Here is a 56465-nt window from a genome sequence, read left to right on the forward strand (position 1 = left end):
CTAGCACGCCGCCCTCTCAAGGCGGTAGCGCCGGTTCGAATCCGGTCGGGGGTACGCACAGGAGAGGCCCTCCGCGAGACATCGCGGAGGGCCTCTTCGCTGTGTCCGGACGCTCGCCCGCCGGGCGGCCCGTACAAGTACGGGCCCGGGGGCGCGAGTCAGGACGTGTGCGGCGTCGTTCGCGCCCCCGGGCCCGGGGGGATGGCGGGAGGTCGGCGGGGGAGGGCTCAGCCGGAGCGGCGCAGCGCCTCCGTCAGCCGGGCGGCCGCGTCGATGACGGCCTGGGCGTGCATGCGCCCCGGGTGCCGGGTCAGCCGCTCGATCGGCCCGGAGACCGATACGGAGGCCACCACGCGGTTCGACGGCCCGCGCACCGGCGCCGAGACGGAGGCCACGCCGGGCTCCCGCTCGCCGATCGACTGGGCCCAGCCGCGGCGCCGTACGCCGGACAGGGCCGTGGCCGTGAAGCGCGCGCCCTGCAGGCCGCGGTGGAGCCGCTCGGGCTCCTCCCAGGCCATCAGGATCTGCGCGGCCGAGCCGGCCTTCATCGGGAGCGTGGAGCCCACCGGGACGGTGTCCCGCAGGCCCGACAGCCGCTCGGCGGCCGCCACGCAGATGCGCATGTCGCCCTGGCGACGGTAGAGCTGCGCGCTCTCGCCCGTCACGTCTCGGAGGTGGGTGAGCACCGGTCCGGCCGTCGCGAGCAGGCGGTCCTCGCCGGCCGCGGCGGCAAGCTCTGCCAGCCGCGGGCCGAGGATGAACCGGCCCTGCATGTCCCTCGCCACCATCCGGTGGTGTTCCAGTGCCACGGCGAGGCGATGTGCCGTGGGTCGTGCGAGCCCTGTCGCCGCGACCAGCCCGGCGAGGGTGGCCGGACCGGACTCCAGTGCGCTCAATACCAGAGCTGCCTTGTCGAGAACGCCGACGCCGCTAGAGTTGTCCATGAAACGATATTCACGTCTCACACTGTGAAACGCAAGTTCAATTTTTCCAAGAAGCAGCGAGTCTGTATGTACGGGTCCACGAACCACTGGGTCCGGGACGGTGAGCCGGAGGGAAAGCGATGGGTAGGACACTCGCGGAGAAGGTCTGGGACGACCATGTCGTCCGGCGCGCCGAGGGCGAGCCCGATCTCCTCTTCATTGATCTCCACCTGCTGCACGAGGTGACCAGCCCGCAGGCCTTCGAGGGGCTGCGCCAGGCCGGTCGCAAGGTCCGACGCCTCGACCTCACCATCGCGACCGAGGACCACAACACCCCCACCATCGACATCGACAAGCCGATCGCGGACCCGGTCTCCCGGGCCCAGCTGGAGACGCTGCGGGGGAACTGCGCGGAGTTCGGGGTGCGCCTGCACTCGCTGGGCGACGTCGAGCAGGGCGTCGTCCACGTCGTGGGCCCCCAGCTGGGCCTGACCCAGCCGGGCACCACCGTGGTCTGCGGCGACTCCCACACCTCCACGCACGGTGCCTTCGGCGCGCTGGCCTTCGGCATCGGCACCAGCCAGGTCGAGCACGTGCTGGCCACCCAGACCCTCCCGCTGGCCCGCCCCAGGACGATGGCGATCACCGTCACCGGGGAGCTGGCCGAGGGCGTCACCGCCAAGGACCTGATCCTGGCGATCATCGCCCGGATCGGCACCGGCGGCGGCCAGGGCTACATCCTGGAATACCGCGGCGAGGCCATCGAGAAGCTCTCGATGGAAGCCCGCATGACCATCTGCAACATGTCGATCGAGGCCGGCGCCCGAGCGGGCATGATCGCCCCCGACCAGACCACCTTCGACTACCTCCAGGGCCGCGACCACGCCCCGGCCGGTGACGACTGGGACGCGGCCGTCGCGTACTGGCGGACGCTGCGCACCGACGACGACGCGGTCTTCGACGCCGAGGTCGTCATCGACGCCACCACGCTGGCCCCGTTCGTCACCTGGGGCACCAACCCGGGCCAGGGCGCGCCGCTGTCCTCGCACGTCCCCGACCCGGCTTCGTACGAGGACGCTTCGGAGCGCCTGGCCGCCGAAAAGGCCCTGGAGTACATGGGGTTGACCGCCGGGCAGCCGCTGCGGGACATCCGCGTCGACACCGTCTTCGTAGGTTCCTGCACCAATGGCCGCATCGAGGACCTGCGGGCCGTCGCCGGGATCATCGAGGGCCGCAAAGTCGCCGAGGGCGTACGGATGCTGGTCGTCCCGGGCTCCGTCCGGGTCGCCCTCCAGGCCGTGGAAGAGGGCCTGGACAAGGTGTTCAAGGAGGCCGGCGCCGAATGGCGGCACGCGGGCTGCTCGATGTGCCTGGGCATGAACCCCGACCAACTGGCGCCCGGTGAGCGTTCCGCGTCCACCTCCAACCGCAACTTCGAGGGCCGGCAGGGCAAGGGCGGACGGACCCACCTGGTCTCCCCGCAGGTGGCCGCCGCCACGGCGGTACTGGGCCATCTGGCCTCGCCCGCCGACCTGTCCGAAGCCCCCGTGAACGCCGGAGTCTGAGAACCATGGAAGCCTTCACCACCCACACCGGCCGTGCCGTCCCGCTGCGCCGCGGCAACGTCGACACCGACCAGATCATCCCGGCCCACTGGCTGAAGAAGATCACCCGTGACGGGTTCGAGGACGGGCTCTTCGAGGCCTGGCGCAAGGACCCGGAGTTCGTGACGAACCGCCCCGAGCGGGCGGGCGCCACCGTGCTGGTCGCGGGCCCCGACTTCGGTACGGGCTCCTCGCGCGAGCACGCCGTCTGGGCCCTGCAGAACTTCGGCTTCAAGACGGTCATCTCCGCCCGCTTCGCCGACATCTTCCGCGGCAACTCGCTGAAGAACGGTCTGCTGACCGTCGTCCTGCCGCAGGAGACCGTCGACCGGCTCTGGGAGCTGACCGAGGCCGACCCCACCGCCGAGATCACCGTCGACCTCGTGGACCGAAAGGTCCGAGCCGAAGGCGTCGAGGCGGAGTTCGAACTCGACGACAACGCGCGCTGGCGTCTGCTGGAGGGGCTGGACGACATCTCGCTCACCCTTCAGAACGAAGCGGACATCGACGCTTACGAAAGCACCCGCCCGGCCTTCAAGCCGCGCACGATTCGGGCCTGATTCCTGCCTGATCAGCGCTTATTCGCCTTCGGGTGATCACGTCGGCAACACTGTGCCCCCCGCCTTCCGGCGGGGGGCACAGCCGTATGTTGAGGCCCCGTGAGGCGACAACTCGCCCCAGATGGCACAATCTGTGCATGGAAGGCGACAGTCAACTCAAGCTCTACGAACTCGTCGCGGACCGGTTGAAAGAAGCACACACAAGGGTGCGCTCACTGCAAGTCCCGGAGGGCGTAAGGATGGCGCTGTCCCGGAAGCTGTTGGTCGTCACCGCCGCGGCGAAGCATGATCTCGCCGATGCGGCAAGGCGCCTGGACAGGTTGATGAAGGACCTCGACGAGGGTCGATTCCCTGAAGGCGACTGATGCGAAGGAACTCCGTAACGGCCTACAACGTTGCGGCACTAGGGTGATTAGCCCGTTTCGTGTTTGATTTGCGGTATATATCCGCCTAACGTGCGAAATAAGCTTGAACACATTCGTTCTGGCGAAGTCTCCGAAGGGGAAGACGTGAACAAGGCGCAGCTCGTAGAAGCGATTGCCGACAAGGTTGGCGGCCGCCAGCAGGCCGCGGACGCCGTCGACGCGGTACTCGACGCGATCGTCCGCGCGGTCGTCGCGGGCGACCGGGTCTCGGTCACGGGCTTCGGCTCGTTCGAGAAGGTCGAGCGTCCGGCCCGGTACGCCCGTAACCCGCAGACGGGTGAGCGCGTCCGGGTCAAGAAGACCTCGGTTCCCCGCTTCCGCGCGGGCCAGGGCTTCAAGGACCTGGTCAGCGGCACCAAGAAGCTCCCCAAGGGTGGCGAGGTGTCCGTGAAGAAGGCGCCGAAGGGCAGCCTGTCGGGCGGTGCCACCATGTCCGCGACGGTCAAGAAGGCCGCGGCCAAGAAGGCCACCACCGCCAAGAAGGCGGCGGCGAAGACGGCTGTCGCGAAGAAGGCCACGCCGGCCGCGAAGAAGACCACGGCCAAGAAGACCACCGCGACCGCCAAGAAGACGACCGCGACGGCGAAGAAGGCCTCCCCGGCCGCCAAGAAGACCACCGCGGTCAAGGCGACCCCGGCGAAGAAGGCCACCGCCACCGCCAAGAAGACCGCCCCGGCGGCCAAGAAGGCGACCCCGGCGACGAAGGCGCCCGCCACGAAGAAGGCGACGGCGCGCAAGACCACCGCGAAGAAGACCACCGCCCGCAAGAAGTAAGGGGCACGAGTCACACACGCCGGGCCGGCTTCCCCCGTGGGGGAAGCCGGCCCGCGGTGCGTCGCCCAGGAGCCCGATTCCCGGGGTCCGCGCAGGTCAGAACGTCTGCAGGGTGACCAGGGTGATGCGCAGGGCCGGGCCCTCGCCGGCCGTCTCCACGCGCACCCGCTGGCCGGGGCGCAGCAGCAGCAGGCCGCCCGCGTCGAAGGCGGCCGCCTCGAAGGGCACCGGGGTGCCGTCGTCCAGCAGCACGCTGCCGCTGCGGGTCCGGGAGTCGTACGTGTACGCGGTCGCCTGCATACGGGCACTGTATCGGGCCGTGTGCCGCCCCACGCCGAGGGCCAGGGCCGTCCGCAGGTCAGCCGCGGTGTCCACGTCCCGGCGTACGGAGTCGACGTCCGCCAGTGCGATCTCCACCGCCCCCGAGGCCGAATGGCGGGCCCGCGACGGGCCGCCGAACGCGGGTGCCAATTCCGCGCCGGGGCCGGCGGAAAGCAGGGTCGTTCCGATTCCCGCCGCGTCCGCCAGGAATGCCCGGGGAAATGCGGCGGCGCCATCGAGCACGCGTAGCAATTCCGGCGGACGCAGCGCGGGCAGATCCGCGTTCACCGCCGCGACGGGGGACCGCGGCCGGCCGGCGCGGACCGTCCGGGCGCCGTGGTCCAGCGCGGCGTTGAGTCCGGCGCCCGGGAGGTCGGGAAGGATCCGTGCGCCCAGCCTGGCGAGTTCCGGACCGGCCACGGCGTCGTCCGTGACGACCACCACATCCGCGACCGAGGCGCAGGCCAGCGCCCCCGCCACGGTGTCCTGGGCGAAGGCCAGCGCCAGCCCCGCGCGGGAGGCGCCGACGGCCGCCGCGAGACGGCTCTTGGCCAGCGCCAAGGGCTTCAGCGGCACCACGAGACTCCAGACGGCGTTCGTGACGGACCCCTTCCCTCCGGTGCGCTCGCGCACCCGCCCCGGCCTCCGGCGGGCCGCGGCCCGGCCCCCGGTCGGCCCATTGTCGCCGGAGAGCGGCCGCGGGGAGGCCCACCGGTCCGGGCGGGGCGTACGGTGTCCTCGACAGAGACCGGGCCCGGGGCGAGACTTGTCCGGCCGACAAGGTGCCCAAGCCACGTACCGGTCCTAGAGGAAGGTGTCCGAGTGTCCCGCCGCAGAATCGGCTTCTGGTACCGCCTGGCGGCGGTCATCGCAAAACCGCCGCTGGTAGTGCTCTTCAAGCGGGACTGGCGGGGAATGGAGCACATTCCGGCCGACGGCGGATTCATCACCGCCGTCAATCACAACTCGTATCTGGACCCGCTCTCCTACGCGCACTTCCAGTACAACACCGGCCGGGTGCCCCGATTGCTCGCCAAGGCCGGCCTCTTCAAGGTCCCTTTCGTGGGCATGATCCTGCGCGGCTCCGGCCAGATCCCCGTCTACCGGGAGACCACCAACGCCCTGGACGCATTCCGGGCGGCCGTCGACGCCATCGAGCGCGGCGAATGCGTGGCCTTTTACCCGGAGGGCACGCTCACCCGCGATCCCGAGATGTGGCCGATGGCCGGCAAGAGCGGCGCCGCCCGGGTGGCCCTGATCACCAAGGCCCCCGTCATTCCGGTGGCCCAGTGGGGCGCGAATCTCGCGATGCCGCCCTACGCCAAGGAGAACAAGGTCCGGCTGTTCCCGCGCAAGACCCTCCAGGTGCTCGCGGGACCGCCCGTGGACCTTTCGGCGTACTACGACCGGGAACCCACCCCGGAGGTCCTCAGGGGGGCCACCGAGGCCATCATGGCCGACATCACCAAGCTCCTGGAAGAGCTGCGCGGGCAGAGCGCGCCCGCGCAGCCGTACGACCACCGCAAGGCCAGGGCGCAGCAGCGGCGTGACGCCGCGGGGAAGGGCGACAAGTGACACGTCCCGTGAAGGCGGCCGTCTTCGGAACCGGCTCCTGGGGCACGGCCTTCGGCATGGTGCTCGCCGACGCCGGCTGCGAGGTGACCCTGTGGGGCCGCCGCCAGGAGATCGCCGACGCCGTCAACACCGGCCGGACGAACCCGGACTACTTCCCCGGCGTCGAACTGCCCCCGAACCTGCGGGCCACCACGGACGCGGCCGAGGCCGCCCGGGACGCCGACTTCGCCGTCCTGGCCATCCCCTCGCAGACCCTGCGCGCCAACCTCGCCGCCTGGGCCCCGCTGCTGCCCGAGAGCGCCGTGCTCGTCTCCCTGATGAAGGGCATCGAACTCGGCACCGCCAAGCGGATGAGCGAGGTCATCGAGGAGGTGGCCAAGGTCCCCGCCGAGCGCGTCGCCGTCGTCACCGGCCCCAACCTGGCCCGCGAGATCGTCGACCGGCAGCCCGCCGCCTCCGTCGTCGCCTGTGTGGACGAGGCCGTGGCCCGGCGCCTCCAGGCCGCCTGCCACACCCCGTACTTCCGCCCGTACACGAGCACCGACGTCATCGGCTGCGAGCTCGGCGGCGCCGTCAAGAACGTCATCGGCCTCGCCGTCGGCATCGCGGACGGCATGGGCCTGGGCGACAACACCAAGGGCTCGCTCATCACCCGCGGCCTGGCCGAGGCCACCCGTCTGGGCCTGGCCATGGGCGCCGACCCGCTGACCTTCGCGGGCCTCGCGGGCCTCGGCGACCTCGTCGCCACCTGCTCCTCGCCGCTCTCCCGGAACCACACCTTCGGCACCAACCTGGGCCGCGGGATGACCCTGGAGGAGACGATCGCGGTCACCCGGCAGACCGCCGAGGGCGTCAAGTCCTGCCAGTCGGTGGCGGATCTGGCCGGCCGCTACGGGGTGGACATGCCGATCACCGACACGGTGGTCGACATCGTGCACCACGGCAAGCCGCCGCTGGTCGCTCTGAAGGAACTGATGGGACGCAGCGCCAAACCGGAACGCCACTGAGTCCTTTCCGGACGTGCGAGCGGGTACCCTCGTGGCGATATGAGCAGCGAGAACCTCCCCCAGACCCCTGAGCAGCAGGGCCGCAAGCCCCGCGTGGCCGTCGTGTTCGGCGGCCGCAGCTCGGAGCACGCCATCTCGGTCGTCACGGCCGGCGCCGTACTGCGCTCCATCGACCGCGCCACGTACGAGGTGCTGCCCATCGGCATCACCACGGACGGCCGGTGGGCGCTGACCGCCGACGAGCCCGAGCGCATGGCCATCGCGGACCGCGCCCTCCCGAACGTGGAAGCGCTCGCGGAGTCCGCCGACGGCACCGTCGTGCTCTCCGTGGACCCCGCCAGCCGCGAGGTCGTCTACACCGAGCCGGGCGCCGTCCCCAAGGCGCTGGGAGAGGTCGACGTCGTCTTCCCCGTGCTGCACGGCCCCTACGGCGAGGACGGCACCCTCCAGGGCCTCCTGGAGCTGTCCGGGATCCCGTACGTCGGCTCGGGCGTCCTCGCCTCGGCCGTCGGCCAGGACAAGGACTACATGAAGCGGGTGTTCACCTCCTTCGGGCTGAAGGTCGGCCCGTACGTGACCATCCGCCCCCGCGAGTGGGAGGCCGACCCGGCCGCCGCGACGGCCAAGGTCCTGGACTTCGCCGGTGAGCACGGCTGGCCGCTGTTCATCAAGCCCGCCCGGGCCGGCTCCTCCATCGGCATCACCAAGGTCGAGGACCCCTCCGGGCTGGAGGCGGCCGTCCTGGAGGCCCGCCGCCACGACCCGAAGGTCATCGTGGAGGCGCTGCTGCGCGGCCGCGAGATCGAGTGCGGCGTGCTGGAGTTCGAGGACGGGCCGCGGGCCAGCGTCCCGGCCGAGATCCCGCCGGTCTCCAGCCACGACTTCTACGACTTCGAGGCGAAGTACATCGACTCGGCGTCCGGCCTCGTGCCCGCCCCGCTGACCCCGGAGCAGACCGCCGAGGTGCAGCGGCTCGCGGTCGAGGCCTTCGAGGCCGCGTCCTGCGAGGGCCTGGTGCGCGCCGACTTCTTCCTCACCGAGGACGGCGACTTCGTCATCAACGAGATCAACACGATGCCGGGCTTCACGCCGATCTCCATGTACCCGCGCATGTGGCAGGAGTCGGGCATCGAGTACCCGGAGCTGGTGGACCGCCTGATCCAGGCGGCCCTGCGCCGCTCCACCGGGCTGCGCTAGCCGCGCCCGGCCCCGTACAGCCGACCGCCCGCCGTCCGCCCCGTGAGGGGTGGCCGACGGGCGGCGGTGTGAGCGGGGCCGGACCGGAGGGAGCGGTACCGGTTCAGCGGGTCCGGGTTCAGCGGGGTCAGCGGATTCAGCGGGTTCAGTACGAGGAGATGCCCTCGGGCACCGTCTTGGCCACCGCCGCCGACAGCGCGACCAGCATCCCCGCGTCCGTGGCGTGCTCCTTGTCGACCCGGACCTGCGTGTATGCCAGCCGCGCCCCGGTGGTGAACCGGAAACCGCCGTCGGACGTCTTCTCCAGCAGCCAGCCGACGCCGTTCACCTCGACGCCCTCCTGCTTCGGATCGGCCATCTCGCGGGGTTTGGGGATACCGCACCGCAGTACGATCGCCGAGCCGCCCCACGCGGCGGTCAGGTCCGACACCGGCTCGGTGGCGGTCCGCGCCAGTCCGGCCACCGTCTCCGGGAGCTCGGCGTGCAGCTTCGCACAGAGCCCGGCGACATCGGCCGGCGGAGCGGCCGGCGGCTCCACCCGGGTCCCGGAATCCCCCGGGGCGCAGCCCGCGAGGGCCAGGAAGGCCAGCGGGGCGGCTAGACGCAGCGGCCGGCGGTGCAATGACATCACCGGCCAAGAGTAGACGGGGGCTACAGATGGACCACGGGGCAGGTCAAGGTGCGGGTGATCCCCTCCACCTGCTGGACCTTGGCGACCACCATGCGGCCGAGATCGTCGACCGTGTCGGCCTGGGCGCGCACGATCACGTCGTACGGACCCGTCACGTCCTCGGCCTGGATCACCCCCGCGATCTTCCCGATGGACTCGGCGACCAAGGACGCCTTGCCCACCTCGGTCTGGATGAGGATGTACGCCTGTACCACGGAACCTCCAGGGCGGCCACGAGGATCATTTCCCCTAACCTTCGGGTGGGCCCAGGAAGATCGGGCGGGCCCGGGGAAGAAGGGACGCCACGGTACCGCGTCGCCGTGCGCCGCGGGGAGACCCGCGGGCCCGGCGCCACGTACAGCGGGGCGTACGGAGAGCAGAAGTTGACGTATCTGTTGACGGTACCCAGAGCTGTGACGGCTCGCGACCGCAAGCGGACTTGCCAAGAAGGGGCACAGCGATGAAGGGCACTGTGGGCGAGCTGGGGGAGTTCGGGCTCATTCGGGAGCTCACCTCACGGCTCACCACCACCCCGGCGGTCCGGCTCGGACCGGGCGACGACGCCGCGGTCGTGTCGGCCCCCGACCGGCGGGTCGTGGCGAGCACGGACATCCTGCTGGAGGGCCGGCACTTCCGGCGGGACTGGTCCACCGCCTACGACGTCGGGCGCAAGGCCGCCGCGCAGAACCTGGCCGACATCGCCGCCATGGGCGCGGTGCCCACCGCGCTGCTGCTCGGCCTGGTCGTCCCGGCGGAACTGCCCGTGACCTGGCCCACCGAGCTGATGGACGGCATCCGCGACGAATGCCAGGTCGCCGGCGCGGCCGTGGTCGGCGGGGACGTCGTGCGCGGCGACACCATCACCGTCGCCATCACCGCCCTCGGCGACCTGCGCAACCACGAACCGGTCCTGCGCTCCGGCGCCCGCCCCGGCGACGTCGTGGCGGTCACCGGCTGGCTCGGCTGGTCCGCGGCCGGCTTCGCGGTGCTCTCGCGCGGCTTCCGCTCCCCGCGGGCCTTCGTCGAGGCGCACCGGCGCCCCGAACCGCCGTACCACGCGGGCCCGGCGGCCGCCGGGCTCGGCGCCACCGCGATGACCGACGTCAGCGACGGCCTGATCGCCGACCTCGGGCACATCGCCGAGGCCAGCAAGGTCCGTATCGACGTGCGCTCGGGGGCCGTGGACATCCCCACGCAGATGCACGACATCGGCCAGGCCGTCGGCGTGGACCCGCTCCAGTGGGTGCTCACCGGCGGCGAGGACCACGCCATCGTGGCCACCTTCCCGCCCGACGTGAAGCTCCCGGCCCGCTGGAAGGTGATCGGGGAGGTCCAGAACCGCTCCGCGCTGCCCCAGGTGACCGTGGACGGGGCCCCCTGGACCAGCACCGGCGGCTGGGACCACTTCGGCGACGGCCCGGCGGACGAGGAGAACCCGCGGTGAACGCCGCGGCCGCCCCCGTGCCGTGCCTGACCGTCGCCGGATCCGACTCCGGCGGCGGCGCGGGCATCCAGGCCGACCTCAAGACGATGATGGCGTTCGGGGTGCACGGCATGAGCGTGCTCACCGCCGTCACCGCGCAGAACTCCCTCGGCGTGCGCGGGGTCTGGGAGCTGCCGCCCGAGGCCGTCACCGCCCAGTACCGGGCCGTCGTCGACGACATCGGGGTACGGGCCGTCAAGACCGGGATGCTGTCCTCCGCCGTCCTGGTGGAGACGGTCGCCGCACTGCTGGCCGCCACCGACGCCCCGGCCGTGGTGGACCCCGTGGGGGTCTCCAAGCACGGGGACGCGCTGCTGGCCGCCTCGGCGCTGGAAGCCGTACGCCGGGAGCTGCTGCCCCGGGCCACGGTGGCCACGCCGAATCTGGACGAGGTGGCGCAGCTCACCGGGGTGAGCGTCCGGACGGAGGACGACATGCGGCGGGCCGCCGACGCGGTCCTCGGCTTCGGGCCCCGGTGGGCGCTCATCAAGGGCGGCCACCTCGCGGAGCACGGCGACGAGGCGGTGGACCTGCTGAGCGACGGCACCGGGGAACTGTGGCTGCGGGCCCCCCGCCACGACAACCGGCACACGCACGGCACCGGCTGCACCCTCGCCAGCGCCATCGCCGCCGGCCTGGCCCGGGGCCTGGCCGTACCGGAGGCGGTCACGGCGGCCAAGGAGTACGTCACCGGCGCCATCGCGGCCGGCTTCTCGCTCGGCGCCGGCATCGGCCCGGTCGACCACGCCTGGCGCCTGCGCTGAGAGATCAGCGCGGAGGATCACCGTAAAAGATCACCGCAGAAGATCGCGGCAAGGCAAAAGGCCGGTTCACCAGAGGTGAACCGGCCTTCTTGGCAACCGGAAAGGGCTGCGCTACGACGACGGGAGGCGTCAGCGCGAGACCTTGCCGGCCTTGATGCACGAGGTGCAGGCGTTGAGGCGCTTCGGCGTCCCATTGACCACGGCACGGACGCGCTGGATGTTCGGGTTCCAGCGACGCGAGGTGCGGCGGTGCGAGTGGGAGATGTTGTTGCCGAAGCTCGGCCCCTTGGCGCAAACGTCGCAGTTGGCAGCCACAGGTCACTCCAAAGACTTCAGATGCACTTACAGTGAAATCCGGCGCACCGGAATCAGAGATCTGAAGTGGCTTGCCGGATGAATGACCCGACTCTCGACGGGCAACCTGAGCAGCATACAACGACTGCTTCGGTCCAAGAAAACTACCATGACCGGGCCCCCCTCCGCCCCGGGGTCCCGAGCCGGGGACCCGCCTTCGTTACCCTGCGGTGAACCCTGGCCCGCACAAGGAGGAACGCCCGGTGGCGCACGAGCCCGGCCCGCACACCCTCGACGCCGAAGCGGTGCGCACCTGGAGCTCGCTGGCCCTGGCCGCACTGGGCCGGGCCCGCGAGGACATCGACGCGATCAACGTCTACCCGGTCGCGGACGCCGACACCGGCACCAACCTCTACCTGACCGCCGAGTCCGCCGACCGCGCCCTCGCCGCGGCCTTCGGTGACACCCCCGAAGAGCCCGCCGAGGTGACCGACGGCACACCCGCCGCCCCGGCCCCCACCCTCTCCGAAGCCGTACGCGCCTACGCGCACGGCGCCCTCATAGGCGCCCGCGGGAACTCCGGGACGATCCTGGCCCAGCTGCTGCGCGGAGTCGCCGACGTCCTGGGCGCCGAGCCCCCCGGCCGGGCGTCCGGCCCGCTGCTGGCGCAGGCCCTGACCCGGGCCGCCGAGGAGGCCTACCAGGCCGTCGCGCACCCGGTCGAGGGCACCATGCTCACCGTCGCCGGGGCCGCCGCCCGGGCCGGAGCGGCCGTCGGGAGCGTCGCCGGATCCGCCGCGGCCACCGCCGCCGACGTGGCCCGCGCCGCCTACGACGGGGCCCGTACGGCGCTCGCCGACACCCCGGGGCAGCTGGCCGCGCTGGGGCGGGCCGGGGTGGTCGACGCGGGGGGCTGCGGGCTGGTCGCCGTACTCGGCGCCCTGTGGCAGGCGCTCTCCGGGCAGGAGCCCGCCGCCGAACCGGTGCGTGGCGGGGCCCGGCCCGTACCGCACGAGGGGCAGCCGTGCGCGCGGGAGCAGGACGGGCCCGCGTACGAGGTGATCTACCTGCTGGAAGCCGGGGAGGAGGCGGTCGGGGAGCTGCGGGCGCGCCTCGACGGGCTCGGCGACTCCCTGGTGGTGGTCGGCGGCGAGGGGCTGTGGAACGTCCACGTGCACGTCGACGACCCCGGTGCCGCCGTCGAGGCCGGGGTCGTCGCCGGCCGGCCGTACCGGATTGGCATCACCCACTTCGGCGACGAGCGCCGCCGCGCGCGGGCCCCGCGCGTCCAGCGGGCCGTCGTCGCCGTGGTCCACGGGGAGGGGCTGGCCGGGCTGTGCGCCGAGGCCGGCGCCACCGCCGTCCCGGCCCGCCCCGGAGAGCCGCCCGCCGTCGCCGAACTGCTCGACGCGATCCGCCGGGCGCACGCCCGCGAGGTGGTCCTGCTGCCCGCGGCCGCCGAACTGCGCGCGGTCGCCGTCGCCGCCGCCGAAAAGGCCCGCGCCGACGGCGTACGGGTGGCCGTCATCCCGACCCGTTCCGCCGTGCAGGGCCTGGCCGCCCTCGCCGTGCACGATCCGGAGGGCAGCTTCGACGAGGACGTCGTCGCCATGACCGCCGCCGCCGGCGCCACCCGCTACGGGGAACTCGCCGTCGCCGAACGGCAGTCCTTCACCTCGGCGGGCATCTGCCAGGCCGGGGACGTGCTCGGGCTCATCGACGGCGACGTCGCCGTCATCGGCTCCGGCCTGCCCGAGACCGCCGAGGCGGTGCTGGCGCGGATGCTCGGCTCCGGCGGCGAACTCGTCACCCTCGTCCTCGGACCCGAGGTCCCCGACGCCGTCGCCGCCCGCCTGGAGGCGTACGTCCAGCACGCCCACCTCGCCGTCGACACCGTCACCTATCGGGGCGGCCGGTACGCGGCGCCGCTCCTGATCGGGGTCGAATAGGGGTCGGACGGCGGCCTTGTCAGCGCGATGGTGTGCAATGGAACACGTGCCCGCGCTCGACGAAGACCTCAAGAAGACCCTCGGCCCCGCCACCGCCAAGGTGCTGGCTGAGCAGCTCAGCCTGCACACGGCCCTGGACCTGCTCCACCACTACCCCCGGCGGTACGCGGAGCGCGGTGAGCTGACCCCGCTGGCCGGCCTCGCCGACCAGCTCGACGAGCACGTCACCGTCGTCGCCCAGGTCGCCGACGCACGGATCCTGACCTTCAACGGGGGCCGCGGCAAACGCCTCGAAGTCACCATCACCGACGGCAGCGGCCGGCTCCAGCTGGTCTTCTTCGGCGCCGGCGTCCACAAACCGCACAAGGACCTGCTGCCCGGCACCCGCGCCATGTTCGCGGGCAAGGTCGGCGTGTTCAACCGCAAGCTCCAGCTCGCCCACCCCGCGTACGAACCCCTCGGCGCGGACGCCTCCGACCAGGACGCGGCGACGGCCTTCGCCAACCAGCTCATCCCGATCTACCCGGCCTGCGCCAAGATGGAGTCCTGGAAGATCACCAAATGCGTGGACGCGGTCCTGCCCCGGGCCCAGGACGCCGTCGACCCGCTGCCGCCCGCCCTGCGCGAGGGCCGCGGCCTGGCCCCGCTCACCGAGGCCCTCCTCAAGATCCACCGCCCCGCCACCAAGGCCGACATCGAGGACGCCCGCCGGCGCCTGAAGTGGGACGAGGCCTTCGTCCTCCAGGTCGCCCTCGCCCGCCGCCGGCACGCCGACTCCCAGCTGCCCGCCGTCCCCCGCCGCCCCGCCCCCGGCGGCCTCCTGGACTCCTTCGACGCCAAGCTCCCCTTCACCCTCACCGAAGGCCAGCGGCACGTCTCGAAGGAGATCTTCGACGACCTCGCCACCAGCCACCCCATGCACCGCCTCCTCCAGGGCGAGGTCGGCAGCGGCAAGACGCTGGTCGCCCTGCGGGCCATGCTCGCCGTCGTCGACAGCGGGGGGCAGGCCGCGATGCTCGCCCCCACCGAAGTGCTCGCCCAGCAGCACCACCGGTCCATCACCGAGATGATGGGCGAACTCGCCGAGGGCGGCCTGCTCGGCGGCTCCGACCAGGGGACCAAGGTGGTGCTGCTCACCGGCTCCATGGGCATGCCCGCTCGCCGCCAGGCCCTGCTCGACCTGGTCACCGGCGAGGCCGGCATCGTCATCGGCACGCACGCGCTGATCGAGGACAAGGTCCGCTTCCACGACCTCGGCCTGGTCGTCGTCGACGAACAGCACCGCTTCGGCGTCGAACAGCGCGACGCCCTGCGCTCCAAGGGCACACAGCCCCCGCACCTGCTCGTGATGACGGCCACCCCGATCCCGCGCACCGTCGCGATGACCGTCTTCGGCGACCTGGAGACCTCCGTCCTCGACCAGCTCCCGGCCGGCCGCTCCCCGATCGCCACCCACGTCGTGCCCGCCAAGGACAAACCGCACTTCCTCACCCGGGCCTGGGAACGCGTCCGAGAGGAGGTCGGCAACGGCCACCAGGCGTACGTCGTCTGCCCCCGCATCGGGGACGGCGAGGACGAGCCCAAGAAGAAGAAGGCCGCGGAGGAGGATGGCGACAAGCGCCCCCCGCTCGCCGTCCTGGAGATCGCCGAACAGCTCGCGCGGGGCCCCCTCGCCGGACTGCGCGTCGAAGTCCTGCACGGGCGGATGGACCCCGCCGACAAGGACGACGTCATGCGCCGCTTCGCGGCCGGCGAGGTCAAGGTGCTCGTCGCCACCACCGTCATCGAGGTCGGCGTCAACGTCCCCAACTCCACGGTCATGGTGATCATGGACGCTGACCGCTTCGGCGTCTCCCAGCTCCACCAGCTCCGCGGCCGCGTCGGCCGCGGCTCCGCGCCGGGCCTGTGCCTGCTGGTCAGCGAGATGCACGAGGCCAGCCCCGCCCGCGCCCGGCTCGCCGCCGTCGCCGAAACCCTCGACGGCTTCGCGCTCTCCCGCATCGACCTGGAACAGCGCCGCGAGGGCGACGTCCTCGGCCAGGCCCAGTCGGGCGTGCGCTCCTCGCTGCGCATGCTCGCCGTCATCGAGGACGAGGAGGTCATCGCCGAGGCCCGTGAGGAAGCCGCCCGGGTGGTCGCCGCCGACCCCGAGCTGGAACACCTCCCCGGCCTGCGCACCGCCCTCGACGCGCTCCTGGACACCGAGCGGGAGCGCTACCTGGAGAAGGGATGACAATAGGGGTGCCCGTGGTACGAACCCCCAAACACCGAAGGACCCCAGATGACCCGCGTGATCGCCGGCACCGCCGGCGGGCGGCGGCTGACCGTGCCGCCCGGCACCGGCACCCGCCCGACCTCCGACCGGATGCGCGAAGGGCTCTTCTCCACCTGGGAGTCGCTGCACGGGGTGCGGGGCTCCCGGGTGCTCGACCTCTACGGCGGCTCCGGCGCCGTCGGACTCGAAGCCCTCTCCCGGGGCGCGGCCCACACCCTGCTGGTCGAGGCCGACGCCAAGGCCGCCCGGGCCATCCGGGACAACATCGCGGCACTGGGCCTGCCCGGCGCCGAATTCCGGGCCGGCAAGGCCGAACAGGTCGTGGCGGCCCCCGCGCAGGGGGACCCGTACGACGTGGTCTTCCTGGACCCCCCGTACGCCGTCGAGCACGGTGATCTAGGGGAGATCCTGCTCACACTCCGGTCCAATGGCTGGCTCACCGACGACGCGCTCGTCACCGTGGAACGCAGCACGAGGAGCGGAGCGTTCCCCTGGCCCGAGGGCTTCGAAGCGCTCCGCTCGCGGAAGTACGGCGAGGGCACCCTTTGGTACGGTCGCGCCGCCTTCACCAGCGAAGTTTCATGATGCCCGCACCGGGGAGCGAGGGAATTCAGTTGCGCCGCGCCGTCTGTCCGGGGTCGTTCGACCCCATCACCAACGGGCACCTGGACATCATCGGCCGGGCCTCCCGGCTCTACGACGTGGTCCACGTCGCCGTGATGATCAACCAGTCCAAGAAGGGCCTGTTCACGGTCGAGGAGCGGATCGAGATGATCCGCGAGGCCACCGCCGACTACGGCAACGTCGAGGTCGAGTCCTTCCACGGGCTGCTCGTCGACTTCTGCAAGCAGCGGGACATCCCCGCCATCGTCAAGGGCCTGCGCGCCGTCAGCGACTTCGACTACGAACTCCAGATGGCCCAGATGAACATGGGACTGTCGGGCGTCGAAACGCTGTTCGTGCCGACCAACCCCACCTACAGCTTCCTGTCGTCCTCCCTGGTCAAGGAGGTCGCGACCTGGGGCGGCGACGTCGCCCACCTGCTGCCCGCGCACGTGCACGCGGCGCTGACCGAGCGGCTGCGCGCGCGGTGACCCGGTGGCGGCCGGACCGGGCTCACCCGGTCCGCGCCGCACGTCCCCCCGGTGGCTCTACAGTCGTCTCGTCAGTGGTCCCGTCCGGCACAGGACCCGTCCGAGGCAGAGAGAGTGCGAGCCCCCATGGACGTACAGAAGAAGCTCGACGAGATCGTCGCGGCCGTCGGCGGCGCCCGGTCCATGCCCATGTCGGCTTCCTGCGTGATCAACCGCGCGGAGCTCCTCGCCCATCTGGAAGAGGTGCGCCAAGCCCTGCCCGGCTCGCTCGCCCAGGCCCGTGAGCTGATCGGCGGACGCGAGCAGCTGGTCGAGGACGCCCGGCGCGAGGCGGAGCGGATCATCGAGTCCGCCCACGCCCAGCGCGGCTCGCTGATCTCGGACACGGAGATCGCCCGCCGCTCGCAGGCCGAGGCGGACCGGATCCTGGCGGAGGCGCGCCGGGAGGCCGAGGAGATCCGCGCCGAGGCGGACGACTACGTCGACAGCAAGCTGGCCAACTTCGAGGTCGTCCTCAGCAAGACGATCGGCTCGGTGGACCGCGGCCGCGAGAAGCTCCTCGGCCGCGGCCCGGGTCTGGACGAGCAGGGCTTCGCCGACACGGACGCCCCGGAGCGCAGCCACGACCCCGACGTGCGGCGGCAGCAGGCGGACGCGTACGTGGACACCAAGCTCGCGACCTTCGAGGCCGTGCTCGCCAAGACCCTGGAGGCCGTCGGGCGGGGCCGCCAGAAGCTGCTGGGCCGGGTGCCGACCGACGACCTCGGCGCGCACATGGCCGCCCAGGACGCGGCTGGCGCCGCCGGGGGGCGGCCGTCCAGCGACGCGGACTTCCTGGCCGGCCTGGCCGAGCCGGGCCCCGACCCGGTGCGCGCGCAGATCCCCGCCCAGGCCCAGCCCGTACCGCAGTACGACGCCTATCCCTATGAGCAGCACGCGCAGCACCCGCAGCACCAGCAGGACGCGTACGGCTACCAGGACCCGTACGCCGGCCAGCCCTATGGGATCCAGCAGCAGCCCGACGCCTACGCGGCCTACCAGCAGCAGCCGGACCCGTACGGCGGCTACCAGCAGCAGCACCAGGTCCAGCAGCAGCCGCAGGAGGCGCGGCAGCCCGCGCTGGACGAGACGAGCTTCTTCGACACGAGCATGATCGACTTGGAGCAGCTGCGCCAGTACGAACAGGGGCGCTGACCCGATTGGGCTCAGAGCGAAGCGCCGGGTATCCTGGCTCTTCGGTCGCGCGTATGCACCGCGATCCGTGCTGCCCGTGCAAGCGGAATACATGCAGCATTCTTCGATCTTCAGCGATCTGTGAAAGCAGGAACGGCCCTGAACACCCGCCTCGACCACCGCAACCCCCTCGTGTTCGACACGCACGAGCTGGGTCGGCGTCCTGGTGCCATGCAGCGGCTGTCCCGCGAGATCGAGACCCCGGCGGACTTCGGTCTCATCGGAGTCATCGGAGTGCCGGAAGGCGCCCCGCTGAAGCTCAACCTCCGCATGGAGTCGGTCATGGAAGGGGTGCTTGTCACAGGCACCGCTCGTGGCCGGGCCGTGGGGGAGTGCGTAAGGTGTCTGGAGACCGTCGAGCGCGAGCTCAAGGCGGACTTCCAGGAGATGTTCTCGTACCCTGACGCCGACGACCGGACCCGCTCCAAGGCGGAGCCGGCCGACGACGCCGAGGACGACGAGGACACGCTCCACCTTGAGGACGGCTTGTTCGACCTCGAACCCGTGCTGCGTGACGTGGTGGTGCTCGCACTGCCGCTGCAGCCGGTGTGCCGGGAGGACTGTCTCGGACTGTGCCCCGAATGCGGGCTCAATCTGAACGAGGACCCCGACCACCACCATGACGCCGTCGACATCCGTTGGGCGGCATTGCAGGGACTCGTCGTGACCGATCAGGACGACGAGAAGGACAACATGAGCGGCACTGCCTCTGACGGAGTTCAGGGCGCCGCCGAGAAGCAGGAGAAGTAGCCGTGGCTGTTCCGAAGCGGAAGATGTCGCGCAGCAACACGCGCCACCGCCGGTCGCAGTGGAAGGCTGCGGTCCCCACCCTGGTTTCGTGTGAGCGTTGCCAGGAGCCGAAGCTCCAGCACATCGCGTGCCCGAGCTGCGGCACCTACAACAAGCGCCAGGTCCTCGAGGTCTGAGCGGCTGGTGAGAGGCGCAATGTCTGAGCTGTCCAACGCTGAGAAGCAGGCAGACAGTAACAACGCGGCCTCGTCCCACGTGCTTCTGGAAGGGCGGCTCGGGTATCGACTCGAGTCCGCCCTTCTGGTGCGTGCGCTGACCCACCGTTCGTACGCGTACGAGAACGGCGGTCTGCCCACCAACGAACGCCTGGAGTTCCTCGGGGACTCCGTGCTGGGCCTGGTGGTCACGGACACGCTGTACACCACCCACCCCGACCTGCCGGAAGGCCAGCTGGCCAAACTGCGGGCCGCGGTGGTCAACTCGCGCGCACTGGCGGAGGTGGGGCGTGGCCTCGAACTCGGCTCCTTCATCCGGCTCGGCCGGGGCGAAGAGGGCACGGGCGGCCGGGACAAGGCCTCCATCCTCGCCGACACCCTTGAAGCGGTGATCGGCGCGGTCTACCTCGACCAGGGCCTCGACGCGGCCTCGGAGCTGGTCCACCGGCTCTTCGACCCGCTGATCGAGAAGTCCTCCAACCTCGGGGCCGGCCTGGACTGGAAGACCAGTCTCCAGGAGCTCACGGCGGCCGAAGGCCTCGGTGTACCGGAATATCTGGTCACCGAGACCGGACCGGACCACGAGAAGACCTTCACAGCTGCCGCTCGCGTCGGTGGTGTCTCGTACGGCACCGGCACCGGCCGCAGCAAGAAGGAAGCGGAACAGCAGGCGGCGGAGTCCGCGTGGCGCGGGATCCGCGCCGCGGCGGACGAGCGGATCGCGGCAGCAGCCGCAGCCGCCACCGCGGCGGCGGAGGTCCCGGCTCCGGCCGTGGCCGAAGCCGTGGCCGAGGACGGCGGGGCGCCGACGCCCGTCGACCCCGCGCCGCAGGCCTGACGCTTCCTTCGGGACGTTCCCCGCCCCGCCCCCTGCCCCGGCAGGAGGCGGGGCGGACCCGTTTCCGGGGGCCCGAAGGGGGCCGGTAGGCTCGGCGGCAGCGACCGGATCCGCGTCACCCCGGAGGAGAAACCGTGCCCGAGCTGCCCGAAGTCGAAGTGGTGCGGCGCGGCTTGGAGCGATGGGTGGCCGGGCGGACGGTCGCCGACGTGGAAGTGCTCCACCCCCGGGCCGTACGCCGCCACCCGGCGGGCGGCGCCGACTTCGCGGCCCGGCTGGCCGGGCGGACCGTCGGCGCGCCGATGCGGCGCGGCAAGTACCTGTGGCTGCCGCTGGACGGGGACCTGTCCGTCCTCGGACACCTCGGGATGAGCGGGCAGCTGCTGGTACAGCCGGCCGACGCCCCCGACGAGAAGCACCTGCGGATCCGGATCCGCTTCGCCGACTCCGCCGGGACCGAGCTGCGCTTCGTCGACCAGCGGACCTTCGGCGGGCTCTCGCTGCACGAGACCGTGCCCGGCAGCGCCGAGGGCCTGCCGGACGTCATCGCGCACATCGCCCGCGACCCCCTGGACCCGCTCTTCGACGAGGGCGCCTACCACCTCGCCCTGCGCGCGAAGCGCACCACGCTGAAGCGGGCCCTGCTGGACCAGTCGCTGATCAGCGGGGTCGGCAACATCTACGCCGACGAGGCCCTGTGGCGCGCGAAGCTCCACTACGAGCGCCCCACCGGCACCCTCACCCGCCCCCGGAGCACGGAACTCCTGACCCATGTGCGGGCGGTCATGAACGCCGCCCTCGCCGTCGGCGGGACCAGCTTCGACAGCCTGTACGTCAACGTGAACGGCGAATCCGGGTACTTCGACCGGTCCCTGGACGCGTACGGGCGCGAGGGCGAGCCCTGCCGCCGCTGCGGTACGCCGATGCGGCGCCGGGCCTGGATGAACCGGTCGAGCTACTTCTGCCCGCGCTGTCAGCGGCCGCCGCGCGCGGTGTCGTAGACCCGGCGGGCGGCGAGGACCTCGTCCATGGCGCCCTCCACGAAGTGGATCAGGGCGAGCAGGCGGTCGGCGACCTCACGGCCGAGCGGGGTGAGCTCGTAGTCGACGCGGGGCGGGTTGGTGGGCTGCGCCTCGCGGTGGACGATGCCGTCGCGCTCCAGGGCGTGCAGGGTCTGGGAGAGCATCTTCTCGCTCACGCCGTCGACGCGGCGGCGCAGCTCGTTGAAGCGGCAGGGGCCCTCGCGCAGAGCGCCGACGGTGAGGCTGCCCCAGCGTCCGGTGACGTGTTCCAGGGTTTCCCGGGAGGGGCAGGCACGCGCGAAGACGTCGAAGGGCAGGTCCGCCGCGCCGGCTTCGGTACAGACAGGGGTCGTCTCCATGGGGACAGCCTACCTCCGGGTAGCGCTAACCGTCTGCTTGCGCTTTCCAAAAGTTAGTGTTTTTCTTCTTCTCGTCACCCCGCTTTCCCCGAGGAGAACCGCCATGTCCAGCCCCCTCACCACCGCTCCCGTCGTTTCGGTCGCCTACCACTCCGGCTACGGGCACACCGCCGTCGTCGCCGAGGCCGTCCGGGCGGGCGCCGCCGCCACGGGGGCGACGGTGCACCTGATCAGCGTCGACACCATCACCGATGCCGAATGGGAACTGCTCGACGCGTCCGACGCGATCATCTTCGGCTCGCCGACCTACATGGGCACCGCCTCCGGCGCCTTCCACGTCTTCGCCGAGGCCACCTCGAAGCGCTGGTTCGGGGACGCGTGGCGGGACAAGGTGGCCGCGGGCTTCACCAACTCCGCCTCGAAGGCCGGCGACAAGCTGAACACCCTGCAGTTCTTCCAGATGCTGGCCTCCCAGCACGGCATGAGCTGGGTCAGCCTGGGCCTGAAGCCGGGCTGGAACTCCACCGCCGGCAGCGAGTACGACCTCAACCGCCTCGGCTTCTCCTCCGGCGCCGCGGCCCAGACCAACTCCGACGAGGGCCCCGAGGGCGTGCACAAGGCCGACCTCGCGACCGCCGAGCACCTCGGCCGGCGCGTGGCGGAGCACACCCGGGTGATCCTGGCGGGCCGGGCGGCGCTGGCGGGCGTAACAGGCGTGGCGGTCGTGGCGGGCGTCTAGAAGCCGAAGTCCTGGGTCCACCAGGGGCCGCCGTCGGCGAAGTAGACGCCGATGCCCAGGGTGCGGAATTCGCAGTTGAGGATGTTCGCCTTGTGGTCCGGGCTCTTCATCCAGGCGTCCATCACGGTCGCGGCGTCACCCTGGCCGCGTGCGATGTTCTCGCCGCCGAGGCCGCCGATACCGGCGTTCTCGGCCCGCTGCCAGGGGGTGTTCCCGTCCGGGTCGGTGTGGTCGAAGAAGCCCCGGACGGCCATGTCCTTGCTGAAGGCTCCGGCCAGCGCGGCCAGCGGCGGGTTCGCCCGGACCGGGACGCAGCCCGCCCGCGCGCGCTCCTGGTTCACCAGGGTGAGGACGGCGGCCTCCTCGGCGGAGTGGGCGTCGTCGGGCTGGGGCGCAGTGGTGGGGGCGGGCTTGGGAGCGGCGGTCTTCGAGGGAGCCGGCTTCACGGGCAGCGGCTTGGCGGGGGCGGGCTTCACGGGCGCGGGCTTGGCGGGGGCGGCGCTCTCCGCCGGCTTTTTGGCCTCGGGCTCCTTGGTTTCCGGCTTCCCGGCCGCCGGCTGCTCGGCGGAGGCGGAGGCGGAGGGGGTAGTCGACGGTGAGGCCGAGGGGGTGGGCGAGGGGGACGGGCTGCCCCTCCCGGCGCCCGGCTCCGGGACGGAGGAGGCGCGGCCGGACAGGTTCGCGAGGCCGCCCTGCTGCTCGGCGGCCGGTCCGTCGGCGCTCGCGGAGGGCTTCGCCCCGGCCCGCACGTCGCTGCCGGAGTCGGTGCCGACGTAAGGGAAGGAGCCGCCGACCGGGACGAAGCCGGTCGTCACGGCGGCCGCACCGAGCGCCACCGCCACGGACACGCCGAGCAGGCCGCCCCGTACGACGGTGCGGCGCCGGCCGCCGGGGCGCGGCGTGGCGTGGAGTCGGTGGCGTCCCATCGGCGGCGAGCCTTCCCTCACAAGATCGAGCTCCTCACCCGAACAGGTGAGTCATTGGTGGGGGACTGTAGTCGATGGGCCAAGGGGGCGATGTGCTCCAAAAACGTTTGCGCGGTTAGCGTTCATGCATGAATGAAGACGTCCGCCTGACCGCGTGGGTACGCGGCCGAGTACAGGGAGTGGGCTTCCGTTGGTTCACCAGGGCCAATGCCCTGGAGATCGGTGGCATGACCGGCTTCGCGCTCAACCTCGACGACGGGCGAGTACAGGTGGTGGCCGAGGGTCAACGTGAGAATTGCCACCGGCTGCTCGACTGGCTCCGCTCCGCCGACACGCCCGGGAGGGTCGACGGGGTGACAGAGATATGGGGCACACCGCGCGGTGGCTACGAGGGGTTCGAGATCCGGTGAATGATCGACCGATCATGGTCTGATCGCATCCCCGGATCGTCCGCACCCGGTCGGAACTGCGCATTCACGGCCGAGGCGTTGCCCGGGGGCCCGATTCGTGGAAGGCTCGAAGACGAGGCCGATCTCCCCGCCGGGCGCGCGGGCCGGGCCGCCCGCCGATACGGGGCGTGATCGTGTTGACCGTCAAACTTTTTGGTGAGACGCTGGAAGCCCCGCGCACCTGAGCTGTTTGGCAGTGCTGGCAGTAGTAAGCGCAGTGACTGACAGTCGCTGCCGGACACCGCGGGTGCGATTCCCTCACGACCCACACCGCTTCGGTCGGTCACTCAGTGTGGAGGACCATCCATCATGGCAAAGGCGCTTCTCGGTTACGTCGGCGGTTCCGACCCGCGACTCCTCGCCGAGATGCGACGGCTTCAGCAGCGCGTCCAGGACCTTGAGTCCGAGCTCGGACGGATCCAGTCCGAGAACGACGCACTGAACGCTGCCGCCGCTCAGCACGGAGACTCGCTGCTGAACAGCATTGACCTCGACGTATCCCAGGCGGAGCCTGCGCTCACCTGATCCGCGCTACCCGTCGCTCGACAACAGCCCCGCATGATCTGCAAGGGACGCTTCGGCGTCCCTTCTTTCTTTCACCGCCACGTCTGATCCGCCCTGCACCTTCTGGGGTGAAACCGCACGTGAAAGGTAGAGTCCGGCGGCGTGCACCTCAAGTCCCTGACCCTGCGCGGCTTCAAATCCTTTGCCTCCGCGACCACCCTGCGCTTCGAACCGGGCATCACCTGTGTCGTGGGCCCGAACGGCTCCGGCAAGTCCAACGTGGTGGACGCGCTGTCCTGGGTCATGGGGGAACAGGGAGCCAAAACCCTGCGCGGCGGCAAGATGGAAGACGTCATCTTCGCCGGGACCACCGGCCGCCCGCCGCTGGGGCGGGCCGAGGTCTCCCTCACCATCGACAACTCCGACGGCGCGCTGCCGATCGAGTACGCCGAGGTCACCATCACGCGGATCATGTTCCGCGGCGGCAGCAGCGAGTACCAGATCAACGGGGACACCTGCCGGCTCCTCGACATCCAAGAGCTGCTCTCCGACTCCGGCATCGGCCGTGAGATGCACGTCATCGTCGGGCAGGGCCAGCTCGACTCCGTCCTGCACGCCGATCCGATGGGCCGCCGCGCCTTCATCGAGGAGGCCGCGGGCGTCCTGAAGCACCGCAAGCGCAAAGAGAAGGCGCTGCGCAAACTCGACGCGATGAAGGCCAACCTCGCGCGGGTGCAGGATTTGGGCGACGAGCTGCGCCGCCAGCTCAAGCCCCTGGGACGGCAGGCCGCCGTGGCCCGGCGGGCCGCGGTGATCCAGGCCGACCTGCGCGACGCGCGGCTGCGGCTGCTCGCCGACGACCTGGTCGCGCTGCGCGGCGCGCTCGACGCGGAGATCGCGGACGAGGCCGCGCTGAAGGAGCGCAAGGAGTCCGCCGAACGGGACCTCGCCGAGGCGCTGCGCCACGAGGCCGCGCTGGAGGAGTCGGTGCGGCGCCTCGCGCCCCGGCTCCAGCGGGCCCAGCAGACCTGGTACGAGCTCTCGCAGCTGGCCGAACGGGTGCGCGGCACCGAGTCCCTGGCGGTGGCCCGGGTCAAGAGCGCCTCGGCCCCCGTGGAGGAGGAGCGGCGCGGGCGGGACCCGGAGGACCTGGAGCGGGAGGCCGCCCGGATCCGGGAGCAGGAGGCGGAGCTCGCGGCCGCGCTGGAGGCCGCCGAACGGGCGCTGGAGGACACCTCCGAGCACCGGGCCGGGCTGGAGCGGGCCCTCGCCGAGGAGGAACGCCGGCTGCGGGACGCGGCGCGGGCCATTGCCGACCGGCGCGAGGAACTGGCCCGGCTGACCGGGCGGCTGGGCGCGGCCCGCTCCCGGGCCGGCGCCGCCCAGGCCGAGATCGACCGGCTGGCGGCCGCCCGGGACGAGGCGGAACTGCGGGCGCGGGCCGCGTGGGAGGAGTACGAGGCGCTGGCCGAGGAGGTCGGCGCCCTGGAGGACCCCTCGGTGGAGGGGGAGTACGAGCGGGCGCGCGCCGGGCTGGCCGGGGCGGAGGCCGCGCTGGCCGCCGCCCGGGATGAGGTGACCTCGGCGGAGCGGTCCCGGGCGGCGGTCTCGGCCCGGCGGGAGGCGCTCGCGCTGGGGCTGCGGCGCAAGGACGGAACGGGAGCGCTGCTCGCCGCCCGCGAGCGGCTGGCCGGGCTGCTGGGGCCGGCGGCGGAGCGGGTGGCGGTGGTCCCGGGTCACGAGGTCGCCGTGGCGGCCGCGCTCGGAGCCGCCGCCGACGCCCTGGCCGTGGCCTCTCCGGGGGCGGCGGCCCTGGCGATCCGCCACCTCCGCGAAACCGACGCCGGCCGCGCCACCTTCCTGATCACCCCGCCCGGGGCGGCCCCGGTCCCGGCTGCGGAGGTGCCGGGCCAGGCCCCGGCACCGGGCACGGCGCTCCCGGGCCCCGGGGCCACCGGGGCCGGCGGGGTGCTGCCCGGGCAGGCGCAGGGGGCGGGGGAGGCCCTCCGGACCGGCGTGACCCGGAGCGGCGCGGCGGCGGTGGGGGCTCAGGGCGCCGGTGCCCGGCCGGCGACCGCCCCGCCGGGTTCCGCGGACGGAGCGTGGGTGGAGGCCGCCCGGCTGGTGCGCGGGGACGCCGAGGCGTGCCGGGCGGTGGCGTGGGTGCTGCGGGACCACGTGGTGGTCGGCTCGCTGGAGGAGGCCGAGGAGGTGGTGGCGGCGCACCCCGGGCTCGTCGCGGTGACCGCCGACGGGGACGTGCTCGGGGCGCACCTCGCGCACGGCGGCTCCGCCGGTGCGCCCAGCCTCATCGAGGTGCGGGCGGCCGTGGACGAAGCGGCGGCGGAACTGGAACGGCTGGACGCCCGGTGCCGCGAGCTGGCCGGCGCCGAGGAGGCGGCCCGGGAACGCCGGGACGCGGCGGCGGCCCTGGCCGAGGAGCTGGGCGAGCGGCGCCGGGCCGGGGAGCGGGCCCGGGCCGGGGTCGCCCAGCAGCTCGGGCGGCTGGCCGGGCAGGCGAAGGGGGCGCTGGGCGAAGCGGAGCGCACCGCCCTGGCCGTGGCCCAGGCCGGGGAGGCGCTGGAACGCGCACGGGCCGACGTAGCGGAATGCGCGGAGCGGCTCGCGGCGGTGGAAGAGCTGCCGGCCGAGCGGGAACCCGACACCTCCGCGCGGGACCGCCTCGCGGCCGACGGGGCGAACGCTCGGCAGACCGAGATGGAGGCCCGCCTCCAGCTGCGCACCCACGAGGAACGGGTCAAGGGGCTGGCCGGCCGCGCGGACGGCCTGGACCGCGCGGCCCGGGCCGAACGCGAGGCCCGGGCGCGCGCCGAGCGGCGCCGGCGGCGGCTGCGCCACGAGGCCGAGGTGGGCCGGGCCGTGGCCGAGGGGGCCCGGCAGCTGCTGGCGCACCTGGAGGTGTCCCTGGCCCGCGCCGAGCGGGAGCGTACGGCGGCCGAAGAGGCCAAGGGGGCGTCCGAGCGGGAGCTCGGTGAGGCCCGCGGCCGGGGCCGGGACCTCAAGGCCGAACTCGACAAGCTCACCGATTCGGTGCACCGCGGCGAGGTGCTCGGCGCCGAGAAGCGGCTGCGCATCGAGCAGCTGGAGTCGCGGGCGCTGGAGGAGCTGGGGGTGGAGCCGGCCGCGCTCGTCGCGGAGTACGGCCCGGACCAGCCGGTTCCGCCGTCCCCCGCGGCGGAGGGTGAGACCCTGCCGGAGGATCCCCAGGACCCCCGCAACCGGCCCGGCCCCTTCGTCCGCGCCCAGCAGGAGAAGCGGCTCAGGGCGGCCGAGCGCGCCTACCAGCAGCTCGGCAAGGTCAATCCGCTCGCGCTGGAGGAGTTCGCCGCGCTCGAAGTACGCCATCAGTTCCTCAGCGAGCAGCTGGAGGACCTGCGGAAGACCCGGGCCGACCTCCTTCAAGTCGTGAAGGAAGTGGACCGGCGGGTCGAGGAGGTCTTCAGCGAGGCGTACCGCGACACGGCCCGGGAGTTCGAGGGCGTCTTCGCGCGGCTGTTCCCCGGCGGCGAGGGCCGGCTCGTGCTCACCGACCCGGACGACATGCTGGCCACCGGGGTGGACGTCGAGGCCCGCCCGCCGGGCAAGAAGGTCAAGCGGCTGTCGCTGCTGTCGGGCGGCGAGCGGTCGCTGACGGCCGTGGCGCTGCTGGTCTCCATCTTCAAGGCGCGGCCCAGCCCGTTCTACGTGATGGACGAGGTGGAGGCCGCCCTGGACGACACCAACCTCCAGCGGCTGATCCGGATCATGGCGGAGCTCCAGGAGAGCTCGCAGCTGATCGTCATCACGCACCAGAAGCGGACGATGGAGATCGCGGACGCGCTCTACGGGGTCTCCATGCAGGGCGACGGCGTCTCGAAGGTGATCAGCCAGCGTCTGCGCTGAACCTGGCTGAACCGCTTCAGCTTTCAAGGAATGAAGTCAGGAATGCAGGGCATACGGCCTGCCACAGGTTAACAAGACCTTCACACCACCTCTTGACTTCAGGAAATGAACACATAGGCTCGGCTCCGCTGTCCCCCGGCTTCGGGTGGTGCCCGATCTTGACCTGTGCGCCACTAGGAGAACGGACGAAACCCCCCACGGAGCACACCTTGACCAGCAGCACAGCGAAGGCATCGACGCCCGGCGGCGGCAGCTCGCCGCACCCCGAGCACCTCGGGCACGTCATCTTCATCACCGCGGCCGCGGCCATGGGCGGATTCCTCTTCGGCTACGACAGTTCCGTCATCAACGGCGCGGTCGAGGCCATCCGCGACCGCTTCGACGTCGGGTCGGCCACCCTCGCCCAGGTGATCGCCGCCGCCCTCATTGGCTGCGCCTTCGGTGCGGCCACCGCGGGACGCATCGCCGACCGGATCGGCCGAATCCGCTGCATGCAGATCGCGGCCGTTCTCTTCACCGCGAGCGCCATCGGCTCCGCCCTCCCGTTCGCCCTCTGGGACCTCGCCATGTGGCGCGTCATCGGCGGCTTCGGCATCGGCATGGCCTCGGTGATCGGCCCCGCCTACATCGCCGAGGTCTCCCCGCCCGCCTACCGCGGCCGGCTCGCCTCCTTCCAGCAGGCCGCCATCGTCATCGGCATCGCCGTCTCGCAGCTGGTCAACTGGGGCATCCTCAACCTCGCCGACGGCGACCAGCGCGGCAAGATCGGCGGCCTGGAAGCCTGGCAGTGGATGCTCGGCGTCATGGTCGTCCCGGCCGTGCTCTACGGCCTGCTCTCCTTCGCCATCCCGGAGTCCCCGCGCTTCCTCGTCTCGATCGGCCGTATGGAGAAGGCCAAGACGGTGCTGCGCGAGGTCGAGGGCGAGCACATCGACGCCGACGCCCGGGTCAGCGAGATCGACACCGCCATCCACTCCGAGGTGAAGTCCAGCTTCAAGGACCTCCTCGGCGGCCGCTTCGGCTTCCTGCCGATCGTCTGGACCGGCATCGGCCTCTCCCTCTTCCAGCAGCTCGTCGGCATCAACGTGATCTTCTACTACAGCTCCTCGCTGTGGCAGTCGGTCGGCATCGACCCGAGCTCCTCGTTCCTGTACTCCTTCGAGACCTCAGTCGTGAACATCGTCGGTACGGTGATCGCGATGCTGCTGGTGGACCGGATCGGCCGCAAGCCGCTGGCCCTCATCGGCTCCACCGGCATGGCGATCTCCCTCGGACTCGCCGCCTGGGCCTTCTCCTACAAGGACACCAGCGGCGGCGAGATCGCCCTGCCGCACACCCAGGGCCTCGTCGCCCTCATCGCGGCCAACTGCTTCGTGCTCTTCTTCGCCCTCTCGTGGGGCGTGGTGGTCTGGGTGCTGCTCGGCGAGATGTTCCCGGGCCGCATCCGCGCCGCCGCACTCGGTGTGGCCGCCGCCGCCCAGTGGATCGCCAACTGGGTCATCACGGTGTCGTTCCCGAGCCTCTCGGACTGGAACCTGTCCGGCGCCTACGTCATCTACGCCGTCTTCGCCGTGCTCTCGATCCCCTTCATCCTCAAGTGGGTGCCGGAGACCAAGGGCAAGGCGTTGGAGGAGATGGGGTAACCATCCCCCGCCACCACCCCTCCCCTCCACGGGTGCTGCCCCGGCTCAGTCCTTGAGCCGGGGCAGTACGCGTTCGCACAGCAGCCGCAGGCTCCGCCAGCCCTCCTCCACCGGCATCCCCCCGCACAGCGGGTGCAGCACCAGGTTCCCGCTCTCACCCGCGCCCCGCGCGTACGCGAGCGCCTCGTCCGGGGTCAGCACCCGGTACACGCCCTCCGCGCGCAGCTCCGCCACCGACCGGGCGCCCGACCGTACGGCGCTGCGGATGTCCTTGGACTGCCAGGAGGCGTACATCCCGGCCTCGTGCAGGAAGTGCCTCCCGTACTCGGCCCAGACCCGGTCCGGGTCCTCGGCGATGTGCAGCAGCGGGGTCTCGGCGGCGGGCATCATGCAGAAGCCCTCCGTCCCGTACTCCGCGAGCCGCTCCCGGTAGTACGCCTCCAGCTCCGGCAGGTGCGCGCTCGGGAAGAAGGGCAGCCCCAGCCGGGCCGCGCGCCGGGCCGCCGCCTCGGAACTGCCGCCGACCAGCAGCAGTGGGTGCGGCCGGGTGAAGGGGCGCGGGGTCACCCGTACGGTCCTGCCGCGGTGGGTGAACGGTTCGCCGGTCCACGCCTTCAGCAGGGTCTCCAGCAGCTCGTCCTGGAGCCGGCCGCGCCGGCCCCACTCCACGCCCTGCTGCTCGTACTCCTCGGGCCGGTAGCCGATGCCCGCCACCGTGACCAGCCGGCCGCCGCTCAGCAGGTCCAGGACCGCGATGTCCTCGGCGGCCCGCAGCGGGTCGTAGAGCGGGCCGATGATCGCCGAGACCGTGACCGCGATGCGGCGGGTGGCGCCGAACACCGCGCCGGCGAAGGCGAAGGGGGAGGGCAGCCAGTTGTTGGCGGTGCCGTGGTGCTCCTCGGTCTGGATGGTGTCGATGCCGCGTACGTCCGCGTACGTCGCCATCTCCAGGGCGGCTCGGTAGCGGGCGGAGAGGGTCTCGGGGGTGCCGTTCGGGTCGACGAGATTGAACCGGGCCACGGTGATGGGCATGGAGGAGTCCCCCTTCGCCGGAGGTGGTGGGCGGGCGAAGGGGGACGCTAGCTGACGAAGCGTCAGTTGGACAGGGATCCGGCGGGCTCGCGCGCACCGGCGTCGGCCGGTGCGGCCGGGGCGGCGGTGCGCGGCAGCACGGCGTACAGCACGCCGGAGGTCACGATGCCGGCCACCCAGCCCAGGCCGTTCTCGCCGATCCAGGTGGAGGCGAGCGGTCCGCTGAACCAGTCCACCTTCGTGAACAGCAGCCCGGCCACCAGGGCCGCGCCCCAGGCCGTCATCGCCTGCCAGGCGAAACCGCCCTTGTACCAGTAGGCGCTGCTCGCGGTGGTGTCCAGCAGCGCGCGGCCGTCGTAGGACGGGCGGCGCAGCATGTCCACGCCGAAGACGCCGATCCAGGCGGAGAAGGCCACCGCCAGCAGGGTCAGGAAGGAGATGAAGGAGCCGAAGAAGCTGGTGGCCACCACCATCAGCAGGAAGCCGAAGACCAGGCTGATGACCGCGTTGACGCTGACGGCCCAGGCGCGCGGGACCTTGATGCCGAGGGTCTGCGCGGTGAACCCGGCCGAGTACATGGACATCGAGTTGATCAGCAGCATCCCGATGAGGGCGATGAGCAGGTACGGGACCGCGAGCCAGGTCGGCAGCAGCTCGCCGATGAAGGAGACCGGGTCCTGGGCGGTGGCCAGGTCCGGCGTGCCCACGGCCATGACGGCGCCCATCAGCACCATCGGCAGGACGACCACGCCCGCGCCGCCGACCGTCGCCCCGACCAGGGCCTTGGAGGAGGCGGCGCGGGGCAGGTAGCGGGTGAAGTCCGGGCCCGAGGGCACCCAGCTGATGCCGCCCGCCGCGATGGTGCCGATGCCCGCGACCATCATCGCCGTCGAGCCGGCCGGCTTGCCGAGGACGGCGGACCAGTCGGTGGTGAAGAGCAGGTAGCCGAGGACCAGCACGCTGAACCCGCCGAAGAGGTACGTCGACCAGGTCGAGCAGACGCGCAGCGCCTTGATGCCGAGTCCGGAGACCACGAAGGTGCAGCCCACGAAGAAGAGCAGGGTGACCACGATGAGCGGGGTACTGCTCTTGACGCCGAAGACGAGGTCGAGGACGGTCAGCACGGCGTAGGCCCCGCTGACCGCGTTGATCGTCTCCCAGCCCCACCGGGCCACCCAGATCAGGGCGCCCGGGAAGAGGTTGCCGCGCTGGCCGAAGACGGCCCGCGAGAGCGCCATGCCGGGAGCGCCGCCGCGCTTGCCGGCGATGGATATGAGGCCGACCATCCCGTACGAGACCACGGGGGCGGCGATCGCGACGACCAGCACCTGCCAGATGTTCAGCTTGTTGAGGATCACCAGGCCCGCGCCCATCGTGAGCAGCAGCACACTGATGTTCGCGGCCACCCAGGTGGGGACCAGGTCACGGACCCGGCCGCCGCGCTCCGCGTCGGGAACGGGTTCCAGGCCGCGGGTCTCCACGGAGGTCTCTTCGGCAGGCATGCGGTACTCCGGTGGGGGAGGGCTCGGGGCAAGTCGTCCATCATCGTAGAAGTGCCGTTAAAACAACAAATGGGTCGTACGCCCCGGGACCGAAGTCCCGGTTCCGGGGCCCGGGGCGGCCCGTGGCCGATACTGGGGGGGTTATGGAAATCCTGATCCTTGCTGTAGTCATCGCCCTGGTCGCGGTCGGCGCGATCAGCGGGCTCGTGGTCAGCAGCCGCAAGAAGAAGCAGCTGCCCCCCACGGCGCCGCCGAGCACGCCGACCATCACTGCCCCGCCTGCCGAACCGCAGGTGGGGGAGGACGCCGTAGAGACGGCGGAAGAACCGCGCCGCACCATCGAAGAGGTCGGCCTCCCGGACGCCGAGACGGCCACCGGGTCGCCGGTCGCCGTCGAGGACCCGGTGGTCGCGGCCCCCGAGCCCGAGGCCCCGCCGATCGAGGTGCCCGAGCCCACCGCCGGCCGGCTGGTCCGGCTGCGCGCCCGGCTCGCCCGGTCCCAGAACTCGCTGGGCAAGGGGCTGCTCACGCTGCTCTCCCGCGAGCACCTCGACGAGGACACCTGGGAGGAGATCGAGGAGACCCTCCTCATCGCCGACGTCGGTGTCGCGCCGACCCAGGAGCTGGTGGACCGGCTCCGCGAGCGGGTCCGGGTGCTCGGCACCCGCACCCCCGCCGAGCTGCGCACCCTGCTGAAGGAGGAGCTGCTCACCCTCCTCGGCACCGACTTCGACCGCGCCGTGAAGACGGAGAGCGGCGTCGACACCCCGGCCGTCGTGATGGTCGTCGGCGTCAACGGCACCGGCAAGACCACCACCACCGGCAAGCTGGCCCGCGTCCTCGTCGCCGACGGGCGCAGCGTGGTCCTCGGCGCCGCCGACACCTTCCGCGCCGCCGCCGCCGACCAGCTCCAGACCTGGGGCGAGCGCGTGGGCGCCCGTACCGTACGGGGCCCCGAGGGCGGCGACCCCGCCTCCATCGCCTACGACGCGGTCAAGGAGGGCATCGCCGAGGGAGCGGACGTCGTCCTCATCGACACCGCCGGCCGGCTGCACACCAAGACCGGGCTCATGGACGAGCTCGGCAAGGTCAAGCGCGTCGTGGAGAAGCACGGCCCGCTGGACGAGGTCCTGCTGGTCCTGGACGCGACCACCGGGCAGAACGGCCTGACCCAGGCGCGCGTCTTCGCCGAGGTCGTGGACATCACCGGCATCGTGCTGACCAAGCTCGACGGCACCGCCAAGGGCGGCATCGTCATCGCCGTCCAGCGCGAGCTGGGCGTCCCGGTCAAGCTCATCGGCCTGGGCGAGGGCCCCGACGACCTGGCCCCCTTCGAGCCGGAGGCGTTCGTCGACGCCCTCATCGGCGACTGACCGGCGACCGGGACCCGGCTCCGGGATCAGCCGCCCTTACGCATACCAGTGCCCCCGCGTCCGCGCCGGACCCGGGGGCACTGGCGACTGCGGGCGCCTAGCCGCGGAAGCGGTGGCAGATGTAGGCCAGGGTGCCCAGCAGCAGCCGGGCCTGCGGGGGGCCGCCGGCCCGGTCCAGGGAGGGCCGGCGCAGCCAGCCGGCCGGGCCCAGGCCCGCGTGGTCGCAGGGCGGGGCGGTCAGGAAGGCGCCGGCGCCCAGGGCGCGCAGGTCCAGATCGGCGTCGTCCCAGCCCATCCGGTACAGCAGCTGCGGCAGCCCGGCCGCCGCCCCCGGGGCGACGAAGAACTGCGCGCGCCCGTCCGGGGTGACCGTCACCGGCCCCAGCGGCAGCCCCATGCGCTCCATGCGGACCAGCGCGCGCCGGCCGGCCTCCTCGGCCACCTCGATCACGTCGAAGGAGCGGCCGACCGGGAGCAGGATCGCCGCGCCCGGGTACTCGCCCCACACCTCGGTGACCTCGTCCAGGGTGGCGCCGCCGGGAACGGTGGGAGCGAAGTCGAGCGGATGCGCCCCCGGCGTGACGCAGTTCGTATGACCGCAGGAACAGTCGCGGGCCGGGGCCGCGGCCCGGGCGCCGGGTACCGCGTCCCAGCCCCACAGGCCGGTGTACTCCGCCACCGTCGTGCACTCCGAGGTCCGGCCGCGGCGCCGGACGCCGGAACGGAACTCCTTGGTGCCGCGGCTGCCGCCGATCGTGAAGCCCATGCCCATGCCCCCTCCAACGGGTCGGACGTGCCGGTGGTTACGACGTCGGCGGGACCGGTCGGCGGACGGGTGCGCCGTGCCTTCCCAAGGGGCCGCCCCGGCGCACTCCTCGCCGCGCGCGCCCCGTGCGCACTCCCGTCCAACCATTCCGTTTCGCCTCGGTGTCAAGTGAATCGCGCCTGGCCGGTGGGGAGTTCATTCGAAGGGGTGGCGAATGGTGGCGTTTCCAGGATCGGCCTCGCGGCGCGGGTGATCGTAGGATTACTTTCGGTGCACGAACCCGGATGGCGGACCCGACCGTGGGTATGCCGGAGGCAATGTGTGGAGGACCTGTGAAGGTCCCACCGGCGCCACTCGTTCCGGCCAGGGTTCGTGGTGAAGAGGCGATGCAGGATGGGGGCGTTCCAGTGAGCGGCAGCGGCGCAAGCGGAACGAGTGGCGATGCCACCGACCGGAACGACCAGCTGACCTCCTGGTTTGTCCGCAGCGGCTGGTCCAAGGGCGAACTGGCCCGCCAGGTGAACCGTCGCGCCCGCCAGATGGGCGCCCACCACATCAGCACCGACACCTCCCGCGTGCGCCGCTGGCTCGACGGTGAACAGCCCCGCGAACCGGTGCCCCGCATCCTCTCCGAGCTCTTCTCCGAGCGTTTCGGCTCCGTCGTCGCCATCGAACAGCTCGGCCTGCGCACCGCCCACCAGACCCCCTCCGTCTCCGGGGTCGACCTGCCCTGGGCCGGCCCGCAGACGGTGGAGCTGCTCAGCGAGTTCTCCCGCAGCGACCTGATGCTGGCCCGCCGGGGCTTCCTCGGGACCTCGCTGGCCCTCTCCGCCGGCCCCGCGCTCATCGAGCCCATGCAGCGCTGGCTGGTCCCGGCCCCGGCCGCCGACCCCGCAGGGCGCGAGCAGACCGGCGCCGGCGGCCACCGCCCGCCCCGGCTCTCCGAACCGGAGCTCGGCCTCCTGGAGGCCACCACCGTGATGTTCCGCCAGTGGGACGCCCAGTGCGGCGGCGGACTGCGCCGCAAGGCCGTCGTCGGACAGCTCCACGAGGTGACCGACCTGCTCCAGGAGAACCATCCGGCGCCCGTCATGAAGCGGCTCTTCAAGGTCGCCGCCGAGCTCGCCGAACTCGCCGGCTGGATGAGCTACGACATCGGCCTGCACCCGACCGCCCAGAAGTACTTCGTCCTCGCGCTGCACGCCGCGAAGGAGGGCGGCGACAAGCCGCTGGGCTCGTACATCCTCTCCAGCATGAGCCGCCAGATGATCCACCTCGGGCGGCCCGAGGACGCGCTGGAGCTCATCCACCTCGCCCAGTACGGCAGCCGCGACTGCGCCGGACCGCGCACCCAGGCGATGCTGTATGCGATGGAGGCCCGCGCCTACGCCAACATGGGACAGCCCAGCCGCTGCAAGCGGGCCGTGCGGATGGCCGAGGACACCTTCTCCGACGTCGGCTTCGACGGCGAGCCCGAGCCCGACTGGATCCGCTTCTTCTCCGAGGCCGAGCTCAACGGCGAGAACTCCCACTCCTACCGTGATCTGGCCTACGTGGCCGGGCGCAGCCCCACCTACGCCTCCCTCGCCGAGCCGGTCATGCGGCGGGCCGTCGAGCTGTTCTCCAAGGACGACGAGCACCAGCGCTCGTACGCCCTGAACCTCATCGGCATGGCCACCGTCCACCTCCTCCAGCGGGAGCCCGAGCAGGCCACCGTCCTCGTGGACCGGGCCCTCGACGTGGCGCGAAAGGTGCGGTCCGAGCGGGTGAACAACCGGCTCCGCAAGACCGTGGACAGCGCCGCCCGTGAATACGGCGACGTCGCCGAGGTGGTCCGGCTCACCGACCTGCTCGCCTCCCGGCTGCCCGAGGCCGCCGAGGCCGTCTAGCCTCCCCGCGACTCCAGGAACCTTCGAGTTCCGTTCATGGACGTGTAACACGCACGACCTCTTCGTCATCGGGGCGAAACACCCAGCGGCGCCGCCGGAAACCGGCCTGCGCGAATCTCATGGCCCATAACCGGCCAGTCCCCAGGCCAGCCCCCCGGCCTACGCCTTGCGCCGCTCAGGTTTTCACGCTCGCCCGCACGCGAACGTACCGACGACGAGGAGACGCCGATGGCATCAGCCATCACGACCCTCGCGGCAGACGCCCCCACCCTGTCTGCCGCGAACACCGGGTTCATGCTCATCTGCTCCGCCCTGGTCATGCTGATGACCCCGGGACTCGCCTTCTTCTACGGAGGCATGGTCCGCGTCAAGAGCAGCCTCAACATGCTGATGATGAGCTTCATCAGCCTCGGGATCGTCACGATCCTGTGGGTCCTGTTCGGCTTCAGCCTCGCCTTCGGCACCGACTCCGGCTCCCTCATCGGCTGGAACTCCGACTACGTCGGCCTCAGCGGCATCGGCATCACCGAGCTGTGGGACGGCTACACCATCCCGGTCTACGTCTTCGCCGTCTTCCAGCTGATGTTCGCCGTCATCACCCCCGCCCTGATCAGCGGCGCCCTCGCCGACCGCGTGAAGTTCAGCGCCTGGGCGCTGTTCTCCGCCCTGTGGGTGACCGTCGTCTACTTCCCCGTCGCGCACTGGGTGTGGGGCGCCGGCGGCTGGCTCTTCAAGCTCGGCGTCATCGACTTCGCGGGCGGCACCGCCGTCCACATCAACGCGGGCGCCGCCGCCCTCGGCGTCATCCTCGTCATCGGCAAGCGCGTCGGCTTCAAGCGGGACCCGATGCGCCCGCACAGCCTGCCGCTGGTGATGCTCGGCGCCGGCCTGCTGTGGTTCGGCTGGTTCGGCTTCAACGCCGGATCGTGGCTCGGCAACGACGACGGCGTCGGCGCGGTCATGTTCGTCAACACCCAGGTCGCCACCGCCGCCGCGATGCTCGCCTGGCTCGGCTACGAGAAGCTGCGCCACGGCTCCTTCACCACCCTCGGCGCCGCCTCCGGCGCGGTCGCCGGCCTCGTCGCCATCACCCCCTCGGGCGGCTGCGTCAGCCCGCTCGGCGCGATCGCCGTCGGCGCCATCGCCGGTGTGCTGTGCGCCATGGCCGTCGGCCTGAAGTACCGGTTCGGCTACGACGACTCCCTCGACGTGGTCGGCGTCCACCTCGTCGGCGGCATCACCGGCTCCCTCCTCGTCGGCCTCTTCGCCACCGGCGGCGTACAGTCCGACGCGGCCGGCCTGTTCTACGGCGGCGGCCTGATCCAGCTCGGCAAGCAGGCCGTCGGCGTCTTCGCGGTCCTCGCCTACTCCCTCGTCGTCTCCGCGCTGCTGGCCTTCCTCCTCGACAAGACCATCGGGATGCGGGTATCCGAGGACGTGGAGGTCTCCGGCATCGACCAGGCCGAGCACGCCGAGACCGCCTACGACTTCAGCGGAGCCGGCGGCGGCATCTCCTCCCGGAGCACCGCCGCCCCCGCCCCCACCCCCGGCCCCGGACCCGCACCGAGCAAGAAGGTCGACGCATGAAGCTGATCACCGCGATCGTCAAGCCCTACAAGCTGGACGAGATCAAGGAAGCCCTCCACGCCTTCGGAGTCCAGGGCCTGACCGTCTCCGAGGCCAGCGGCTACGGGCGCCAGCGCGGCCACACCGAGGTCTACCGGGGCGCCGAGTACACCGTCGACCTCGTACCGAAGATCCGCATCGAGGTGCTCGTGGACGACGCCGAGGCCGAGGAGCTGATCTCCGTCATCGTGAGCGCCGCCAGCACCGGCAAGATCGGCGACGGCAAGGTGTGGAGCGTCCCCGTGGACTCGGTCGTCCGGGTCCGCACCGGCGAGCGCGGCGCCGACGCGCTCTAGGTGACGGGAGCCCCCGGGTGACGAGCGCCGAAGAGACCACCGACGGCACGGGCGGCCACGGCCGGCCGGACGGTCCCGAGCCCGGCGGATACGCCGCGGCCCGGCTGCGCCTCCTCCAGGAGGAGGCGCGGTCCGGGCCCGCCCGGCGTTCCGCGCTGTCCGCCCTGTCCGACCAGTGGCTGTCCGCCCTGTTCACCACCGCCGCCCGGGAAACCGGCGTACGCGGCGCCGCCCTCGTCGCCGTCGGCGGCTACGGCCGCGGGGAACTCTCCCCGCGCAGCGACCTCGACCTGCTGCTGCTCCACGACGGCAAGGCGCGGCCCCGCGAACTGGGCGCGCTCGCCGACCGCCTCTGGTACCCCGTCTGGGACCTCGGACTGGCCCTGGACCACTCGGTACGGACCCCGGCCGAGGCCCGCAAGACCGCCGCCGAGGACCTCAAGGCCCACCTCGGGCTGCTGGACGCGCGGCTCGTCGCCGGGGACGCCGGGATGCTCGCCGGGGTGCGCACCACGGTCCTGGCCGACTGGCGCAACCTCGCCGTCCGGCGGCTCCCCGAGCTGCGCGCGCTGTGCCTGGAGCGCGCCGAGCGGGCCGGTGAGCTGCGCTTCCTGCTGGAACCCGACCTGAAGGAGGCCCGGGGCGGGCTGCGCGACGTCACCGCGCTGCGGGCCGTCGCCGCGTCCTGGCTGGCCGACGCCCCGCGCGAGGGACTCGCCGAGGCCCGGCGCCGGCTGCTGGACGTGCGCGACGCGCTGCACCTCGTGACGGGCCGGGCGACCGAGCGGCTCTCCCTCCAGGAACAGCCCCAGGTCGCCGCCCGGCTGGGACTGCTCGACGCGGACGCGCTGCTGCGCGAGGTGTACGAGGCCGCGCGGGTGATCTCGTACGCCGGTGACGTCACCTGGCGCGAGGTCGGCCGGGTCCTGCGGGCCCGGGCCGCCCGCCCCCGGCTGCGCGGGCTGCTCGGCGGCCGGGGGGCTCCCGCCGTCGAGCGGGCACCGCTCGCCGAGGGCGTGGTGGAGTCCGAGGGGGAGGCCGTACTGGCCCTGGCCGCCCGGCCCGACCGGGACCCCGTACTGCCCCTGCGCTTCGCCGCGGCCGCCGCCCAGGCGGGCCTGCCCGTCTCGCCGCACGCCGTACGCCGCCTCGCGGCCCAGGGCCGGCCGCTGCCCGTGCCCTGGCCGGCGGAGGCCCGCGAAGAGCTGCTCACCCTGCTGGGCGCCGGGGAGCCGATGGTGGCCGTGTGGGAGGCGCTGGAGGCCGAGGGGCTGATCACCCGGCTGCTGCCCGACTGGGAGCGGGTGCGGTGCCGGCCCCAGCGCAACCCCGTGCACACCTGGACCGTGGACCGCCACCTCATCGAGACGGCCGTGCGGGCCGGCGAGCTGACCCGCCGGGTGGGCCGCCCCGACCTGTTGCTGATGGCGGCCCTGCTGCACGACATCGGCAAGGGCTGGCCCGGGGACCACTCGGTGGCCGGCGAGACCATCGCCCGGGACACGGCCGTCCGGGTGGGTTTCGCCGCCGAGGACGCCGCCGTGCTCGCCACCCTCGTACGCCACCACCTCCTGCTGGCCGACACCGCGACCCGGCGCGACCTCGACGACCCCGCGACCGTCAAGGCCGTCGCCGAAGCCGTCGGCTCCACCGCGACCCTGGAGGTCCTGCACGCCCTCACCGAAGCCGACGCCCTCGCCACCGGGCCCGCCGCCTGGAGCACCTGGCGGGGCTCCCTCGTGGCCGACCTCGTCTCCCGGGTCGCCGCCGTGCTCAGCGGCGCCGCCCCCGCCCCCGCCGAGCCGGAGATCCCGACCGCCGAACAGGAACGCCTGGCGGTGGAGGCCCTGCGCACCGGGGGGCCGGTGCTCGCGCTGCACGCCCACCAGGAGGAGGACGACGACGCCGTCGGGGCGGAACTCGTCGTCGCCGTCCCCGACCAGTGCGGGGTGCTCCCGGCGGTGGCCGGGGTGCTGGCGCTGCACCGGCTGACCGTGCGGGCGGCCGGGCTGCGCTTCGTGGAACTCCCCGGCCGGCTGGGCGAGGCCGTGGTGCTGCGCTGGCGGGTGTCCGCCGCGTACGGGGCCCTGCCGCAGGCGGCGCAGCTGCGGACCGACCTGCTGCGGGCGCTCGACGGCTCGCTGGACGTCCCGGCGAAGCTGGCCGACCGCGAGGCGGCGTACCCGAAGCGGCGCGGGGTGGTCCCGCCGCCGCCCCGGGTCACGGTGGTCCCCGGCGTCTCCTCGCTGGCCACCGTCCTGGAGGTGCGGGCGCCCGACGCGGTGGGGCTGCTGCACCGCGTCGGGCGCGCGCTGGAGTCCTGCGGGGTCCGGGTGCGCAGCGCCCACGTCTCCACGCTCGGCGCCAACGCGGTAGACACCCTGTACGTGGTCGACACCGACGGCAAACCCCTGGACGCCCCGGACGCGGCCGCCCTGGCCACGGCGGTGGCGGCGGCCCTGGCGTAGCCGCTCCCGCCCCCGCCCGGCGGGGGCGGGACGGAAATCCGCCCGCAGGGCCGGGCAGGCGGCGTGGCCCGATACCCTGGGGGACGACCACCACGCCCCCGACCCGAGGAATCGCGACCACCGTGTTCGATACGCTTTCCGACCGCCTCAGCGCGACCTTCAAGTCCCTCCGGGGCAAAGGCCGCCTCTCCGAGCAGGACATCGACGCTGCGGCGCGGGAAATCCGTATCGCCCTCCTTGAGGCCGACGTCGCGCTTCCCGTCGTCCGCTCCTTCATCGCGAACGTCAAGGAGAGGGCCCGTGGCGAGGAGGTCAGCAAGGCGCTGAACCCCGGCCAGCAGGTCCTCAAGATCGTCAATGACGAGCTGGTCACCATCCTCGGCGGCGAGACCCGCCGGCTGCGCTTCGCGAAGACCGCGCCCACCGTGATCATGCTGGCCGGTCTCCAGGGTGCCGGTAAGACCACCCTCGCCGGAAAGCTCGGCCTCTGGCTGAAGGGCCAGGGCCACGCCCCGCTGCTGGTCGCCTGTGACCTCCAGCGCCCCAACGCCGTGAACCAGCTCTCCGTCGTCGCCGAGCGCGCGGGCGTCGCGGTGTACGCGCCCCAGCCCGGCAACGGCGTCGGCGACCCGGTCCAGGTCGCGAAGGACTCGATCGAGTACGCGCGCACCAAGCAGTACGACATCGTCATCGTCGACACCGCCGGCCGCCTCGGCATCGACCAGGAACTGATGCGCCAGGCCGCGGACATCCGCGACGCCGTCAGCCCCGACGAGATCCTCTTCGTCGTCGACGCCATGATCGGCCAGGACGCGGTCAACACCGCCGAGGCCTTCCGCGACGGCGTCGGCTTCGACGGCGTGGTGCTCTCCAAGCTCGACGGCGACGCCCGCGGCGGCGCCGCGCTGTCGATCGCGCACGTCACCGGCAAGCAGATCATGTTCGCCTCGAACGGCGAGAAGCTCGACGAGTTCGACGCCTTCCACCCCGACCGCATGGCGGGCCGGATCCTCGACATGGGTGACATGCTCACCCTCATCGAGCAGGCCGAGAAGACCTTCTCGCAGGCCGAGGCCGAGAAGATGGCGGCCAAGCTCGCCAAGGGCCCCAAGGAGTTCACGCTCGACGACTTCCTGGCCCAGATGGAGCAGGTCCGCAAGATGGGCTCCATCTCCAAGCTCCTCGGCATGCTGCCGGGCATGGGCCAGATCAAGGACCAGATCAACAACATCGACGAGCGGGACGTGGACCGCACCGCCGCGATCATCAAGTCGATGACCCCGGCCGAGCGCCAGGACCCGCACCTCATCAACGGCTCGCGCCGCGCCCGTATCGCCAAGGGCTCCGGCGTCGAGGTCAGCGCCGTGAAGGCGCTGGTCGAGCGGTTCTTCGAGGCCCGCAAGATGATGTCCCGCATGGCCCAGGGCGGCGGCATGCCGGGGATGCCGGGCATCCCGGGCATGGGCGGCGGCCCCGGCCGGCAGAAGAAGCAGATCAAGCAGGCCAAGGGCAAGCGCAAGAGCGGCAACCCGATGAAGCGCAAGGAAGAGGAGGCCGCCGCGGCGGCCCGGCGCGAGCAGGGCCCGCAGGCGGTCGAGCCGGCCGCCGGCGGCAACCCGTTCGGCCTCCCCGCGGGCGGTCAGGGCGGTCAGGACTTCGACCTGCCGGACGAGTTCAAGAAGTTCATGAAGTAGCGCGGAAGGCGCACCGGGTGGCCGCACCCGGTCCGCGAGCAGGGCCCCGGACGTGCGCGCACGTCCGGGGCCCTGTCGTTTCTGTGCGGGCATACGTCCTGTTTGTCGCCTATGGTCGGCCGGGAGGACGGCATAAGGAGGCCCCGTGCCCAGCCCCACCCCCGTACCGCCGCGCGACCGGGCGGACACCCCCTGGCGCTCGGAGGGAGCCCCGCCCACCCCGCCGCCCAGGAAGCGGATGCCCGGCGGCTGGCGCGGACTGATCCTCACCGCCCTGATCGTCTATCTGATCGCCAACGTGGTGCTGTCCTTCTTCAACGAGGGCGACGAGCCGGTCATCTCGTACACGGAGTTCAGCAGGCAGGTCGCCGACGGCAACGTCGAGAAGATCTACTCCAAGGGCGACGCCATCCAGGGCGAACTGAAGGCCGCGCAGCCCGTCCCCGGCGGCAAGAAGGGCGACTACACCAAGTTCACCACCCAGCGCCCGGCCTTCGCGGACGACCAGCTCTGGGCCAACCTCACCCAGCACAAGGTCACCGTGACGGCCTCGCCCGTCGTCGTGCAGCGCAGCTTCCTGGCCAACCTGCTGCTCTCCCTCGCCCCCATGCTGATCCTGGTCCTGCTGTGGGTGTTCATCGCCCGCCGGATGAGCGCGGGCATGGGCGGCGGCATGGGCGGACTGGGCCGCAAGGCCCCGCCCAAACCGGTCGAGCTGGCCGGGACCAAGCGCACCACCTTCGAGGACGTGGCGGGCATCGACGAGGTCGAGGGCGAGCTGAACGACGTCGTCGACTTCCTCAAGAACCCGGAGCAGTACCGCCGGATGGGCGCCCGGATGCCGCGTGGAGTGCTGCTGTCCGGGCCGCCCGGCACCGGCAAGACCCTGCTGGCGCGGGCCGTCGCGGGCGAGGCCGGGGTGCCGTTCTTCTCGGCGTCCGCCTCCGAGTTCATCGAGATGATCGTCGGCGTCGGCGCCTCCCGGGTGCGCGAACTCTTCACCGAGGCGCGCAAGGTGGCCCCCGCCATCATCTTCATCGACGAGATCGACACCATCGGACGGGCCCGGGGCGCGGGCGCCGGCATGGGCGGCCACGACGAACGCGAGCAGACCCTCAACCAGATCCTCACCGAGATGGACGGCTTCTCCGGCTCCGAGGGCGTGATCGTGCTGGCCGCCACCAACCGGGCCGACGTCCTGGACCCGGCCCTGACCCGGCCCGGCCGCTTCGACCGCACCGTGGCCGTCTCTCCGCCCGACCGCCCCGGACGCGCGGCCATCCTGCGCATCCACACCCGGGACATCCCGCTCGCCCCCGACGTGGACCTCGACCAGGTCGCCCGCACCACCCCGGGCATGACCGGCGCCGAACTGGCCAACCTCGCCAACGAGGCCGCCCTCCTCGCCGTCAAGCGCGGGCACGCGCAGGTGGGCCCCGCCGACCTGTCCGACGCGCTGGAGAAGGTGCAGCTGGGGGCGGAGCGGTCGCTGGTGATGCCGGAGGACGAGCGCCGCCGGACGGCCTACCACGAGAGCGGCCACGCGCTGCTGGGGATGCTCCGGCCGGGCGCCGACCCCGTACGCAAGATCACCATCGTCCCGCGCGGCCGCGCCCTCGGCGTCACCCTCTCGGCCCCGGACGCCGACCGGTACGCGTACACCGAGGACTACCTGCGCGGCCGCATCATCGGCGCGCTGGGCGGCATGGCCGCCGAGCACGTGGTCTACGACGTCATCACCACCGGCTCGGAGAGCGACCTGGAACAGGTCACCGGTCTCGCTCGCGGCATGGCCGGCCGCTGGGGCATGAGCGAACGCGTGGGCCGGCTGACCGCGATCCCGTCCGACGGGCAGAGCCCGTACGGCCTGTCCGCCGCCCCCGCCACCCTCGACGCGGTGGACCACGAGATGCGGCGGATCGTCGACGAGTGCTACGAGGAGGCCTGCCGCGTCCTGCGCGAGCACCGCCCGCAGCTCGACGCCCTGGCCGAGGCGCTGCTCGCCAACGAGACCCTGGACGAGAAGGCGGCGTACGCGGCCGCCGGGATCACCCGCCTGGAGAAGTAGCCCGCAGAAGTAGCCCGGACGGTCACCTGCGGCGTACACCCGCGGGGCCCGTCCGGCGGGTCCGCACCCGCCGGTCCGGCCCCGCCGATTCGCCCGGGCGGACTACCCCGTCCGGGCGACGACGTAGCGGAAGATGTTCGGCAGCCAGACGGCGCCGTCGGTCCGCTCGAACGGGTGAAGCGCCTCGGACAGCTCCTTCTCCACCAGCGCCGGATCGGCCGCCGCGTCGTAGAGCATCGTCGACAGCAGCCCCCGTACCGCGCTGTCCACGTCCGCGTACCCGAACGGGCAGAACACCCGCCCCGACCCGTCCGGCACCAGGCCGGTCTCCGCCACCAGCGCGTCCAGGTCCCGGGGCACCGGGCCGCCGCCCAGCACCGCGGGGACCGTGCAGCGCTCCGCCGGACCCCAGTCGGCCAGCACCACGGCCCCGCCCCGCCGGACGGCCGGCAGGGCGGCCTCCAGGGCGCCGGGGCCGGGTGAGAAGGCCAGCAGCACGTCGTAGGGCCGCGCGGCGGCCACCGGGGGATCGGCGACCACCTCCAGCAGCCGTTCGCGGGCCAGTGCCCGCCGGGCCGCGTCCGCCTCCACTCCCGTGGCGGCCGCGCCCCGGCCGGCGGCCAGCAGCAGCGGCAGCCCGGCCCCGCAGCCGAGGCTCAGCAGCCGGTCGCCCGGCCCGACCTCCAGCCGGTCGTAGACCGCCTCGTACAGCGGTACCAGCATCCGTTCCTGGATCTCCGCCCAGTCCCGGGCGACGAGCGTCGCCGTCGGCGTCGGTGTCATCGAAAGAGCGCTCCTGATTCCGTCTCGCCCCCTTGGCCCCCGTTGCCAGGGAACTCCCCATCGGCCCCCGCGTCCAGAGGAGTGCGCCACCCGATTCACGCTCGGTGCGCCCGGCGCCGTACCATTCGCGCCATGGCAAAGGCACCCGTTCTCACCCCCCAGGCGGAGGATTTCCCCCGCTGGTACCAGGATCTGATCAACAAGGCCGAGCTGGCCGACAACGGTCCGGTACGCGGCACCATGGTCATCCGACCGTACGGCTACGGGCTGTGGGAGCGGATGCAGCAGGAGATGGACGCGCGCATCAAGGAGGCGGGCGCCCAGAACGCGTACTTCCCGCTGTTCATCCCCCAGTCGTACCTGACGAAGGAAGCCGAGCACGTCGAGGGCTTCGCCCCCGAGCTCGCGGTCGTCACGCACGGCGGCGGCAAGGAGCTGGAAGAGCCGGTCGTCGTCCGGCCCACCTCCGAGACGATCATCAACGACTACTTCTCCAAGTGGGTCCAGAGCTACCGGGACCTGCCCCTGCTGATCAACCAGTGGGCCAACGTCGTCCGCTGGGAGATGCGCCCGCGCGTGTTCCTCCGTACGAGCGAGTTCCTCTGGCAGGAGGGCCACACCGCCCACGCCACGTACGAGGACGCCCGCGCGTACGCGGCCCGCATCCACCGCGACGTCTACGGCGACTTCATGACGAACGTGCTCGGCATCGACGTCGTGCTCGGCCGCAAGACCGCCAAGGAGCGCTTCGCCGGCGCCATCAACACCCTCACGCTGGAGGGGATGATGGGCGACGGCAAGGCCCTCCAGCTGGGCACGAGCCACGAACTCGGCACCAACTTCGCCAAGGCCTTCAACACCCAGTACCTGTCGAAGGAAGGCAAGCAGGAGCTGGTCTGGCAGACCTCGTGGGGCGTCTCGACCCGCATGGTCGGCGGCCTGATCATGTCGCACGGCGACGACAACGGCCTGCGCGTCCCGCCGCGCCTCGCGCACGTCCAGGTCGTCGTCATGGCGATCAAGGGCGACGAGGCCGTGGCCAAGGTCCGCGAGCTGGGGGCCCAGCTCAAGGCCGCCGGGATCCGGGTCCAGATCGACGACCGTGTGGACACGCCCTTCGGGCGCCGCGCCGTGGACTGGGAGCTCAAGGGCGTACCGGTGCGCGTCGAGATCGGCCCGCGCGACCTGGAAGCCGGCACCGCGATGCTGGCCCGCCGGATCCCCGGCGGCAAGGAGGCCGTGCAGATCTCCGCGCTGGCCGACCTGCTGCCCAAGGTGCTGGAGGAGGACCAGGCGCAGCTGCTGCGCGAGTCCCGCGAGCGCCGCGAGGCCCGCACCTCCGACGTCGCCACGATCGAGGAGGCCGCCGAGGCCGCCATCGCCGGTGGCTGGGCGCGCATCCCGTGGGCGGACCTGGGCCCCGAGGGCGAGGCGAAGCTGGCGGAGCAGGCCGTCTCCGTACGCTGCCTGATCGCGGCCGACGGGTCGGTTCCGGAGTCGGACGACGCCCCCGGTACCCTCGCCATCGTCGCGCGCTCGTACTGACGCACCCCCGCCCCCGGCGCGCGGCTCAGGCCGCGCGCCGGGGGCGGAGCCGTCGGTGGTCTTCGTTACGTACCGACTCCTCCTGAGATCGGCGCACCCGTCCTCGTCGGGACGCATCAGACTGAACTGACTGGTACGTGCAAAAAATTTGGAATGGCCCGGAATCGGAACACCGGGGCACCCCGGCTCGTTGTCACGACGTGAGCACGACACCACCTGTTCTCGCCGCAGAGCTGGCGCAGGCGTGGGCCGACATTCAGCGGTACCACCCCGAGCTGCCTGACCTTGCCGCGCCCGAATCACTGATCGGGGAGTCCTCGTCCGCCTGTGGCGCCGAGCTCTCCTTCGAGCGTCTGCTGCACGAGGCAGTCCACGGCATCGCCGCCGCCCGCGGAGTCCGTGACACCTCGCGAGCCGGCCGCTACCACAACCGCAGATTCCTCGCGATCGCCGAGGAGATGGGGCTCGACCACTCCGAGGAGCCGCACGCCAGCAGCGGGTTCTCCCTGGTCTCCCTCAACCCCGAGGCCAAGAAGCGCTACCGCCCCACCATGGAGCGGCTCCAGCGCGCGCTGAAGGCGCACACGGCCGCCACGGCCGCCGACACCAAGCGCAGCTTCCGCGGTCCGGCCGCCCGGCACGGCTCCTCGGGCGGCGGCGTACGGGTCAAGGCGGTCTGCGACTGCGGGCGCAACGTCCGGGTGGTCCCGTCCGTCCTGGCCCAGGCGCCGATCGTGTGCGGCGGCTGCATGAAGCCCTTCCGCATCCCGGAGGTCGCCACGGCGGCGGCCTCCTGACCCCCCGGACCGGGCGCGCGGGGGAGCGGTCGCGGGTACGGCCGGGGACCGGCACCTCGCGGCCGGGCGGGCCGCGGGCGTATGGCACAATGGACAGCTGTACTCGACAGTCGCATAGGACCCCTCTCTCCTCCGGCTGACGCGTCCATCGGGCACCCGAGTACCGCAACCCCACGTGGCATCTCATGTGCCCAACCACGTCAAGTTCAGGAGACACCACTCCAGTGGCAGTCAAGATCAAGCTCAAGCGCCTCGGCAAGATTCGCCAGCCGCACTACCGCATCGTCGTCGCCGACGCCCGCACCCGCCGGGACGGTCGCGCGATCGAAGAGATCGGTATCTACCACCCGACGTACAACCCGTCGCGCATCGAGGTCAACGCCGAGCGTGCGCAGTACTGGCTGTCCGTGGGCGCCCAGCCCACCGAGGCCGTCATGGCCATCCTGAAGCTGACCGGTGACTGGCAGGCGCACAAGGGCCTCCCGGCCCCCGCGCCGCTGCTGCAGCCGGAGACGAAGGAGAGCAAGCGTCGCTCCTTCGACGAGTTCGCCAAGGCCCTCGAGGGCATCGGCGAGACCAAGGGCGAGGCCATCACGCAGAAGGCGAAGAAGGCCGACAAGAAGGCGGACGAGGCTGAGGCCGCCGCCGAGTCGACCGAGGCCTGATCGTGCTCGAGGAGGCTCTTGAGCACCTCGTGAAGGGCATTGTGGACAACCCCGACGACGTGCAGGTCGCCTCGCGCAACCTGCGCCGCGGTCAGGTGCTCGAGGTCCGGGTCCACCCCGAGGACCTCGGGAAGGTGATCGGCCGCAACGGCCGCACCGCGCGTGCACTGCGTACCGTCGTGGGCGCCATCGGCGGCCGGGGGATCCGCGTCGACCTCGTCGACGTGGACCAGGTCCGCTGAGAAGCTGAAGTACCGGCCCGGGCCGGGGAGGGCGTTCGTCGCCCTTCCCGGCCCGAGTTGTTTCCGCCCGCGGGCGGAGCGACCATCGATTGAGACCACAACGGAGACACACAGTGCAGCTGGTAGTCGCGCGGATCGGCCGCGCCCACGGGATCAAGGGTGAGGTCACCGTCGAGGTGCGGACCGACGAGCCGGAGCTGCGGCTCTCGCCGGGCGCCGTGCTGGAGACCGAGCCGGCGTCGGCGGGTCCGCTGACCATCGAGACGGGCCGGGTGCACAGCGGCCGGCTCCTGCTCCGCTTCGCGGGCGTCAAGGACCGCACCGGCGCGGAGGGGCTGCGCAACATCCTGCTCATCGCCGACGTGGACCCGACGGAGCTGCCGGCGGAGCCGGACGAGTACTACGACCACCAGCTGATGGACCTGGACGTGGTGCTGGCGGACGGCACTGAGGTCGGCCGGATCACCGAGATCTCCCACCTGCCCTCGCAGGACCTCTTCATCGTCGAGCGGCCGGACGGCAGTGAGGTCATGATCCCCTTCGTGGAGGAGATCGTCGCCGAGATCGACCTGGAGGAGCAGCGCTGCGTCATCACCCCGCCGCCCGGGCTGATCGACGACCGCGCCGAGGTCGTCTCCACGCGTGACGACGGGGCCGCGGCGGAGAACGCCGAGGGCGAGGGCGGCGCCTGATGCGGCTGGACGTCGTCACGATCTTCCCCGAGTACCTGGAACCGCTGAACGTCTCCCTCGTCGGCAAGGCGCGGGCGCGCGGCCAGCTCGACGTACACGTGCACGACCTGCGCGCGTGGACGTACGACCGGCACAACACGGTCGACGACACCCCGTACGGCGGCGGCCCCGGCATGGTCATGAAGACCGACCCCTGGGGCGAGGCCCTGGATTCGGCGCTGGCCGACGGCTACGAGAGCGGCGCCCGCGGCCCGGTGCTGGTCGTCCCCACGCCCAGCGGCCGCCCCTTCACCCAGGAACTCGCCGTCGAGCTCTCCGAACGCCCGTGGCTGATCTTCACCCCCGCCCGCTACGAGGGCATCGACCGCCGGGTCATGGACGAGTACGCCACGCGCATGCCGGTGTACGAGGTCTCCATCGGGGACTACGTCCTGGCGGGCGGCGAGGCCGCCGTGCTGGTGATCACCGAGGCCGTGGCCCGGCTGCTGCCCGGGGTCCTCGGCAACGCGGAATCGCACCGCGACGACTCCTTCGCGCCCGGCGAGATGGCCAACCTGCTCGAAGGCCCCGTCTACACCAAGCCGCCGACCTGGCGCGGGCGCGGCATCCCGGAGGTGCTGATCAGCGGCCACCACGGGAAGATCGCCCGCTGGCGCCGCGACGAGGCCTTCCGCCGCACCGCCGCCAACCGCCCCGACCTGATCGAGCGCTGCGAGGCGTCCGCCTTCGACAAGAAGGACCGCGAGATCCTCTCGATCCTGGGCTGGAAGCCGACCGCCGACGGCCGATTTTGGCGCAGGGCGCAGGCCGTGGAAGAATAGGCGGCTGCTGTGTGCTCGCGTGCGCCCCTGCCACAGGGGGACCGTCGCCCGCGAAGTGACCCGGCTCCCGAACTCTCTACGGAAATCCGCACCGGCGACCTGTGGCGTCGTGCGAAGAAAGCAGACGAAGAACATGTCTCACCTGCTCGATGGCGTCAACGCCGCCACCCTGCGCTCGGACGTCCCGGCCTTCCGCCCCGGTGACACCATCAACGTGCACGTCCGCGTGATCGAGGGCAACCGCTCCCGTATCCAGCAGTTCAAGGGCGTTGTCATCCGTCGCCAGGGCGCTGGCGTCTCCGAGACCTTCACCGTTCGCAAGGTCTCCTTCAGCGTCGGCGTGGAGCGTACCTTCCCGGTCCACTCCCCGATCTTCGAGAAGATCGAGCTCGTCACCCGCGGTGACGTGCGTCGCGCCAAGCTGTACTTCCTCCGTGAGCTCCGCGGCAAGGCCGCGAAGATCAAGGAGAAGCGCGACCGCTGATCTCCTCTCCGGCTCCAGGGGACGGCCGGATAGGCTCGCCCCCGATGGACACCGAAGCAGAGCTCACACAGCGCGGCCACTCCTCTCCCGAGCAGGGGGAGGGGCGGCCGCGTTCTGCGTTCTCCGGGGGGTGGCCGCGGTGGTCCTGGCGGCGGGCCGGCCTGCTCGGCGTGGCCTGCACGGTGTTCCTGCTGCTCTTCGCGGACTTCGTCGTCCAGCCCTTCCTGATCCCCAGCCGCTCGATGGAGCCGACCCTGAAGGTCGGGGACCGGGTGCTGGTCAACAAGCTCGCGTACCGGTTCGGCGGGCAGCCGCACCGCGGTGACGTGGTGGTCTTCGACGGCATCGGCTCCTTCGTGCGCGAACGCCCTGCGGGCAATCCGGTGGGCGAGGCCGTGCACGGCGCCTTCTCGGCGCTGGGGCTCGCCGAGCCCTCCGACACGGACTTCGTGAAGCGGGTCGTGGGCGTGGGCGGGGACGACGTGGTGTGCTGCGACGCGGGCGGCCGGCTCAAGGTCAACGGGGTGTCCGTGGACGAGCCCTACCTGTACCCCGGGGACACCCCCTCGGTGGTGCCCTTCCGCGTCGTCGTCCCGCTGGGGACCCTGTGGGTGATGGGCGACCACCGCTCCCAGTCCCGGGACTCCCGGGACCACCTTGGGGAGCCGGGCGGGGGGATGGTGCCGGTGGACAAGGTGATCGGGCGGGCCGACTGGCTCGGCTGGCCGGTGAGCCGCTGGGGATCGGTACCGGGGAACGGCGCCGAGGCGTGGTCCCGGGTGGGTGGTGGATCGCATGGGTAGCCGGGGACGGCCCCGGGGCGGCCGGGACGAGGGACGCGAACCGCAGTCCCCGCAGTCCCCGCGGCTTCCGGAGTCCCCGCGGCCTCCGCGGCTTCCGGAGTCCCCGCGGCCGGCGTCGTCGGGTGAGGCGGCGGTGCCTGGGGCGCGTCCGGGCGGGCCGGTGCAGGGCGGGCCGTTGTGGCGCCGTCCGGAGCAGGGGCGGGCGGGGCAGGGCGGTCCGGAACAGGCCGGTCCGGTGCAGGACGCTCCGGCGCGGTACGGGGGTGGTTCCGAGCCCGGGGACGCGGCTGAGTACGGGTACGGGCGCGGGTCCGAGCCCGAGCCCGGTTCCGCGGCGGTGTCCGGTGGCGCGGAGGCCGGGGCCGGGGCCGGGGCGGTCGTGCCGGAGCCCGGGGGGCGGGCCGAGCGGCGCAGGCTGGCCCGGCGGGTCCGGCGGCGTCGGCGTACCCGGCGGGCGGGCGAGCTGCCGCTGCTCGTCGTCGTCGCGCTCTGCATAGCCCTGCTGCTCAAGACCTTCCTCGTACAGGCCTTCTTCATCCCCTCCGGGTCGATGGAGCAGACGATCCGGATCGGCGACCGGGTCCTGGTCGACAAGCTCACGCCGTGGTTCGGCTCCAAGGTCGAGCGGGGCGACGTCGTGGTGTTCAAGGACCCGGGCGGCTGGCTCAAGGGCGAGGCCGCCCGGCCCGCCCAGGACCCGGCCGGGATCAAGCAGATCAAACAGGCCCTGACCTTCATCGGCCTGCTGCCCTCCGCCGACGAGCAGGACCTGATCAAGCGGGCCATCGGTCTCGGCGGGGACACCGTGAAGTGCTGTGACGCGCAGGGGCGGATCACCGTCAACGGCGCGCCCCTCGATGAGCCGTACGTGTCACCGGGCAACGCCCCTTCGGAGATCCGCTTCGAGGTGCGCGTACCGGCGGGGCGGCTCTTCGTCATGGGCGACCACCGGGCCAACTCCGCCGATTCCCGCTACCACCTCGACGAGGCCTTCGAAGGCACCATCGCCGAGAACGGCGTGGTCGGGCGGGCCGTGGTGATCGCCTGGCCCTATGACCACTGGCGCGGGCTGGACCAGCCGGCGACCTTCCTCTCGGTGCCCGATCCGGCGCGAACCGGTCGGCGGCGCGGGCGCCTTGGGCGTCGGCGGGGCGCCGCGTTCGCATAGTGTGTCCTCGGTCTCCCGCGCCTTAGGGAACTCCCGCTCGTTAAGGGAGGGGAGGACCCGTCGACCGATCCGGTGCGGGACGCGAATTCCGATTGAGGAGTGGATGTGGGGGATGTGGCGGTAGGCGCCCGATCCGGACGCGATGAGGGCGAGGAGCGGCCGGACGACGCCGTCGAGCGCGACACCGAGGCCAAGGCCGAGGACGGCGGTGCGGTCGCGCGCCCGCAGCGTTCGTTCTGGAAGGAGCTTCCGCTCCTCATCGGTATCGCCCTGCTGCTGGCCCTGCTGATCAAGACGTTCCTGGTGCAGGCGTTCTCGATCCCATCCGACTCGATGCAGAACACCCTCCAGCGCGGTGACCGGGTGCTGGTCGACAAGCTGACCCCGTGGTTCGGCTCGGAGCCCGAGCGCGGTGAGGTCGTGGTCTTCCACGACCCGGCGGACTGGCTCGCGGGCGAGCCCACTCCCGAGCCCAACATCGCGCAGAAGGCCCTCAGCTGGATCGGTCTGATGCCGTCCGCCGAAGAGAAGGACCTGATCAAGCGGACCATCGCCATCGGCGGCGACACGGTGGAGTGCAAGAGGGGAGGACCGGTCGTCGTCAACGGCAAGGAGCTGGACGAGCCGTACATCTACCCGGGCAACACCCCGTGCGACGACGCCCCCTTCGGCCCGATCACCGTGCCCAAGGGCAAGATCTGGGTGATGGGCGACCACCGCCAGAACTCGCAGGACTCCCGCTACCACATGCAGGACTCCACCCAGGGCTTCGTGCCGGTCGACAAGGTCGTCGGGCGGGCCGTGGTCGTCGCCTGGCCGGTCACCCGGTGGGCCACGCTCCCGGTCCCCGACACCTTCGACCAGCCCGGTATCAACCACCAGGCGGCGGCGACCGCTCTCGGCCTCGGCGCCTCCGGACTCGCCCCGGTCGGGCTCGGTCCGGTCGGGCTCGGTCCGTCCGCGCTGGGCGTCGTGGGCGCGGTGCCCGTCGTGCTCTGGCGGCGGCGGAGGCTGACCAAGGGCCGTACCGCCCGGTAGGGTGCCGCCCAGGTCGACGATCTCCGATGCGGGGGCGCTGCAATGGGCGGAACACAGTCAATACGCGGGACCACCGGTGGCCGCGGCGGGCTCGGCAACGTGCTGTCGGGCATCGCCGTGGCCATCGGTTTCGTACTCTTCCTGGGCGGTTTCGTCTGGGGCGCGCTGGTGTACCAGCCGTACACGGTGCCGACCGACTCGATGGTGCCCACCGTGCGCCCGAACGACCGGGTGCTGGCGCAGCGCATCGACGGCGGCGAGGTGCGGCGCGGTGACGTGGTCGTCTTCACCGACACGGAGTGGGGCGCCTCGCCCATGGTCAAGCGGGTCATCGCCGTGGGCGGCGACACCGTCCGTTGCTGCGGCCAGGGCGGCCGGCTGACCGTGAACGGCACCGCGCTCGACGAGCCGTACCTCGACGACGCGGGCAGCGAGATCGCGGCGATCGGGACGGGCGGCGCCCGGTTCGAGGTGAAGGTGCCCGACGGCAACCTCTTCCTGATGGGCGACCACCGCACCGCCTCGCTCGACTCCCGCGCCCATCTCCAGGAGGCCGGTCAGGGAACCGTGCCGCGGTCGGCGGTGTCGGCCCGGGTCGACGCGCTGGCGTGGCCGTCCATGAAGATGCTGGACCGGCCGGCGACGTTCGCCGCCCTGCCCGGCGGGGTGTCCGGGCCCGGACCGCTGCGGCTCCAGGTGGCCGCGGTGGTGGGCGGCGCGGCCCTGGTGCTGCTGGGGGCGGCCTACGGGCCCCTCGTACGGATCCTCGGACGCGGACGGCGGCGGGAGCCCTCCGGTGCCCGCTGAGTCCGGCGCGGGCGGGCCGGGACCGGGGCCGGCGGCGCCGCGGAAGGTGTCGCGGGTGATCCTGCTGGACCCGGCGGACCGGATCCTGCTGCTGCACGGCTTCGAACCGTCCGATCCGGCCGACGACTGGTGGTTCACGCCCGGCGGCGGGCTGGAGGGCGACGAGACGCGCGAGCAGGCGGCGCTGCGGGAGCTCGCGGAGGAGACGGGGATCACAGAGGTCGAGCTGGGGCCGGTGCTGTGGCACCGGTACTGCTCCTTCCCCTTCGACGGCCGGCGCTGGGAACAGGACGAGTGGTACTTCCTCGCCCGTACCGACCGGACGCGGACCCTGACGGGCGGGTTCACCGAACTGGAACGGCGCAGCGTCACGGGAGCCAGGTGGTGGACCTCCGGGGAACTGCTGGCGGCTCGTGAGACGGTGTACCCGACCAGACTCGCCGAGCTGCTGCGCACGCTGCTCGACGACGGTCCCCCGGGTGCTCCGGTGGTCCTGGCCCCGGAAATCGTTTAGGGGCGCACGGCGCTGGCGCACAATAGGGGGACGCACGGCTGAAGGGGAACATGCCATGAGTGCCGAGGACCTCGAAAAGTACGAGACCGAGATGGAGCTGAAGCTCTATCGGGAGTACCGCGACGTCGTCGGGCTGTTCAAGTACGTGATCGAGACCGAACGTCGTTTCTATCTGACCAACGACTACGAGATGCAGGTGCACTCGGTCCAGGGGGAGGTCTTCTTCGAGGTCTCCATGGCTGACGCCTGGGTCTGGGACATGTACAGGCCCGCCCGCTTCGTCAAGCAGGTGCGGGTGCTGACCTTCAAGGACGTGAACATCGAGGAGCTCAACAAGAGCGACCTCGAACTTCCCGGCGCCTGACCGGGCACGGGTGGCCGCCGGCGCTCGCCGGCCGCCCGCGCCCGGCGATCCGGACGACCCGCTCACCCTGAAGGGTGAGCGGGATTTCCACAACGGCGGAGTTGTCCACCAAGATCCACTCGGGGGACGGGAACGCGGGACTCTCGGCACGGAGGTGGTGCCGGATGAACGCGAAGGGCGTGGCACAGCAGGCATTGGGGCGGTACGGCGAGGACCTCGCCGCGCGACGGCTGACCGAGTCGGGGATGACGGTGATCGCCCGGAACTGGCGGTGCCGGGCCGGGGAGATCGACATCGTCGCGCGGGAGGGGGACGCCCTCGTCGTGTGCGAGGTCAAGACGCGCCGGGCCGGCGGCTTCGAGCACCCCATGGCGGCCGTCCGGGCCGGCAAGGCCGACCGGCTGCGCAGGCTCGCCGGGCGGTGGCTCGCCGACCACGGCGGACCGCCCCCGGGCGGCGTGCGGATCGACCTCGTGGCGGTCCTGCTGCCACGGCGCGGCGCGGCCCGGGTGGAGCACGTCAGGGGGGTGGCCTGATGGGTTTCGCGCGGGCCTGCTCGGTGGCCCTGGTGGGCGTCGAGGGCGTCGTGGTGGAGGTGCAGGCCGACCTGGAGCCGGGGGTCGCCGCCTTCACCCTGGTGGGGCTGCCCGACAAGACCCTGGTCGAGAGCCGTGACCGGGTGCGGGCGGCCGTGGTGAATTCCGGCGCGGCCTGGCCGCAGAAGAAGCTGACGGTCGGACTCAGCCCGGCGTCGGTGCCGAAGGGCGGTGCGCATTTCGACCTGGCCGTCGCGGTGGCGGTTCTCGGGGCCGCCGAGGTGGTCGATCCGGGAGCCATCGCGGATCTGGTGCTCATCGGGGAGCTGGGCCTCGACGGCCGGGTCCGCCCCGTGCGCGGGATCCTGCCCGCGGTGCTGGCCGCCGCCGAGGCCGGGTACCGGCAGGTGGTGGTGCCCGAGCAGTGTGCGGGGGAGGCCGCCCTGGTTCCCGAGGTGTCCGTCCTCGGCGTGCGGAGCCTGCGGCAGCTGATCGCGGTCCTCACCGACGGGGTGGTGCCCGAGGAGGAGCCGGACCGGGCGGGGCGCCCCGACCCGATGCTGGCGGGGCTGGTGGTACCGGGCGCCGGGCTCGGTACGGGGCTGGCGCGGGGCGGGGGCGAGAGCGCCGAGGTCCCCGACCTGGCCGACGTCGCGGGCCAGCACCGGGCCCGCCGGGCTCTGGAAGTGGCCGCCGCCGGGGCCCACCACCTGTTCCTCAGCGGGCCCCCGGGCGCGGGCAAGACCATGCTGGCCGAGCGGCTGCCGTGGATCCTGCCGCCGCTCACCCGACAGGACTCACTGGAGGTGACGGCCGTCCACTCCGTCGCGGGAATCCTGCCGCCCGGCGAACCGCTGGTCGGCCGGCCCCCGTACTGCGCCCCGCACCACTCCGCGACCATGCAGTCCCTGGTCGGCGGCGGGGCCGGAATCCCCAGGCCGGGGGCGGTCTCGCTGGCCCACCGAGGGGTGCTCTTCCTGGACGAGGCCGCGGAGT

The 56465-nt window shown here is 72.3% G+C and carries 54 protein-coding genes, 1 tRNA gene and 2 pseudogenes (2 of these 57 cut by a window edge); 46 read left to right on the forward strand and 11 right to left on the reverse strand.

Annotated elements, in window-relative coordinates:
* Positions 1 to 51, forward strand: a tRNA-Glu gene (locus tag ACZ6ZT_RS25435); it begins 147 nt to the left of the window's first position.
* A 176-nt stretch (positions 52 to 227) separates the two neighbouring features.
* Here ACZ6ZT_RS25435 and ndgR read toward each other — a convergent pair.
* Positions 228 to 944: an IclR family transcriptional regulator NdgR gene (ndgR, locus tag ACZ6ZT_RS25440; RefSeq protein ID WP_007266782.1), complete on the reverse strand. Its 717-nt coding sequence runs from the start codon at positions 942 to 944 to the stop codon at positions 228 to 230.
* Between the two features lie 119 nt (positions 945 to 1063).
* Here ndgR and leuC point away from each other — a divergent pair, with 119 nt between their 5' ends.
* The 4 genes from leuC (at position 1064) to ACZ6ZT_RS25460 (ending at position 4286) form a co-directional block, all read left to right on the forward strand.
* On the forward strand, positions 1064 to 2488 hold the full coding sequence (gene leuC, locus ACZ6ZT_RS25445) for a 3-isopropylmalate dehydratase large subunit (protein WP_469722216.1): 1425 nt from the start codon (positions 1064 to 1066) through the stop codon (positions 2486 to 2488).
* Positions 2489 to 2493: 5 nt separating this feature from the next.
* A complete protein-coding gene (leuD, locus tag ACZ6ZT_RS25450) occupies positions 2494 to 3087 on the forward strand; it encodes a 3-isopropylmalate dehydratase small subunit (protein ID WP_469722217.1) in 594 nt (197 codons plus the stop codon).
* 137 nt (positions 3088 to 3224) lie between these two features.
* A complete protein-coding gene (locus tag ACZ6ZT_RS25455; protein WP_469722218.1) occupies positions 3225 to 3452 on the forward strand; it encodes an SCO5555 family protein in 228 nt (75 codons plus the stop codon).
* A gap of 144 nt (positions 3453 to 3596) precedes the next feature.
* The gene (locus tag ACZ6ZT_RS25460; RefSeq protein ID WP_469722219.1) at positions 3597 to 4286 is read left to right on the forward strand and encodes an HU family DNA-binding protein; all 690 of its coding nucleotides are present in this window, start codon (positions 3597 to 3599) and stop codon (positions 4284 to 4286) included.
* A gap of 303 nt (positions 4287 to 4589) precedes the next feature.
* Here ACZ6ZT_RS25460 and cofC read toward each other — a convergent pair.
* Positions 4590 to 5240, reverse strand: a pseudogene (cofC, locus tag ACZ6ZT_RS25465) (2-phospho-L-lactate guanylyltransferase); the annotation flags it as partial.
* Between the two features lie 189 nt (positions 5241 to 5429).
* On the opposite strand from cofC, the gene ACZ6ZT_RS25470 reads away from it, so the two are divergent.
* The 3 genes from ACZ6ZT_RS25470 to ACZ6ZT_RS25480 are packed head-to-tail and all read left to right on the forward strand — an operon-like array spanning position 5430 to position 8386.
* Positions 5430 to 6182 carry a lysophospholipid acyltransferase family protein gene (locus ACZ6ZT_RS25470; protein ID WP_469722220.1) on the forward strand — a complete coding sequence of 251 codons (753 nt, stop codon included), beginning with the start codon at positions 5430 to 5432 and terminating at the stop codon, positions 6180 to 6182.
* Positions 6179 to 7189, forward strand: a complete 1011-nt coding sequence (locus tag ACZ6ZT_RS25475; protein WP_469722222.1) for an NAD(P)H-dependent glycerol-3-phosphate dehydrogenase — start codon at positions 6179 to 6181, stop codon at positions 7187 to 7189. Before ACZ6ZT_RS25470 ends, ACZ6ZT_RS25475 begins: the two co-directional genes overlap by 4 nt.
* A 39-nt stretch (positions 7190 to 7228) precedes the next feature.
* On the forward strand, positions 7229 to 8386 hold the full coding sequence (locus ACZ6ZT_RS25480) for a D-alanine--D-alanine ligase family protein (protein ID WP_469722223.1): 1158 nt from the start codon (positions 7229 to 7231) through the stop codon (positions 8384 to 8386).
* A 145-nt stretch (positions 8387 to 8531) separates the two neighbouring features.
* On the opposite strand, the gene ACZ6ZT_RS25485 is transcribed toward ACZ6ZT_RS25480, so the two are convergent.
* A complete protein-coding gene (locus tag ACZ6ZT_RS25485) occupies positions 8532 to 9014 on the reverse strand; it encodes a DUF3515 domain-containing protein (protein ID WP_469722224.1) in 483 nt (160 codons plus the stop codon).
* Between the two features lie 23 nt (positions 9015 to 9037).
* Positions 9038 to 9271, reverse strand: a complete 234-nt coding sequence (locus ACZ6ZT_RS25490) for an Lrp/AsnC ligand binding domain-containing protein (protein WP_266573747.1) — start codon at positions 9269 to 9271, stop codon at positions 9038 to 9040.
* 245 nt (positions 9272 to 9516) lie between these two features.
* Between ACZ6ZT_RS25490 and ACZ6ZT_RS25495 the strand changes: the two genes are divergently transcribed.
* Positions 9517 to 10500 (forward strand): thiamine-phosphate kinase, encoded by a 984-nt coding sequence (locus ACZ6ZT_RS25495; protein ID WP_469722225.1) that lies wholly within the window; start codon positions 9517 to 9519, stop codon positions 10498 to 10500.
* Complete coding sequence (gene thiD / locus ACZ6ZT_RS25500) at positions 10497 to 11303, forward strand: bifunctional hydroxymethylpyrimidine kinase/phosphomethylpyrimidine kinase (RefSeq protein ID WP_469722226.1); 807 nt, start codon at positions 10497 to 10499, stop codon at positions 11301 to 11303. Before ACZ6ZT_RS25495 ends, thiD begins: the two co-directional genes overlap by 4 nt.
* Before the next feature lie 129 nt (positions 11304 to 11432).
* On the opposite strand, the gene rpmB is transcribed toward thiD, so the two are convergent.
* A complete protein-coding gene (gene rpmB / locus ACZ6ZT_RS25505) occupies positions 11433 to 11618 on the reverse strand; it encodes a 50S ribosomal protein L28 (RefSeq protein WP_007266795.1) in 186 nt (61 codons plus the stop codon).
* Between the two features lie 242 nt (positions 11619 to 11860).
* Between rpmB and ACZ6ZT_RS25510 the strand changes: the two genes are divergently transcribed.
* From ACZ6ZT_RS25510 to mutM, 9 genes and pseudogenes are all read left to right on the forward strand, one after another.
* Complete coding sequence (locus ACZ6ZT_RS25510; RefSeq protein ID WP_469722227.1) at positions 11861 to 13546, forward strand: DAK2 domain-containing protein; 1686 nt, start codon at positions 11861 to 11863, stop codon at positions 13544 to 13546.
* A gap of 37 nt (positions 13547 to 13583) precedes the next feature.
* Entirely contained in the window at positions 13584 to 15779 is a 2196-nt protein-coding gene (recG, locus tag ACZ6ZT_RS25515; protein ID WP_469722228.1) for an ATP-dependent DNA helicase RecG, read from the forward strand.
* Positions 15780 to 15818: 39 nt separating this feature from the next.
* Positions 15819 to 16406, forward strand: a pseudogene (gene rsmD / locus ACZ6ZT_RS25520) (16S rRNA (guanine(966)-N(2))-methyltransferase RsmD); the annotation flags it as partial.
* A gap of 29 nt (positions 16407 to 16435) precedes the next feature.
* Positions 16436 to 16915 (forward strand): pantetheine-phosphate adenylyltransferase, encoded by a 480-nt coding sequence (gene coaD, locus ACZ6ZT_RS25525; RefSeq protein ID WP_469722230.1) that lies wholly within the window; start codon positions 16436 to 16438, stop codon positions 16913 to 16915.
* Positions 16916 to 17041: 126 nt separating this feature from the next.
* Positions 17042 to 18109 (forward strand): DivIVA domain-containing protein, encoded by a 1068-nt coding sequence (locus tag ACZ6ZT_RS25530; RefSeq protein WP_469722231.1) that lies wholly within the window; start codon positions 17042 to 17044, stop codon positions 18107 to 18109.
* A gap of 120 nt (positions 18110 to 18229) precedes the next feature.
* Positions 18230 to 18898 (forward strand): YceD family protein, encoded by a 669-nt coding sequence (locus ACZ6ZT_RS25535; protein WP_469722232.1) that lies wholly within the window; start codon positions 18230 to 18232, stop codon positions 18896 to 18898.
* 2 nt (positions 18899 to 18900) lie between these two features.
* The gene (rpmF, locus tag ACZ6ZT_RS25540) at positions 18901 to 19074 is read left to right on the forward strand and encodes a 50S ribosomal protein L32 (protein WP_003965982.1); all 174 of its coding nucleotides are present in this window, start codon (positions 18901 to 18903) and stop codon (positions 19072 to 19074) included.
* 19 nt (positions 19075 to 19093) lie between these two features.
* Positions 19094 to 19951 (forward strand): ribonuclease III, encoded by an 858-nt coding sequence (gene rnc / locus ACZ6ZT_RS25545; RefSeq protein WP_469722233.1) that lies wholly within the window; start codon positions 19094 to 19096, stop codon positions 19949 to 19951.
* 134 nt (positions 19952 to 20085) lie between these two features.
* Positions 20086 to 20952, forward strand: coding sequence for a bifunctional DNA-formamidopyrimidine glycosylase/DNA-(apurinic or apyrimidinic site) lyase (gene mutM / locus ACZ6ZT_RS25550; protein WP_469722234.1), 867 nt, complete (start codon positions 20086 to 20088; stop codon positions 20950 to 20952).
* Here the strand turns inward: mutM and ACZ6ZT_RS25555 are convergent.
* Positions 20925 to 21332 carry a winged helix-turn-helix transcriptional regulator gene (locus tag ACZ6ZT_RS25555; RefSeq protein ID WP_469722235.1) on the reverse strand — a complete coding sequence of 136 codons (408 nt, stop codon included), beginning with the start codon at positions 21330 to 21332 and terminating at the stop codon, positions 20925 to 20927. The genes mutM and ACZ6ZT_RS25555 overlap by 28 nt on opposite strands.
* Positions 21333 to 21435: 103 nt before the next feature.
* On the opposite strand from ACZ6ZT_RS25555, the gene ACZ6ZT_RS25560 reads away from it, so the two are divergent.
* A complete protein-coding gene (locus ACZ6ZT_RS25560) occupies positions 21436 to 22071 on the forward strand; it encodes a flavodoxin family protein (RefSeq protein WP_469722236.1) in 636 nt (211 codons plus the stop codon).
* Here ACZ6ZT_RS25560 and ACZ6ZT_RS25565 read toward each other — a convergent pair.
* A complete protein-coding gene (locus ACZ6ZT_RS25565; RefSeq protein WP_469722237.1) occupies positions 22068 to 22997 on the reverse strand; it encodes a CAP domain-containing protein in 930 nt (309 codons plus the stop codon). The genes ACZ6ZT_RS25560 and ACZ6ZT_RS25565 overlap by 4 nt on opposite strands.
* Positions 22998 to 23125: 128 nt before the next feature.
* On the opposite strand from ACZ6ZT_RS25565, the gene ACZ6ZT_RS25570 reads away from it, so the two are divergent.
* From ACZ6ZT_RS25570 to ACZ6ZT_RS25585, 4 genes are all read left to right on the forward strand, one after another.
* Positions 23126 to 23407 (forward strand): acylphosphatase, encoded by a 282-nt coding sequence (locus ACZ6ZT_RS25570; RefSeq protein ID WP_469722238.1) that lies wholly within the window; start codon positions 23126 to 23128, stop codon positions 23405 to 23407.
* A 348-nt stretch (positions 23408 to 23755) separates the two neighbouring features.
* Positions 23756 to 23971 carry a hypothetical protein gene (locus ACZ6ZT_RS25575; protein WP_469722239.1) on the forward strand — a complete coding sequence of 72 codons (216 nt, stop codon included), beginning with the start codon at positions 23756 to 23758 and terminating at the stop codon, positions 23969 to 23971.
* A gap of 141 nt (positions 23972 to 24112) precedes the next feature.
* Positions 24113 to 27853, forward strand: coding sequence for a chromosome segregation SMC family protein (locus ACZ6ZT_RS25580; RefSeq protein WP_469722240.1), 3741 nt, complete (start codon positions 24113 to 24115; stop codon positions 27851 to 27853).
* 209 nt (positions 27854 to 28062) lie between these two features.
* On the forward strand, positions 28063 to 29496 hold the full coding sequence (locus ACZ6ZT_RS25585; RefSeq protein ID WP_469722241.1) for a sugar porter family MFS transporter: 1434 nt from the start codon (positions 28063 to 28065) through the stop codon (positions 29494 to 29496).
* A gap of 45 nt (positions 29497 to 29541) precedes the next feature.
* Here the strand turns inward: ACZ6ZT_RS25585 and ACZ6ZT_RS25590 are convergent, their stop codons facing one another.
* Complete coding sequence (locus ACZ6ZT_RS25590) at positions 29542 to 30528, reverse strand: LLM class flavin-dependent oxidoreductase (protein WP_469722243.1); 987 nt, start codon at positions 30526 to 30528, stop codon at positions 29542 to 29544.
* A gap of 62 nt (positions 30529 to 30590) precedes the next feature.
* On the reverse strand, positions 30591 to 32030 hold the full coding sequence (locus ACZ6ZT_RS25595) for a purine-cytosine permease family protein (protein WP_469722244.1): 1440 nt from the start codon (positions 32028 to 32030) through the stop codon (positions 30591 to 30593).
* Positions 32031 to 32173: 143 nt separating this feature from the next.
* Here ACZ6ZT_RS25595 and ftsY point away from each other — a divergent pair, with 143 nt between their 5' ends.
* Entirely contained in the window at positions 32174 to 33403 is a 1230-nt protein-coding gene (gene ftsY / locus ACZ6ZT_RS25600; RefSeq protein ID WP_469722245.1) for a signal recognition particle-docking protein FtsY, read from the forward strand.
* Positions 33404 to 33500: 97 nt separating this feature from the next.
* Here ftsY and ACZ6ZT_RS25605 read toward each other — a convergent pair whose 3' ends face one another.
* The gene (locus tag ACZ6ZT_RS25605; RefSeq protein WP_469722246.1) at positions 33501 to 34169 is read right to left on the reverse strand and encodes a bifunctional DNA primase/polymerase; all 669 of its coding nucleotides are present in this window, start codon (positions 34167 to 34169) and stop codon (positions 33501 to 33503) included.
* A 407-nt stretch (positions 34170 to 34576) separates the two neighbouring features.
* Here ACZ6ZT_RS25605 and nsdA point away from each other — a divergent pair, with 407 nt between their 5' ends.
* The 6 genes from nsdA (at position 34577) to ftsH (ending at position 44210) form a co-directional block, all read left to right on the forward strand.
* Positions 34577 to 36058 (forward strand): transcriptional repressor NsdA, encoded by a 1482-nt coding sequence (gene nsdA, locus ACZ6ZT_RS25610; protein ID WP_469722247.1) that lies wholly within the window; start codon positions 34577 to 34579, stop codon positions 36056 to 36058.
* A gap of 228 nt (positions 36059 to 36286) precedes the next feature.
* A complete protein-coding gene (locus ACZ6ZT_RS25615) occupies positions 36287 to 37645 on the forward strand; it encodes an ammonium transporter (RefSeq protein ID WP_469722248.1) in 1359 nt (452 codons plus the stop codon).
* A complete protein-coding gene (locus ACZ6ZT_RS25620) occupies positions 37642 to 37980 on the forward strand; it encodes a P-II family nitrogen regulator (protein ID WP_469722249.1) in 339 nt (112 codons plus the stop codon). Before ACZ6ZT_RS25615 ends, ACZ6ZT_RS25620 begins: the two co-directional genes overlap by 4 nt.
* Positions 37981 to 37997: 17 nt before the next feature.
* Positions 37998 to 40448, forward strand: coding sequence for a [protein-PII] uridylyltransferase (locus tag ACZ6ZT_RS25625; RefSeq protein ID WP_469722250.1), 2451 nt, complete (start codon positions 37998 to 38000; stop codon positions 40446 to 40448).
* Between the two features lie 122 nt (positions 40449 to 40570).
* On the forward strand, positions 40571 to 42142 hold the full coding sequence (gene ffh / locus ACZ6ZT_RS25630; protein ID WP_469722251.1) for a signal recognition particle protein: 1572 nt from the start codon (positions 40571 to 40573) through the stop codon (positions 42140 to 42142).
* A gap of 145 nt (positions 42143 to 42287) precedes the next feature.
* Complete coding sequence (gene ftsH / locus ACZ6ZT_RS25635) at positions 42288 to 44210, forward strand: ATP-dependent zinc metalloprotease FtsH (RefSeq protein WP_469722252.1); 1923 nt, start codon at positions 42288 to 42290, stop codon at positions 44208 to 44210.
* A gap of 102 nt (positions 44211 to 44312) precedes the next feature.
* Here the strand turns inward: ftsH and ACZ6ZT_RS25640 are convergent, their stop codons facing one another.
* Complete coding sequence (locus ACZ6ZT_RS25640) at positions 44313 to 44993, reverse strand: methyltransferase type 11 (protein WP_469722253.1); 681 nt, start codon at positions 44991 to 44993, stop codon at positions 44313 to 44315.
* 132 nt (positions 44994 to 45125) lie between these two features.
* On the opposite strand from ACZ6ZT_RS25640, the gene proS reads away from it, so the two are divergent.
* From proS to ACZ6ZT_RS25715, 15 genes are all read left to right on the forward strand, one after another.
* Positions 45126 to 46538, forward strand: coding sequence for a proline--tRNA ligase (gene proS, locus ACZ6ZT_RS25645; protein WP_469722254.1), 1413 nt, complete (start codon positions 45126 to 45128; stop codon positions 46536 to 46538).
* A 200-nt stretch (positions 46539 to 46738) separates the two neighbouring features.
* Positions 46739 to 47335, forward strand: coding sequence for a hypothetical protein (locus tag ACZ6ZT_RS25650; RefSeq protein ID WP_351818228.1), 597 nt, complete (start codon positions 46739 to 46741; stop codon positions 47333 to 47335).
* 224 nt (positions 47336 to 47559) lie between these two features.
* Positions 47560 to 48000 carry a 30S ribosomal protein S16 gene (gene rpsP / locus ACZ6ZT_RS25655; RefSeq protein ID WP_469722255.1) on the forward strand — a complete coding sequence of 147 codons (441 nt, stop codon included), beginning with the start codon at positions 47560 to 47562 and terminating at the stop codon, positions 47998 to 48000.
* A gap of 2 nt (positions 48001 to 48002) precedes the next feature.
* Positions 48003 to 48242 (forward strand): RNA-binding protein, encoded by a 240-nt coding sequence (locus ACZ6ZT_RS25660; RefSeq protein ID WP_042810017.1) that lies wholly within the window; start codon positions 48003 to 48005, stop codon positions 48240 to 48242.
* 113 nt (positions 48243 to 48355) lie between these two features.
* Positions 48356 to 48934, forward strand: a complete 579-nt coding sequence (gene rimM / locus ACZ6ZT_RS25665) for a ribosome maturation factor RimM (RefSeq protein ID WP_469722256.1) — start codon at positions 48356 to 48358, stop codon at positions 48932 to 48934.
* Positions 48934 to 49755, forward strand: coding sequence for a tRNA (guanosine(37)-N1)-methyltransferase TrmD (trmD, locus tag ACZ6ZT_RS25670; RefSeq protein ID WP_469722258.1), 822 nt, complete (start codon positions 48934 to 48936; stop codon positions 49753 to 49755). The genes rimM and trmD overlap by 1 nt, the downstream gene beginning before the upstream one ends.
* Positions 49756 to 49888: 133 nt before the next feature.
* Positions 49889 to 50239: a 50S ribosomal protein L19 gene (rplS, locus tag ACZ6ZT_RS25675; protein ID WP_469722259.1), complete on the forward strand. Its 351-nt coding sequence runs from the start codon at positions 49889 to 49891 to the stop codon at positions 50237 to 50239.
* A gap of 44 nt (positions 50240 to 50283) precedes the next feature.
* Positions 50284 to 51042 carry a signal peptidase I gene (gene lepB / locus ACZ6ZT_RS25680; protein ID WP_469722260.1) on the forward strand — a complete coding sequence of 253 codons (759 nt, stop codon included), beginning with the start codon at positions 50284 to 50286 and terminating at the stop codon, positions 51040 to 51042.
* A 235-nt stretch (positions 51043 to 51277) separates the two neighbouring features.
* A complete protein-coding gene (lepB, locus tag ACZ6ZT_RS25685) occupies positions 51278 to 52210 on the forward strand; it encodes a signal peptidase I (RefSeq protein WP_469722261.1) in 933 nt (310 codons plus the stop codon).
* A gap of 114 nt (positions 52211 to 52324) precedes the next feature.
* Positions 52325 to 53248, forward strand: a complete 924-nt coding sequence (lepB, locus tag ACZ6ZT_RS25690) for a signal peptidase I (protein ID WP_469722262.1) — start codon at positions 52325 to 52327, stop codon at positions 53246 to 53248.
* Between the two features lie 42 nt (positions 53249 to 53290).
* A complete protein-coding gene (gene lepB, locus ACZ6ZT_RS25695) occupies positions 53291 to 54055 on the forward strand; it encodes a signal peptidase I (protein ID WP_469722263.1) in 765 nt (254 codons plus the stop codon).
* Positions 54045 to 54569: an NUDIX hydrolase gene (locus tag ACZ6ZT_RS25700; protein WP_469722264.1), complete on the forward strand. Its 525-nt coding sequence runs from the start codon at positions 54045 to 54047 to the stop codon at positions 54567 to 54569. Before lepB (ACZ6ZT_RS25695) ends, ACZ6ZT_RS25700 begins: the two co-directional genes overlap by 11 nt.
* A 55-nt stretch (positions 54570 to 54624) precedes the next feature.
* Positions 54625 to 54933, forward strand: coding sequence for a DUF2469 domain-containing protein (locus ACZ6ZT_RS25705; RefSeq protein WP_214947872.1), 309 nt, complete (start codon positions 54625 to 54627; stop codon positions 54931 to 54933).
* 164 nt (positions 54934 to 55097) lie between these two features.
* Entirely contained in the window at positions 55098 to 55469 is a 372-nt protein-coding gene (locus tag ACZ6ZT_RS25710) for a YraN family protein (RefSeq protein ID WP_469722266.1), read from the forward strand.
* On the forward strand, positions 55469 to 56465 hold the 5' portion of the coding sequence (locus tag ACZ6ZT_RS25715) for a YifB family Mg chelatase-like AAA ATPase (RefSeq protein WP_469722267.1). It continues 632 nt past the right edge of the window; only the first 997 of its 1629 coding nucleotides appear in the window; the start codon lies at positions 55469 to 55471; its stop codon lies off the right edge, out of view. The genes ACZ6ZT_RS25710 and ACZ6ZT_RS25715 overlap by 1 nt, the downstream gene beginning before the upstream one ends.

This window comes from Streptomyces sp. NPDC102258, from assembly GCF_055584685.1.

Bases quoted from the DNA above. Each gene is read 5' to 3' on its own strand.
- ACZ6ZT_RS25480 (WP_469722223.1), top strand. From the start codon at position 7,229: ATGAGCAGCGAGAACCTCCCCCAGACCCCTGAGCAGCAGGGCCGCAAG.
- ACZ6ZT_RS25560 (WP_469722236.1), top strand. From the start codon at position 21,436: ATGTCCAGCCCCCTCACCACCGCTCCCGTCGTTTCGGTCGCCTACCAC.
- recG (WP_469722228.1), top strand. From the start codon at position 13,584: ATGGAACACGTGCCCGCGCTCGACGAAGACCTCAAGAAGACCCTCGGC.
- ACZ6ZT_RS25530 (WP_469722231.1), top strand. From the start codon at position 17,042: ATGGACGTACAGAAGAAGCTCGACGAGATCGTCGCGGCCGTCGGCGGC.
- ACZ6ZT_RS25595 (WP_469722244.1), bottom strand. From the start codon at position 32,030: ATGCCTGCCGAAGAGACCTCCGTGGAGACCCGCGGCCTGGAACCCGTT.
- ACZ6ZT_RS25575 (WP_469722239.1), top strand. From the start codon at position 23,756: ATGGCAAAGGCGCTTCTCGGTTACGTCGGCGGTTCCGACCCGCGACTC.
- proS (WP_469722254.1), top strand. From the start codon at position 45,126: ATGGCAAAGGCACCCGTTCTCACCCCCCAGGCGGAGGATTTCCCCCGC.
- ftsY (WP_469722245.1), top strand. From the start codon at position 32,174: ATGGAAATCCTGATCCTTGCTGTAGTCATCGCCCTGGTCGCGGTCGGC.
- lepB (WP_469722260.1), top strand. From the start codon at position 50,284: ATGGACACCGAAGCAGAGCTCACACAGCGCGGCCACTCCTCTCCCGAG.
- ACZ6ZT_RS25495 (WP_469722225.1), top strand. From the start codon at position 9,517: ATGAAGGGCACTGTGGGCGAGCTGGGGGAGTTCGGGCTCATTCGGGAG.
- ACZ6ZT_RS25710 (WP_469722266.1), top strand. From the start codon at position 55,098: ATGAACGCGAAGGGCGTGGCACAGCAGGCATTGGGGCGGTACGGCGAG.
- ACZ6ZT_RS25620 (WP_469722249.1), top strand. From the start codon at position 37,642: ATGAAGCTGATCACCGCGATCGTCAAGCCCTACAAGCTGGACGAGATC.
- leuC (WP_469722216.1), top strand. From the start codon at position 1,064: ATGGGTAGGACACTCGCGGAGAAGGTCTGGGACGACCATGTCGTCCGG.
- ACZ6ZT_RS25605 (WP_469722246.1), bottom strand. From the start codon at position 34,169: ATGGGCTTCACGATCGGCGGCAGCCGCGGCACCAAGGAGTTCCGTTCC.
- leuD (WP_469722217.1), top strand. From the start codon at position 2,494: ATGGAAGCCTTCACCACCCACACCGGCCGTGCCGTCCCGCTGCGCCGC.
- trmD (WP_469722258.1), top strand. From the start codon at position 48,934: ATGCGGCTGGACGTCGTCACGATCTTCCCCGAGTACCTGGAACCGCTG.
- ACZ6ZT_RS25485 (WP_469722224.1), bottom strand. From the start codon at position 9,014: ATGTCATTGCACCGCCGGCCGCTGCGTCTAGCCGCCCCGCTGGCCTTC.
- rplS (WP_469722259.1), top strand. From the start codon at position 49,889: ATGTCTCACCTGCTCGATGGCGTCAACGCCGCCACCCTGCGCTCGGAC.
- rnc (WP_469722233.1), top strand. From the start codon at position 19,094: ATGTCTGAGCTGTCCAACGCTGAGAAGCAGGCAGACAGTAACAACGCG.
- ndgR (WP_007266782.1), bottom strand. From the start codon at position 944: ATGGACAACTCTAGCGGCGTCGGCGTTCTCGACAAGGCAGCTCTGGTA.
- ACZ6ZT_RS25565 (WP_469722237.1), bottom strand. From the start codon at position 22,997: ATGGGACGCCACCGACTCCACGCCACGCCGCGCCCCGGCGGCCGGCGC.
- ACZ6ZT_RS25590 (WP_469722243.1), bottom strand. From the start codon at position 30,528: ATGCCCATCACCGTGGCCCGGTTCAATCTCGTCGACCCGAACGGCACC.
- ACZ6ZT_RS25615 (WP_469722248.1), top strand. From the start codon at position 36,287: ATGGCATCAGCCATCACGACCCTCGCGGCAGACGCCCCCACCCTGTCT.
- ACZ6ZT_RS25640 (WP_469722253.1), bottom strand. From the start codon at position 44,993: ATGACACCGACGCCGACGGCGACGCTCGTCGCCCGGGACTGGGCGGAG.
- ACZ6ZT_RS25455 (WP_469722218.1), top strand. From the start codon at position 3,225: ATGGAAGGCGACAGTCAACTCAAGCTCTACGAACTCGTCGCGGACCGG.
- ACZ6ZT_RS25705 (WP_214947872.1), top strand. From the start codon at position 54,625: ATGAGTGCCGAGGACCTCGAAAAGTACGAGACCGAGATGGAGCTGAAG.
- ACZ6ZT_RS25555 (WP_469722235.1), bottom strand. From the start codon at position 21,332: ATGGAGACGACCCCTGTCTGTACCGAAGCCGGCGCGGCGGACCTGCCC.
- ACZ6ZT_RS25570 (WP_469722238.1), top strand. From the start codon at position 23,126: ATGAATGAAGACGTCCGCCTGACCGCGTGGGTACGCGGCCGAGTACAG.
- lepB (WP_469722263.1), top strand. From the start codon at position 53,291: ATGGGCGGAACACAGTCAATACGCGGGACCACCGGTGGCCGCGGCGGG.